This window comes from Streptomyces sp. SID12501, assembly GCF_010550245.1.
In the GTDB taxonomy this organism is placed as follows: domain Bacteria; phylum Actinomycetota; class Actinomycetes; order Streptomycetales; family Streptomycetaceae; genus Streptomyces.
In genome coordinates, this window is record NZ_JAAGLU010000004.1 from 115,344 (window position 1) to 172,652 (window position 57,309).

Genomic DNA, 57,309 nt, shown 5'->3' on the forward strand with positions numbered 1-57,309 from the left:
AACTGGAGCTGCACATGGGGCGGCCCACGCGCAAGGTGAGCTCACGGGAGACGCTGCTGCGAGGCTCGTACGAGCACGGTGCGCGAGCCGAGGGGCGCGGCTACTCCGATGTTGCACAGTGGCGGGCTGCCCACGAAGAGTTCTTCCGGAGTGATGGCGTGACCGAGTTCTTGGGTCGCACCCCCGTCATTGACGACGACACTCTCGTTGTTGCCGAACGCTTCCGAGTGGTCGAGCCCGCGTGATCGGCAACCGGCATCCGACATGATGAGAGTCCGGGAGGATCAGCTGGACAGGCTTGGGAGGGTGCCGGGAAGGCTGTTGGTCATAGCCACTCGTTGATGGCGGCGACCAGCACTGTTGCCTCATAGCGGACGGCGAGCTTGTCATATCTCGTGGCTACGACTCGGTGGCGCTTCAGCCGGTTGATCCCGCATTCCACCACGTGGCGCTCTTTGCAGTCGGCCTTGTCGAACTTGGGCGGTCGGCCGCCTCGGGAGCCGAGTTTCTTGCGGTTGCGGACCTGGTCGGCCTTCTCCGGAATCGTGCAGCGGATGCCACGCCGGCGCAGGTAGGCGCGGTTCACGCGAGAGCCGTACGCCTTATCGGCGCGGACCTTGTCGGGCCTGGTGCGAGGTCGGCCCGGGCCGATGCGGGGAACCCGGATGCCTTCCAGCACGGGTTGGAACTGCGGACTGTCGTGCCTCTGGCCAGCAGTAACGAGCAGGGACAGCGGCTTCTGTCCCTGCTCGACCGCGAGGTGCAGCTTGGTGGTCAGTCCGCCACGCGAGCGTCCGAGGCCGTGGTCGTCGGGCTCGGTGTCGACGCCGCCGGGAGGCTCCTTCTGCAGATCCCTCTTTTACGAGCCCCGGCGGCGTGCTGGTGGGCACGGGCAATCGTGGAGTCCACGCTGACGTCCCAGGTGATCAGGCCCTTCGCGTCGGCCTCGGCCTGCAGTTGCTCGAATATCCGCTTCCACGTGCCGTCGCGCTGCCACCGTCGGAAGAGGTCGTAGGCCCGGTCCCACGGCCCGTACCGCTTTGGGAGATCCCGCCACGGTGCACCGGTCCTGGTCCGCCACCGTATGCCGTCGATCAGCTGCCGACGCGTCCACGTCGGCGGCCGGCCCGGCTTCTTGCCCGTCGGCAACAACGGTTCAAACCGGGCCCACTGGCCGTTCGTTAGATCACCACGCACCACGATCGGTGATCATCGCACGACCTTGATCCACTTTCGCAACAGGCCCTAGTTCGCCATGGCCGCGTCATCGGTGTGCGGGGCCCGCACCAACAGACCGGGAACGTAGCGCAGGAAGGCCGACAGGTGATCCTCGCTGAGCAGGCAGGACGCCAATGAACGGCAGGACGACCCGGGCGGTGGCCGCGAGGTCCTGCGGTGCAGCCGGGCCGTCCGCCGGCACGCCGGCCGTGGGCGTCGGTCGGCCATCCGCGAGCCGGATCGAGGCTGAATCGGCCGGCACCGGGGCAGGCGGAAAGGCAGATACCGTCAAGCGGGCGGGCCGCAAGTCAGCTAGGGAGATCAGGGCATGGAAGGACCAGAGCATACGGGGAACCACGGGAAACGGCCCCTGGCGCCGCATGCCGCCGGACTCACCGAGACACTGGAAGCCATCGGGACCGGGGCGTACCTCGTCGACGAGCAGGGCCGCATCCTGGCCGTCAACTCCCGCACCGAGCAGTTTCTGGACCGGCCGACCGAAGATCTTTTCGGCCATGACGCGCACGACCTACTGCACCGGGACGCCCACGGCCACCCCTTGCCCCGGACCCAGTGCCGCATGCGCCAGGCCTTCCACGCGGGACGCACCGCTCAGGCCGACGAGGACTACTTCGTACGCGGTGACGGCGCCCTGCTGCCCATCTCGTGGCTGATAACTCCGTTCGACCTCGGTGGCCATGAGCACAGCACGCTCGTCCTCTTCCAGCCCAGGCATCTGCGGGGACCCGACTCGTGCCCGCAGTCGGCGACCACACTTCTGCCTGAACTCGAACGCCTCGCCCTGCTGGCCGCGACCACCACACAACTGACCTCCACGCTCGACGTCGAGGAGGCGCTGCGACGGCTGGTGGCCCTGGTGGTGCCCCGGCTGGCGGACTGGGCCATCATCGACCTGATCACGGAGCGCGACGAGGTTTGGCGCACTGTCGTCGCCGAGATGGACGGTGAGGACCTGGTGCACCACGAGGAGCTGCAGGGACCGATGCCGCCGGTGCCCGGGGAGTCCCCGATGCCCTTGTCCCGGGCCCTGCGCGGGGTCGCTTCGGCTCTGGCCGGCCCGCAGACCTACCAGGGACCACCGGACTCCGGTATCGCGGTCGAACAGCGCCGTCTGTTCGATGCCACCGGCATTCACTCCGCGGCCATCGCCCCCATCCGCAGCACCCGCGCAGTTCTCGGAGCCCTGACGCTGGGCCGCGCCAAGCAGCCGGGAGACTTCGGCACGCCCGATCTCCCCCTGATCGAGGACATCGCCCGTCGCGCCGGCCTCGCTCTGGACAACGCGCGCCTCTACCAGCGCCAGCGCAAGGTCGCCGAGACCATGCAGAACCACCTGCTGCCCCAGATGCCACGCGTGCCGGGGTTGCAGATGACGGTCCGCTACCTGCCAGCGCCCGACGCCTCACAGGTCGGGGGCGACTGGTACGACGCCTTCTCCCTGGGCGACGGCGCCACCGCGCTGGCCATCGGCGACGTCGTCGGCCACGACCTGGAGGCCGCGGCCGGCATGGCGCAGGTGCGCAACATGCTCCGCGCCTACGCCTGGGCCCTGAAGCAGCCCCCCAGCCAGATCGTCGAACGCCTCGACGAGGCGGTCCTGCATATCACCGACGTCGCCATGGCCACGATGATTCTCGCCCGGCTCGAAGAGACCCACGACGATCAGTGGAAGCTGTCCTGGACCAACGCCGGCCACCCGCCACCGCTGTTGATCAGCCACGACGGCCTGGCCGACTACCTCACCGAGGGTCACGGCATTCTGCTGGGCACCGGATCCCACAAGCCCCGCACCGACGCCAGCGCCTTGCTGCCGCCCGGCTCCACCCTCCTGCTCTACACCGACGGCCTGATCGAAGAACCCGGCCACACCCTCGACGAGGGCCTGCACCGGCTGCGCCAGCACGCCGCCGCCCTCGCCCACCGTCCGCTGGCCTCCTTCACCGACCAGTTGCTGCGCCGGGTCCGCCCCCTCGCCAACGACGACGACGTCGCCCTGCTCGCCCTGCGAGTGCCCACCCGGACGTGACCCCTCGTACCGCCGGCGGTCATCTCGGCGGCTTCGCCCGGCCGACTCCGTCTCTCACCGAACCGATGAGTTCTGGTCGTGCCGGTGGTCTACTTGCCGACTGTGGGCCTGATGGTTCGCGGTGACCGCATCCCGACGTCGCGACCGTCGGTTGCGCCGAGGTCGGCGTCGCCCCGATGGCCAGGGAATCGATCTTCCGCATCGCTTCGATGACCAGCATCAGCACCAACGCGGCAGTGCAACAGGGGGCAGGCCGGGACCGCCGACGAGTGGCTCGCGCTCGGTCGCACGCTGTCGGGTGAGGGCACCGCGGCCGACGGTCGCCGACTGCCGTCGGCCGCACCGGCGCGGCTGATGACTCGCGACCACACCACCGAGGCCCGACGCGAGATCGGCAAGCTGTTCCCGGAAGGCCGGAGTTGGGGATTCGGTGGCGCGGCCGACATCTCGACGATCGATCCGTCGAACGTGCCCGGCCGCTACGGCTGGGTGGGCGGCGCCCGTGTATCGGCGCACATCGTCCCGTCCACCGTCACGGTCACCATCCTGCTCACTCGAAGAGCAGCCGACAGCCCGGTCCCGCCCCGGTGGACGCGAGACTTCCGGCGGAACGGCGCCGATGGGTGACCGAGCACTTGGCCGTTGACTCGTGGTCGGTCCCAGGGCAGGTTCCGGGTTGGGTTCCGCGCCGGTGCGGGACGGCTTCGCCAGTGAGTGTGCTGTCCAGTCGTAGTCGCGGGCAAGACGGTGGCGGGGCATGAACCGGCTGGTTCGGAGGCTCACTTGGCTTCGTCAGGTCCCCAGCCGCGGCGCGGCCACCGAACGTCTGCGTCGGCACGCGGCACACTCTCCCACCGGCATGACCCTCGCCTACTGGCAGGCCGCAGGCTCCACGATCCCCGGACCCAACCAGAACTCCACCGAACAACCAGCTCCGTCCGCCCGTACTATCTCTACACCGGGGACAGCCTGCACCAGGTGCGACCCACACAAGACTCAATCAAGCCCTGCGGAAACACCGCCCAGCCCAGGCGCCTGCTCTGCGAGTTGCCTCACAGCACGCGGACCAGCCCCGAGGAAAGGTCAGCATCATGCCTGACAGCAAGACACCCACCACCGAACTGACATCGCAATACGTGGCCCAGGTGGGCAACGACCTCGACCACAACGCCAAGGAGCAGGACCGCATCGGCGCGGAAATCGACGCGCTGCAGGAACAACTGCGCGCCCTGCAACACGACCACACCGTGCTGACGAACATGCGCAACGCACTCGGCGTCTCTGACACCACGACCCCGACCGCCCCCGAAGCGGACGCAACACCCTCAGTGGCTCGGCAGAAGACCACCGCGCAGTCCGGTGCGGGCAAGCGGGTGCGGGCGAAGAAGACCGCCACCGCGCAAGGCGCCGAGGAAGTCAAGAAGCCTGCTGCCAAGAAGCCCGAGGCCGCGACCAGGACGACGGCCGCGAAGACGACGCAGCCCACTCTCGTCGAACTGATCCGCCGCCACCTCACCGATCAGAGCGAACCCCGCTCCGCAGCCGAAATCGCCACGTCACTCGGCCAGGCCCACCCCGACCGCAACATCAAGACCACCGTCGTACGCACCACGGTCGAAGGGCTCGTCGCCAAGAGCCATGCCCAGCGCACCAAGCAGGGCAGCTCCGTCTACTACACCACCACCGACACCCAGGCCCCGACGGCAGCGGCCCCGGCCGCCGCCGACGAGGCCGAGGTGAGCTGATCACCAAGGCACCGTCCCTGGGCGCTCCGTGAACCTGCAGCCGGTCAACGGCGTATCCAGCCTGGTGAGTTCTCGTGCAATGGTGCCGTCCGTCGTTGACCGGCGGCGCAGGCCCGAGGATCACCGGCGGGCCCGGCCTGAACCTCTTCCGGCTCGACCATGCCCGGTGGACGAGATGGCCGCCTACATCGAGTTCATGGGTTCATGGGGTACCCACCTCTCCTGCTCACCTCCTGCACGGCGGCCGTGGGAACGAGGTGGTCAACGGGCCCTCGGCCCGCTCGACATGACGCCCTACGGCCGCGGCGAGGCCTGGGAGGACAACCCCGGGGCGGCCCGGGGGCGCCACTCGTGCTGGTCCTGGCGCTCGGACGCTTCGTCAAGGATCTGGCGTCCCGCACCGGCGACACGATGGCCACCACCCGCTGGGACACCGGCACCGTCTTTCGCGTCGTGGGCCAGGTCTCCGGCGAGGAACTCCTCAGCCGTGTCCTCGCCCGACTCCCTTCCGGCTACGCCCTGCTGTTCGGCCGCGCCGAACTCATCCGGGCAGTCTGACGCGTGGGAAGGGCGAGGAGGCACACACAAAACCTGGGAGGCGCCACGTGGGCGCCTCCCAGCCGAGGTCGAGGGCGAGGAAAGCGAAGGGACTTGGGTTCATTTACAGTGAATGAGAAGGAAGCCCCTTCATGGCCTCGCCTGGAGCAAACGCTAGCACTCAGGCCGGGATCAAGTCGCGCAGATTTTCGAGGGTGATGACCCGGGAGTCCGGGTGCAGCCCCTCGAGTCGTTCGAGACCGATGTACGTCACGGGCTCGTCCGGGACCTGCCCGCCGTCCCACAGGTCCATGTCCACCGCCGTGGTGCCGCCGGACATCAGGTCGATCAGGTACCCCACCGTCAACTGCTCGCGCTCGACGACGGCTCGCACCAGCTTGGCCACCGACACCTGGTTCTCCTCGACCCGGTTGGCCGACGAGACGCCCTTCAGATACAGGTGCAGCCACTTCGCGCGCCACCGGCCGTCGCCCTCGTGCCGGAAGACCAGCGGCAGCGCGACTCGGCCCATACCGCGCAGCTCCGACTTCATCCGCACCGTGCGCGGCTCGAACGGCCGGCCCTTCCGCTCGCCGTCGCGCACCATGAAACCGAAGAAGGACTCCTCGACCTCCTCGAAACCCTCCCCCGCGAAGATGTTGACCTGCGGAACGATGAACGTACTGCGCACCTGGTCCAGGGACAGGCTGATGAACTCCGAGGCCCCGTCGGGTGCCTCGGTGACATCGCCCGAGTGCCGGCCACCGACAGCACTGAGCGAGGTGTAGGAGAGCCAGGAGTCGGTGCTGTAGTCGGCGTGGAGGAGCAGCGCCGAGAGGTCGTAGTCGGTCCGCGCCGCGGTCTCCTTCCAGTACACGAAGAAGCGCAGTTGTTCGCCGTCGACCGACGAGACCGAGCCTCGCGGCAGTACGCCGAGCCCGGACGCGGTCGCCCTGCCGCTGAGCGGGAGCGCCACGTCGAGGACGTCGGGGTCGATCAGCAGTCGGCCCGGCGTCGGGAGCCGACGGCGAATCTCGGCGTCGAGGGCGGCGATCAGGCGGTCGCGGTCCTCGGCCGGCACGGGCGGCCGGTGGTCGGCGCAGACCCAGGCGCGACCTCGGCGGTTGACGAAGATGCGGGGCTCGTCGGTCTCCCGGCCCCGGTTGTGGAAATGCTCGCGCAGCGAGAGGACGACCCTGCCGGAGACCTCGGGAGCGACCTGCACCGCGGCGGCCACCACCGCGTCCCGCTCCTCCTGACCGGCGGCGATACGCAGCAGGAGGTCGAGGGTCCGGAACAGCCTGCCGGGAGCGGCCTTCAGTAGCCGCACCGCGCCGAGTACGTCGCACTCGTCGAGCAGCTTCTCCACCCGGCTGTCGAAGGACCGCGCCTCCTTCTCGCCCCGTGCTACGGCGAACACGTCCGCGGCGTGCGGCCAGCGCGGGTACTCGTGCGGGTGGAGGCGCTCACCGAGCCGCTTGAAGGGTTCGCGGTGCGCGTGCACATCGGCCAGCTTCGCGGGGTTCGCCGCGACCACGGCGTCGAGGCCCGCGAGCAGCGCACGGCGGGCAGGCCGCGAGAGCGCCCGGAACCGGGTCGGCTCCTGCAGCGTCACGTCGCCGCCCGACAGCCTGCAGGCAAGCCGCAGCACATCGGTGACGGTGTCCAGCAGGAGGTCCGCGCCGACGGCGAGACGGGCCTCGTTGACGACGGCCCGGTTCTCCCGGACGGGGATCGACTCCGGCTGGGGGCCGAGCGCGCACTGCTCGGCGAGGGTCGTGAAGTCGCTCAGGTGGTCCTCGCCAAGTGGCGTCCTGCTGCCCGCCAGGGCCAGGTACAGGTCCGTGAGTTCGTCCTCCAGGTCCCGTCCGAGGTGCAGGACGGTCACCCGGTCGCCCGCCGAGGCGATCAGCTCGTCCTGCACCGCGAGCATCTCCTCGTAGGTGTGCTGGTAGCGGCCGTACGTCGGGAGGCTGAGCAGGTCCAGCACCCCGTGGGCAAGCTGTGTCAGCACGTTCTCGCTCGGCTTGTCGTCGTCGAGCGCCTTCGCCACGCACCGCGTCCAGAACTCTTCGGTGGCCGGCACGTTCGCCGGGAAGTCGATGAAGTACGAGTTGTGCCGGACGTGATCGCCCACCATCTCGCTCACGGTGCGCAGCGTCCGCTTGGCGGTGTGCACGACCGCGGCCTCGGACAGCCCCGACAGCCGGTCGAACAGTTCCGCCGAGAGCTTGAAGCCCACGGATGTCAGCGCCGCGTCGAACTGCCGCGCGGCGGCAGCTCCTTCACCTGCGGAGCCCTTGGGAGAGGAGAGGCGGTGGGTGTGCCGGATGACCAGCGATTCGAGACTGTGCGCCATTCGGGGATGATCGCAGAGGTGTACGAACCGGCGCACGGGAGTTTTCTGCGCGCCGCCCCCGGCCGGACACGCCGGTCCGGCCTCCAGCCAAGTGGTCAGCGAGGCACCCCAGGTGCCGGTGGCCTGCGGCCAGGGACGCAGGATCCAGGTCGGCCCGACGTGACCGCCCGGCCGAAAGACGCCTGACACCGTCAGGTCCCGGGCGTCGGTCCGCCGGTTCGGTTCGCCGCCGAACCGGTCGAAGCGCTGCACGCCAACAAACCCGGTCTCGTCGGACAGAGAGGTCGTGAGCGGCACTCTAGCCAGCGCCGCCTTAAATCGTTTCAATTCACAGTGAAACCATAGGCGCTGTAGGCATTGACTGACCGGACGCGGAACCTTAACCTCCGGGCAATCACATTGAAACCTTTCACCAGCCGAGGGTGCACCAATGTCCTGGGACCTGTCGCGTCGAAGACTTCTCCAACTCGGGGGCACCACGGCCGCCTCGGTCGTGCTGACCGGGCCCCCGGCACTCGCGGCCGACGGGCCGGGCAGCGCCAAGACCCCCGGCAGGCCGCCTGTGCCGACCGGGACGCTGGCCGATCTGCTCCCCCAGGCGCTGGGGACGAGCGCCGGGCAGAGCCCCCGGTTCAGCTGGCAGGTGCCCGACTTCTGCGCCGGTACCCTTCAGCGCGCCTACCAGCTGCAACTGGCCGCCGCTCCGGACGGTTTCGGCGACGAGCGGCTCGTCTGGGACTCGGGCAGGTGCAAGTCCGCCGACTCGACCGCCGTACCGTACGGCGGGCCGGCGCTGCGGCCCCGTACCGCCTACTGGTGGCGGGTCGCCAGCTGGGGCGACAGACGCTCCGCGTGGTCGGAGCCCGCTCTGCTCGCCACCTCGGTAGAGGACGGGTGGGAGGCCGAGCCGATCTGGGCGCCGGCCGGGCCGGTCATGACCGACGGCACCTTCGCCGCCCGGCTGAAGATCACCACGGTGGCCGCCGGGGTGTGGTTCCGCGCTGCGAACACCTCCAACAACTACATGTGGCAGCTGCGCGTCGGCAGCCCCGGCGTCCTGCGCAAGCACGTCTGCGTGAACGGCACGTACACCGTCCTCGGCGAGGTACGGCTGCCGTTCGCCGTCACCGCCGGAGAGTGGGCCGACCTCGCTGTCACCATGGTGGGCTCCACCTTCACCACGACCGTGAACGGCACCGTCGTCGACATCACCACCGACGCCCGCTACGCCTCCGGCAACATCGGTCTGCGCAACGGCCTGACCGAGTCCCAGGTCTACGACCGGATCACCTTCACCGCTGCCGACAAAACCGTTCTCCTCGACGACGACTTCGCCTCCGACAAGGGCACCTTCTCCACCGGCACGGTCTCCGGCGGCACACTGACCTTCCCCACCGGCGCCACCTCGCTCTCCTCCTACGGGGCCGACGACACCTGGGCGCTGCTGCGCCACGAGTACGCCACCACCACGGGCAAGGAGCTTGCCGCCGCCGTTCTCTACGTCGCGGCCACCTCACCCGACCCCGCCCGGCAGTACGTGGCCAAGGTGTGGAGCAACGGCGCCGTGGTCGGGCACGCCTCGGTGCGTTCCGGCACCGGGACCGCGTACCAGGCGTTCGACATCACCTCGACCCTGCGGAGCGACGGCGGACCGAACGCGCTCGCCGCGCTGTGCTGGACCACCTCGCAGCAGAAGTTCCTGGCCCAGCTTGAGGTCACGTACACCGACGGCAGCCGGACCACCGTCTCCTCGGGTGACCACTGGAAGGCGCGCCGCCAGGCCGGGTTGCTGCCGGCGAAGGGCAGCGCGGGCAGCAGCTACTACACCGTCCCCCAGGAGTACTGGGACCTTCGGCAGGAACCCGTCGGCTGGACCGGGCCCGGCTTCGACGACAGCGGCTGGGACGCTCCCGTCGTCCGCACCGCGATCAGCGGACTCGTCCCGGCGCCGATCGAGCCGCCGCGGCTGCACGACGTCACCCCTGCCTCCGTCACCAAGGTCGCCGACGGCCGCTGGCTGGTGGACCTCGGCCGGGAGATCGTCGGCGGGCTGGCCCTGGAGGTCACCGGGAGCGCGGGCGACACCGTCGAGGTCAGACTCGGCGAGGAGTTGAACACCGACGGCACCGTCAAGTACCAGCTGCGCGCCACCAACACCTACCGCGAGGTGTGGACCCTGCGCGACGGCGGCCAGCGCTTCGAGCACTGGGGTTACCGCGGTTTCCGCTGGGCCGAACTGCGCACGTCGCTCGACCTGTCAGGAGCCGTCGTCACCGGGCGGGCCTGGCGCCTCGACTGGGACGACAGCGACTCCTCCTTCAGCAGCTCCGACCCGGACCTGGACCGGGTCTGGGAGCTGTGCCGGTACTCGATCGAGGCCACCCGCGGCGATCTCTACACCGACACCCCGACCCGGGAACGCGGCCCCTACGAGGGCGACGCGCTGATCAACCAGCTCTCCGAGTACGGCGTCCAGCGCTCCTACGCCCTGGCCCGCTGGTCGAACGACTACCTGGTCCGCAAAGGCACCTGGCCCACCGAGTACCGGCTGATGTGCGCGCTGTCCGCCTGGGAGGACTACCTGGCCACCGGGGACGACCGGCAGCTCGCCAAGGACTACGACCTGCTCGCCGCGAAGAACCTCACGGCCTATCTGGACTCCCAGGGCCTGGTCCGCAAGGCGCCCGGCAGTAGCAGCCAGGACCTTGGTGACCTCGTCGACTGGCCGACCGCCAGCCGCGACGGCTACGTCTTCACGAACGTCAACACCGTCGTCAACGCCTTCCAGTACGCGGCCTTCGACGCCCTGGCCAATTGTGCCGCGGCACTCGGCAAGGACGACGACGCGACGGCCCTGCGCGTACGCGCCGACACCCTCGGCACCGCCATGCGCGCCACCCTGCTCGACAGCGCGGCAGGCCGGTTCCTCGACGGCGAGGGCACCACGCACAGCGCCCAGCACGCCACCGCCTTCCCGGTCGCGTTCGGCGTCGCGGACACCCTCGACGCAGAGGCGCGCGCCCGGCTCGGGGACACGCTCGCGGCGGGCGGTATGCGGGTGAGCGTGTACGGGGCTCAGTTCCTCCTCGACGCCCTCTTCCGGCTCGGCCGCGCCGACGCCGCGCTCGCGCTGCTCACCTCGACCGCCACCAACTCGTGGCTGCACATGCTCGACGAGTTGAAGGCCACCATCGTCACCGAGGCCTGGGATCCCGCGCTGAAGTCCAACACGACGTTCTCGCACGCCTGGGCCTCGGCTCCGGCCAACGTGATCCCCCGGCACGTGCTCGGTGTCCGCGTCACCTCCCCCGGAGCGGCGGAGTTCCTGATCCGTCCCAGGACCGGCGCCCTGACCGAGGTGACGGGCACGGTGCCGTCCGTGCGCGGCCCGGTCAAGGTGGCCGTGCACCGATCGGCCGACGCCCATACGACCCGGGTGACGGTGCCGCCCAACTCCAGCGCGGTACTGGAGGTGGAGATCGGCGACGCCCCTCCGTCGAAGTACCGGGTGACGGCGACGGCACCCGGCGGACAGGGACGGGTGCCTGTCCGGTTCATCACCGACCTCACCGGTACGGTGCTGCGGATCGGGCCTGTCGGCTCCGGCACGACGAAGGTCGAACGCCGGGTTCCCTGAGGGCGGGGCACAGGGTTCCGGCCCAAGGTCCCGTCCTTCATCACCCAACTCGCCCGTACGCCATGGCAGTCGACTGCCATGGCGTATGCCGTGCCCTTCCCCCGGCAGGCATGTCGGGGCCGGGAAGCGATCACGTCGTGGTCGGCGGAGGCCCGGTCGGCATCCTCATCGCCCTGGTAGCGCGAGCCCCCGGATCCGACGTGCGGGTGGTGGGGTTCAGCGCGCAGCGGCGGCTGCTCGCCGGGGAGTTGGGGCTGGGCACCCTGGACCCGGCCGTGGACGACTTGACCGGGCTGGTCGGGCAGGTGACCGCAGACGCGGGCGCGGGCGTCGCCTTCGAGGTGCCCGGCGCAGCAGCAGGAGTGGACACCGCCGTCGACGTCCTCGGTGTCCGGGGCCGGTCGTGCCTCGGCGCCATCCGTCCCCGGCCCCGCGAGATCAACCCGCACCGCCTCTTCCGGCGCGAACTCACCCTCGTCGGCGCCCACTTGTACGACCGCACCGGCTCTCCAGCACAGCGCCATCCCGCACGCGCTCCGGGACGGCCTCCGTCACGAGGGGGTCGAGCGACACCTGGCGGCCGAGCGGCAACCCGAGGACGCCGGCCCGGGCAGACAACCTGTGCTCGGGACGACTTCGCTGGCTCTGATCGCCCATTACGGCAGCTGGGCGCGGGACACGCTCGTCGTCGACATGCTGCTTCACCGCATTCTGCAGCGGTCGAAAGCGACCGACTCCGTCTGTCTGGAAGTGCGTCAGCCGAGATCCCGCGGCCGGGCCGCGTCGCCCCGGGCCATCGCCAAGATGAGCGAGACATGGCCCCGTGAGGAGCATACCATCGCCAAGGCGTCCGACAGATACCACTCCCCCCTGCGCCTCGACAGCGACACAGTCATGGGGGCTCTCCACCGGGAACTCGTCGCCGAGGGGTACATCCGCCGGGCCGACGCCCTGACCATCGAGGTCGAGAATCGTCCCTGTCGCACGTCGCTCGCCGGCGGCGTCGTCGGTCTGCTCCTCACCGGCCTCCACGCACTGTGGTGGGACCTGAACGACTACCAGCTCATGTCGAGCCTCGTCTTCGGCATCGTCATGTGCGGCTTCTGGAGCGCGATGATGCTGACCGCGGGACTCACGTCCACCACCATGAAAGCCAAGCTTCCCAGCGCGACCGCACGCGGCGAGCGAGCGATCGCCGAGGCCCGCGCTCACTGGGCGGACGTGGACCCGGTCGGCCGCGCCGAGCCGTACACACCTGACGAGGCCGTACGCGCCATGGCCGTGTTCGGCCCGAAAGCACTCGACCATCTTGAGCGGTCCGACTCCGCCGTCAAGGCACTGTTCGACGACCAGCGCGCCTACTTCGAACGCCTCAGTGACGAGCGCTGGAGCCGCGAGCAGGGGGATCGCGTGGGATGGTGAGGCACCGGGAGGCGGGGCCGCTCACGCGGTTGCGTCCGCGTCCCCGGCCAGGCCGAAGGAGAAAGAGGCGAGGCGGAAGTCGCCGTGCAGGGTCAGTTGTAGGTCCTGGACACCGTCGCCGGGGGCGGTCGTGTCGGAGCTCACCGTTGTCCACGTACAGCGGCCTCCGGTGACTGGCGGAGTTACGTGTGTCAGGAGCCGGTCGCCGGCCCGGACCTCAAGGCGTGCCTCATCCGGCCCGGTGCTCTCGCGCGCGACCTCCGCCTCGAAGCGCGTGACGCCGGACAGGTCGACGGAACGGAACAGCAGAGCGGCCGGGAGCGCGGGATCGGTCGGGGCGACCGCGTCGCCTGCGGTACGGGTGGCGTCGACGAGGGTGACGTCCGTGTAGTCGTCGAAGTCGGCGGCCAGGATGCGTCGGCCGACCACCACGCGGGGTGTGGGGGCCGGCCCGGTCACCGTCAACCGCCCGGTCCGGACGACGTGTTCCGCGGACCGGGCGACGAGGACCTCGTAGGCGCCGGGATCCACGGTGAAGGCCCCGGTGGCCACGTCCCAGTGGGCGAGCCGGTCGGCGGGAAGCCGGAAGACCACTTCTTGGCTCTCCCCTGGTTCCAGGCGTACCTTGCGGAAGTCCGCGAGCTTCAGCCGGGGCGCCTCGTAACGCGCGTCCACGGCACGGACGTAGAGCTGGACCACCTCGTTGCCGGGCAACGCCCCGGTGTTGGACAGCGTCACCGTGACGTCGAGGACGCCGTCCTGCGGCACTGTCGGATCGGACAACCACAGGTCGCCGTAGGTGAAGTCGGTGTAGGACAGGCCGTGGCCGAAGGCGTACAGGGGTGCGGCTCGGTGGTACTGGTAGGTCCAGCCCGCCTTGATGACGTCGTAGTCGAGCCGGGGCGGGAGTTCGTCGTCGCCTCGGTACCAGGTCTGCGGCAGCCGGCCCGACGGGTCGGCGTCGCCGAACAGTACGGCGGCCAGCGCCCGACCTGTCTCCTGCCCGCCGTGGGAGGTCCACAGCAGGGCGGGCAGGTGCTCCGCCGCCCAGTCGACGGCGTAGGGGTAGCTGCTCATGACGACCAGCGCGGTCTCCGGACGGACCGCGGCGACTTCGCGCAGCAGAGCTTCCTGGGTGGCGGGCAGTGCGGTGCCCGTACGGTCCTCGGTCTCGCGGCCGTTGATGAGCGGGTGGTTGCCGAGGACGACGATCGCGACGTCGGCCGTCGCGGCGGCGCCGCGTGCGTCGGCCGCACCGTCCCGCAGCAGTTCGCGCCGCCAGCGCTCGGCCGTCTGCGGGCTGTCGGCGGTAGCGGTGGCCCTGCCGTCGTCAGGGTCCACGACGGCATAGCGGCCGGTGAAGACGTGGCGCAGGAGCACGGTGTCGGAGTCTGCGTCGCCGGAAGGGTCGGGTTCCAGCAGGAAGGTTTCGTTGACGAACCAGGTCTTGATCACCGCATGGTCGGCGACGAGCGAGTCGTCGTCCCTGCGGGTGAGGTAGGGGCCGGTGTCGGCATCGCGCAGGGTCAGCACCCCGTCGCCCCACTCGGTGACGTCGTACGCGGCGGCGCCGAGCGGTTCGCCCGTGGTGCGGGAGCGCAGGGCGATCCGGTCGGCGGCCTCCACGACCACGATGTCAGCCGCCACGGCGCGCAGGCCGGACGCGATGCCGACCCGGTAGGGCAGGGTGCCGCTGTACCAGTCCTCGTACAGGGCGTCGGCGTGCGGGCCGATGACGGCGATGCGCGGTGCGCGGTCCGCCCGGAGGGGCAGCAGGCCGTCGTTCTTGAGCAGTACCACCGAGTCGGTCGCGGCGCGCAGGGCCAGGGCGCGGTGCTCCGCCGAGTCGATCACCTCCGGGCCGATGTCGGCGTACGGGTCGAGTTCCGGGTCGAACTCGCCCAGCCGGAAGCGGAGTTGCAGGTGGCGCCGTACCGCTCGGTCGATGTGCCCCTCGTCGATCAGGCCGCGGTCCAGGGCTTCGCGCAGTCGGCCGACCACGGTCGAGCTGTCCTCGTTCTGGTCGGTGAAGCTGTCGATGCCGGCTGTCAGCGCCGCGGCGTGGCCCTCGGCGTGGTCGTCGAAGTAGTGCTCCAGCTCGACCAGGTTGGAGGGTGCTTCGGCGTCGCTGACGACGAACAGTTCGTGCCCGGTCGGCACGGCCCAGCTCCGCAGTTCCTCAAGGAGCGGACTGACGTGGCAGGGGCGGCCGTTGACCAGGTTGTACGCGGCCATCGCGCCGGTCGCCGCGCCCGAGGCGACGACCGGGCGGAAGGCGGCCAGGTCGTATTCGTGCAGGACGCGGGGGCGCAGACCGGAGGAGGTGACGCAGCGGTCGTCCTCGTTGTTGTAGGCGAGGAAGTGCTTGAGCACCCCGGCTGCGCGCAGATAGGCCGGATGGTCGCCGGCCAGGCCCCGGCAGTAGGCGGTGCCGAGCCTCGCTGGTGTGCGTCGGGTCCTCGGAGTAGCCCTCCTCGTTGCGGCCCCATCGCGGATCGCGCAGCAGGTTCACCACCGGGGCCCACGCCTGCAGACTGTTGGCGCCGACGCCGTTCGCGGTCGGGCGGTGGCGGTGGAAGGCGCGCAGCTCGACCGAGACGGCCTCGGCCACCTCACGGACCAGATCCTCGTCCCAGGTCGCGCCCAGCCCGACGGCCTGTGGAAAGACGGTCGCCTCGCCGAGCCAGGACACACCGTGCAGCGCCTCCGTGCCGGTACGGAACGCGGCGATGCCGAGTCGCTCGACAGCCGGCGCGTACTGGTGCAGCAGCGCGATCCGCTCGCCGAGCGTGAGCCGCCCGAGCAGGTCGTCCACGCGCTTGTCGACCGGCAGCGCCGGGTCACGGAACGGCGGGCGGTGGGCGGCGGACAGGGACGGAGAACCCACGAGGCAGACCCCTGAGCAGGCTGGGTGCGGAGTGTTGAAGCGCTTCGACGCTGCCACCGGCCCCGCAGGCTGTCAATGACGTCAGGCAAAGAAAGTTTCCTGGCTTTCAGCCTCTTGTTCCGCGAGAAACATGTCATTAACGTTCGCCGCCAAGTGAAGCGCTTCGACACTCAGAAGGAGAAGGGCCGCCGCCATGACCAATGAGTTGAACCGCAGAAGCTTCGTCGGCAGAGCCGCCACCGTGGCAGGGGTCGCCGCGATGGCCCCTGTACTGTCCGCCTGCGGAGACGGTGGACAGCAGCAGACCGGCGGAAACAGCGCGTCGGGGTTAAAGAAGGCACTCCCCGCCTACGTGCCCAGCACGTCCCTCGATCCGGACATCCCCTCGGTGCCGAACGGCCCGGACACGGCCACCGGCCCCGGCTTCCTGCACTACCCCGCCGAGCACCCCACCACCGTCTCCGGCATGCCGGGCAAGGGCGGCAGCCACACCGCGGTCACACCGCTGTGGGGCACCGTGCCGCCGCCGGGGAACTCCTTCTTCCAGGCCATGAACAAGGCCCTGGGCGTCGACCTGACGATCAAACCGGCGGACGGCAACAACTACGCCACCATCATCCCGACCATGACGGCCGCCAAACGCCTGCCCGACTGGATCCAGTTGCCGACCTGATGGAACGCCACCTTCAACGTCGGCCGACTGGCGGACTCCCAACTCGCGGACCTGACGCCCTACTTGTCGGGCGACAAGATCAAGAAATACCCCAACCTCGCCGCCGTCCCGTCCGGTGCCTGGCAGACCGGCGCCTGGGGGAACAAGCTGTACGGCATACCGGGCGGGTCCACCAGGTTCTCCATAGCCGGGACCACCTTCTACCGGCGCGACATCCTGGAGTCGAAGAGCATCACCGCCGACGACGTGACGTCCGCCGACGACCTGATGAACCTGGGCAAGGAGCTGACCGACGCCAAGCGCGGTGTGTGGGCCTGCCCGGTTCCGTCAACGCCGGTTTCGGCTCCGCGAACGCGCAGACCGCTCCGCTGTCGCTGCAGATGGCGGTGGTCGTCCTGACGCTCGTACCGCTGCTGGTCGTCTACCCGTTCGTCCAGAAGCACTTCCGCACCGGTGTCCTCACGGGCGCGATCAAGGGGTGAGACAGCGTCATGGTGACCATCACCGCTGTGGCCGGACACGCGGGTGTCCCGACCAGCCCGGTCAGCCACGTGCTCAACGGCGGGCGTCAGATCTCCGACGAGACCCGGGGTCGCGTCCGCCGTTCCGTGGCCGCGCTCGGCCACCACCCCCACGCGGGCAGCCCGCACGCCGGCCGGCCGCCGCCCGCACATCATCGCCCTGGTGGTACCGCTGCGTACCGATGTGCATGTCCCGCTCTTGATGGAGATCGCCGTCTCCGTCACCACGGCTGCCCGCCCCGCGACGGCGACCGGCACGTCCTCGGCGCCGAACTCCATGCCCCTGAGACCGGGCTCCCACGGCTCCGTCCGCCGTAGTGATCCGCCCCACCCACACCCGTGCCCGAGGCGTGCTGAGAGCCAACTGCCGGCCCGCGACAACCGCACCACCGAAAGGACCTGACCCAGTGTCGGACAAGCAGCAGGCGGACGTCACCGTCGCCAACCCCGTCATCCCCGGCTTCCACCCCGACCCCAGCATCTGCCGTGTGGACGACGACTATTACATCGTCTGCTCCAGCTTCGAGTACTTTCCCGGCATCCCCGTCTTCCACAGCCGCGACCTGCTGCACTGGACGCAGATCGGCAACGCCCTCGACCGGCCGAGCCAGCTGCGACTGACGGGCACACCGTCTTCCGGCGGCATCTACGCCCCCACCCTGCGCCACCACGACGGCCGATTCTGGCTGATCGTCACCAATGTGACCGAGGGCGGCGGCAACATGCTGTTCACCGCCACCGACCCCGCCGGGCCCTGGTCGGACCCGGTCCACCTGCCCGAGGTCCCCGGCATCGATCCGGACCTCGCCTGGGACGAGGACGGCACGTGCTGGTGCACGGTCGCCGGGGTCTCGCAGGTCCGCATCGACCCGTACACCGGGGAGACGTTCGGACCGCCGCACCAGCTCTGGTCAGGCGCCCCCGGCGCCAAGGCTCCGGAAGCACCGCATCTGTACCGGATCGGCGACTACTGGTACCTGCTCATCGCCGAGGGCGGCACCGAGCGCTGCCACGGTGTCTCCATCGCCCGTGGACGCAAGCCCACGGGACCGTTCGAGCCGTGCCCGGACAACCCGGTCCTCACCCACCGCGGCACCGACCATCCCATCCAGAACACCGGCCACGCGGACCTGGTCCAGCGGCCCGACGGCTCGTGGTGGATGGTGTTCCTGGGCGTCCGGCCGGGCGGTGGAAGCCCGGGCTGGCACGTGCTGGGCCGGGAGACCTTCCTGGCGCCGGTCGAGTGGGTGGACGAGTGGCCCGTCGTCGGCGAGGTGACACCCCAACTGCCCGCGCCCTCCTGGCCGCTCGTCCCCGGCCCGGTCGAGGCGGTCCGGGACGACTTCGACCTCAGCGAGCTGCGGCCGCAGTGGATCTCCGTACGTGATCGTCCGGCGGAACACTGCACCACCGAGGAACGGTCCGGCTGGCTGACCCTGCGCGCCCGGGGCGGCTCCCTGGACGAGCCGGACATCGTGTTCGCCGGCCGCCGCCAGCAGCACCTGACGTGCGAGGCACGCACGCGGATCGACCCGGCGGACGGCAGCGGCGGCCTCGCCGTGCGCCTGGACGAGGAGCACCACTACGAGATCGAGGCGTCCGAAGGAGAGGTGCGCGTCCTCAGCCGTATCGGACCACTGCGCACCCTCGTGGGATCCCGGTCCGTGCCCGCCGGGCCCGTGGTCCTCGGCGTCCGCGTCTGCGCCACGCCTCCCCGGGACGCCCGCACCGGGCCCGACACGCTCGCGCTCGGCGTCGAGGAGCCGGACGGCACGTTCAGCGAGCTCTGCGCCCTCGACGGCCGCTATCTGTCGACCGAGGTGGCCGGCGGCTTCACCGGGCGGGTCATCGGCATGTACGCCGCGTCCGGGACGGTCCACTTCGACTGGTTCGACTACGAGCCGCTCGCGCCCTGAGCCTTCACCGCATGCCACGGAACCACGTCGCCGACCGGAGACGTCCGGTCCCTCCATCGACCACCTGTCGCCCCATCCCCCCACGGGCGGAACCGCCGCTCGGCCAACAGAGAAGGATCAAAGATGAAGGGAACCCCACACCCCACCCGGCGCCGCAGTCGCGGCCCCGGCCGTCTGTTCGGCCTCCTCGTGGCGCTGGTCGCCACGATCGGGCTGACCGGCACCACCGCGTTCGCCGTACCGAGCCACAAGGACGCGTCCCTGACCGGGCTCCCGATGGTCAAGCTCGCCGCCGCCTCGATGGACACGGTGGCCGCGATGCAGCCCAGCTGGAACCTGGGCAACACCCTCGACGCCATCCCCGACGAGACCTCGTGGGGCAACCCGCTGACCACCAAGGCCCTGTTCGACACCATCAAGGCCCAGGGCTTCCGTAGTGTCCGGATCCCTGTCACCTGGGGCGGCCACCAGTCCTCCACCGCCCCCTACACGATCGACGCGACATGGATGAACCGCGTCAAGCAGGTGGTCGACTGGGCGCTGGCCGACGGTCTCCACGTCGTGCTCAACGTCCATCACGACTCATGGCAGTGGATCGCCACCATGCCCACCGACCACGACAACGTCCTGGCCCGCTTCAAGGCCACCTGGACCCAGATCGCGGCCAAGTTCCGTGACTCCCCGCAGGCGTTGCTCTTCGAGAGCAACAACGAGCCGCAGTTCAACAACACCACCGACGCCCAGGGCAACCAGTACAACAACGAACTCAACACCGCCTTCCACACCCTGGTACGCCAGTCCGGCGGCAACAACGCGACCCGGCTGCTCATGCTGCCCACCCTCCACACCAACGCCGCCCAGGACTTCCTGGACATCCTGGTCAGCGAGATGAAGTCGCTGAACGACCCCAACCTCGTGGCCACCGTGCACTTCTACGGCTGGTACCCGTTCAGCGTGAACGTCGCCGGCGGCACACAGTTCGACGCCACCGCCCAGAAGGACATGAGCGACACCTTCACCCGGATCCGCAACACCCTCACCTCCAAGGGCATCCCCGTCTACCTGGGCGAGTACGGCCTGCTGAACTACCCCGACCACAACCACCCCGACCGCGTCGAACTGGGCGAGGCGCTCAAGTACTTCGAGCAGTTCGGCTACGAAGCCCGCACGGCCGGAGTGACCACGGCCCTGTGGGACGCCTTCAACTTCCTGAACCGCACCACGCTGCAGTGGCGCGACCCCGCCCTCATCAACCAGATCAAGTCGAGCTGGACCACCCGCTCAGCAACCGCCTCCTCGGACCGGATCTTCCTGGCGAAATCGAGCGCGATCACCGCCAAGACGCTTACCCTGATCCCGAACGGCGGTAGTTTCCAGGGGCTTTGGCAGGGCAACACCATGCTTACCCAGGGCCGGGACTTCGCCGTCTCCGGCAACCAGCTCACGCTCACGGCCACCGCTCTCACCCGGCTGGCCGGCAGCCGTGCCTACGGTGTCAACGCGACCGTCGAGGCCCGGTTCAACCGGGGCCTGCCCTGGAAGATCTACGTGACCTCGTACGACACGCCGGCCCTCTCGAACGCGACCGGCAACACCAACGGTGTCACCATCCCCACCCAGTTCCGCGGCGACCTGCTGGCGACCATGGAGGCCAGGTACGCCGACGGCGGCAACGCCGGCCCGACGGACTGGACTCCCTACCAGGAGTTCAACGAAGCCTTCTCCCCCGACTACCCGGGCAACGCTCTCCTGCTCACCTCGAAATTCGTCAACTCGCTGCGGGACAACGCGCAGGCGACGCTCATCTTCCATTTCTGGAGCGGTGCCACAGTGACGTACCGCGTGACGAAGTCCGGAGGTTCGGTGACCGGCACCGTCGGCTGACGGACAGCCGCCCTTCGCCCCGGGTGCCCACCCGGCACCCGGGGTTCTCCCCCGGTCCGCTCAGCTCTTCGGTGGGGCCGTGCTCTCGCGGATGGTGAGGGTGGTGGCGATCTCCACGCCCACCTGGGGCACGTCCTCGCCGCGGCCCAGTGCCAGTGCCAGTTCGGTGGCGGCCACCGCCATCTCCGCCAGGGGCTGGTGCACGGTGGTCAGGGGCGGGTCCACCCAGGCGACGGCCGGTACGTCGTCGAAGCCCACCACGCTCAGGTCCTGCGGAATGTTCAGCTTGAGCTCACGCGCGGCCTTGTAGACGCCCATGGCCTGCATGTCGTTGGCGGTGAAGACGGCGGTGGGACGCTCGGGCCGGGAGAGCAGGCCGAGGGCCGCCGTGTAGCCGTCCTCGCGGGTGAGGAGGGTCTTGACCACCAGGTCCGGATCCACCGGCAGGCCGGCTTCCGTGAGCGCCGAGGTGTAGCCGGCCAATCGCGCCAGACAGAAAGGATGATCAGGACCGCTGATCATGGCGATGCGCCGGTGCCCCAGCCCGACGAGATGGCGGGTCGCGGAGTGGCCGCCCCTCCAGTTGGTGGCACCCACGAACGGCACGTCGTCGGGAAGCTCCCCGTTCGGGTCGAAAACGACGAACGGGATGCCCTTCGCCTTCAGTTGGGCCCGCTCCTCCTCCGAAAGCTGCGCCACCGACAGGACGCACTGCGGGCGCCGTTCCAGGGTGTCGTCGATGGTCCTGACCGGAGTGTCCTGGAGACCGAACTCCGACACCAGGACACCGACCCTGTTCCGCCTGGCCACCCGTTCGACACCGCGGATGATCTCCACGGCCCACATGCTCTCCAGCTCGCGGAAGACCAGCTCCACGAGTTTGCTGCGGTTCTTCGGCGGCTTGCGGTAGCCGTACCGGTGGATCAGCTCCTCGATGCGGGCCCGCGTCTCGTCCGACACCCCGGACCGGCCGTTGAGCACCTTCGACACGGTGGGCACCGAGACGCCGGCGAACTCGGCGATGTACGCGATGGTGACCACCGCCGGTCCTTCACCGCTCGTGCTCCGCTCTTCCGGCTGCTCCTCGGAAGGTGTGTCTGATCGGCTGTCCGGCACGGTGGTCGGTCCCCATCCCCTAGCCCAATGGAGCGGTCAGTCTGACACCCCTCACTGTCGAGGCCGCAGGATTCGCCGCCCCCAGGAGTCACATGTCCCCTGGTCCCAGCGCGATGCCGCGTGCTCGAAGGCACCCGGCCTGGACCGGCTGCGCCGCCGGACCGTGTGCACCACCCCGGACGAAGAAGGACTGCCAATCGTCGTACGCAATGACGCCGCCTCGAAGGACTGCGGATACCTCACCACCTACCGCCGAGAGACGCACCGGCGCCGGAGTTGCAGACGCCGTACAGGCGCGCGCAGGACAACGGCAACCGTGCGGACCTACGCCGGTCGGAGGCCGTCGGCGAGCGGGGTGCGGGCCTGCGCAGGGGTTCGAAGTCAGGGGGTGCGCATCGCTCCGTGCACCAGCACGACGGTTGGGTTCACAAGAGCATCCGCACGTCGGGCCCGTACGCCACGCCGCATGACATAGCCGAACACACGGATCGACACCCGGCGCGACCGAGTGAACATGCCGCCGGAGCCACCGTCGACGATCCTGCGCCCACGCTCATGAACTCCGCCGGAACCTTGAGCCAATTGGTCACCAATCTTGCGACCGTCCGGACGCTTTCCGAGGGCCGAACCCGCCGTTGACACCACCACGGAGGCTCCTGGCCTAGACCACTGGGTCAAGTTTCGATCTCCCCCGCCCGACCCGGCGACAGGAGCCCGTTACCGGCGGTAGGTTCCGCCTGCCACTCTCCACTTCACAGGAGTTCCGCTTCATGCGCCGTCTTCTCACCTGCCTCACGGCCGCGGCCGTCACCTGCGGCGGTTTCGCCGCGACCGCGTCCCCAGCAGCGGCAGCGGACCCGGCCTCCGGGTCCTTCAGCACCCTCACCTACAACGTCGCCGGCCTGCCGTCGCTGCTCTCCAGCGCGTCCACGCCGCGCGACACCAGCACCACGGCGATCGGCCAGCGCATAGCGCCGTACGACATCGTGCACGTCGAGGAGGACTTCAACTACCACGCCTACCTCTACGCCGCCGATACCGCGCACGCCTACCGCACACCTACCAGCGGCGGCGCCGGCATCGGCAGCGGCCTCAACACCCTGTCCAAACTCCCCTACGACGAGGACGACTTCGAGCGGGTGCACTGGAACTCCTGCCAGTGGGATTCCGGCGACTGCCTGACGCCCAAGGGGTTCACCTTCATCCGTGAGCGTCTCGCGGAGGGCGTCTACGTCGACTTCTACAACCTGCACACCAACGCAGGCACCAACGACGGCGACGAGGCCTCACGCGCCTCCAACCTGGCCCAGCTCACCGACTTCATCTCCACCCACTCGGCCGGAAACGCCGTCGTGGTCATGGGTGACACCAACACTCGCTACACCCGCTCCGCGGACACCATCGCCGAGTTCAACGCCGCCAACGGCCTTACCGACGCCTGGGTCCAGCTGATCCGCGGCGGCACACCGCCCGTCAAGGGCAGCGACGCCCTGGTCTGCGACCAGACCGGGACCACCGTCCCCAACACCTGCGAGATCGTCGACAAGGTCCTCTACCGCAGCAGCAAGCTCGTCTCGCTCAACGCCACGTCCTACAACAACGAGCACGCCAGGTTCCTCACGGACGGCGGCCTGATGCTCTCCGACCACGACCCGGTCGCGGTCGGCTTCTCCTGGTCGCGCAACGCCGACTATCAGTTCAGCGACCAGTTCGGCGGCCCGCACGGCGACTACTACAACGACATCGACGCCGTACCGGCGGGCGCCCGCCCGGTCAGCCTCACGCTGCGCAGCGGCTCCCGAGTCGACAGCGTCGCCCTGACCCTCGGCAACGGCAAGACCCTGACCCACGGCGGCACCGGTGGCACGGCGTCGTCCCTGACGCTGGGCAGCGGCGAATACGTCACCTCCGCCCAGCTGTGCCAGGCGGAAAAGGACGGCCACACCCGGATCTTCTACGCCAAGTTCGCCACGAACCTCGGCCGCACCCTGGCCGGCGGCAGCACCACGTCCGACTGCGTGACACGCACCGCGCCGTCGGGATGGCAGCTCGCAGGGTTCAACGGGCGGGCCGGCGACGAGATCGACAAGCTCGGCTTCATCTACACCAAGCGCTGACCTGCTCCACGGCACCGAACACGCGGCGGCGGCCTCTGGGCCGTCGCCGCTTTCGCGACTGCTCCTACGCGCCCACCGGACGGCACCCCCTCACTGCCGGGCGGTTCTCACCCGAGCCGGGCCGGCCTCGGCAGGCCGAGGTGGTCGCGCAGGGTGGTGCCCGTGTAGTGGGTGCGGAAGATGCCTCGGCGGCGCAGTTCGGGTACGACCAGCTCGGCGAAGTCGGACAGGGTGCCGGGCAGATACGGGAAGGTCACGTTGAAGCCGTCGGCGGCGCGGCCGTGGAACCACTCCTCGATGTGGTCGGCGATCTGCTCCGGCGTCCCGGTGACGGTGCGGTCGTCGTTCGCGAAGCGCCGGACGAGGTCGCGGATGGTGAGGTTGTCGCGGCGCGCCTCCGCGTAGATCTGCTGCTGTGCGGTCTGCGACTGGTTGGAGAGCGGGAGTTCGGGCAGCGGACCGTCCAACGCCGAGCCAGTACGAGAGGTCCGCGAGGGCTACCTGCGGGGGCAGGAGTTCGGTGAGTCTGGCGAGCTTGTCGCGGGCCTCCGACTGGGCCCTGTACTCGTGAAGGTGCCGCCCGGAGCATGCTCCGGGCGGCACCTTCACGAGTACAGGGCCCAGTACGTGAGTTCACGAATCCCGAGCTTAAAGAAAACCGCAGGTCAGCAGACTGGAGGACACCGAAGTGCTTCCCTGGCCCGACGATCGGGCGACTGGCTCCGCAGCGTCGCCGCAGGTCAAGGGTGATTACAGAGAGCTACTCACCACCTGGCGGCAGCTATACGAGAACAGGGCCGACTCGCTGGGAGCGGCACGACATCGTCCGTCCCCGGCACCCGGACAATCCGCTGCGCACCGCGTTCACCGGCACGCCCGCCTACGCCCCGCAGCCCCGCTGGGCGGTGACCGGCCGTTACACAGCCTTCGACGAGCCGCGGCCGACGACCGTGGGCGCGGCGGTAGAAGGCCTTGAGCACGTGTACGACGCCCCGGGCCGCGTCGAGTTCGAGCTGGAAGGACGTCCCCTGGCCCTGACGGCGTTCCCCGGACACGGCCCGGGCAGTCTGCTGGTGCTGTTCACCGACGCGACTTCCGGGGTCACCACCTACGCGGCCAACCGGGCCCTCTCCCTGGGTGCGCCCGCCGCCGACGGCACGGTCGTCCTGGACTTCAACCGGGCGACGAACCTGCCCTGCGCCTACACCGACCTGGCCACCTGCCCGCTGCCGCCGGCCGAGAACCGGCTGCCCGTGGCGATCGAGGCCGGGGAGAAGCTCCCCCGCGAGCGCGGCGGGTCCTGAGCACCCGGCGCCACCGGGACGCCCCCCGGACGACCCCGACCCGACCAGGACGGAAGAACACCGTATGAGCACCCCCGCGATCAGTTCGCTGGCCTTTCTCACCCCGGGCAACTTCGCCGACGACGACCCGTACACAGGTCTGGAGGAGACGCTGCAGCTGTTCGAGTACGGCGAGCGTCTCGGCTTCGACGGCGCGTGGATCAGACAACGCCATCTCGAACACGGTGTCGGCTCGGCCGCGGTCTTCCTCGCCGCGGCCGGTCAGCGCACCTCGCGGGTCGAGCTGGGGACCGCCGTCATCCCGATCGGGTACGAGAGCCCGTTCCGGCTCGCCGAGGATCTGGCGCTGGCCGATGTCCTGTCCCGAGGCCGGCTCCAGGTCGGTCTCAGCACCGGCATGCCGCACGCCGAACTCCTCGGCGACCTGGTGTACGACGGGGACTGGCGCGCCTTCGACCTGTCGTACGGCAGGATCGCCCGCCTCATCGACCATCTGCGCGGCGACTACCTCGGCGGCCCGGACACGGTCATCCAGTCTCCCGGCAACACCCAGCGGCCACGCCTGCAGCCGCACAACCCCGGCCTGGTGGACCGGGTCTGGTACGGCGGCGGCAGTCTGCGTTCGGTCCGGTGGGCAGGCGAGCACGGCCTGAACCTGCTCAGCGGCAACATCGTCACCGGCGAGGGCACCGACGACTTCACCACGGCCCAGCTCGCCCTGCTCTCCGAGTACCGGCGCACCCTCTCCGGGGAGCGTCCGACACGGGTGGCGCTGGGTCGGGTGATCGTGCCCTTCGACAGCGCGGACGCGTCCACGCGGGCCCGCTACCGGAAGTACGCGGCGAGTCGGCACGCGCGCACCCTGGCACCGCACGGCCCGAAGCGGATCCTGTTCGCCCCGGACGTGGTCGGGACGGCGGACCAGATCCTGGAGCAGCTGGCGGCGGATCCCGTGGTCGCGGCCGTCCCGGAGCTGCGTCTGGAGCTGCCGTACGAGTTCCACCGGGTCGACTACGAACAGATCCTGCACGACGTACGGCACCTGATCGCACCCGAGTTGGGCTGGCGGCCCGACTCCGCGCTGTTGCAGGAGGCGGCCCGATGAGCCTTGTTCCCCAGGAGCAACCCGTGCGGCTGGAGATCCACAGCCGTGAGCCGTTCGCCGACGGTCATCGCTTCGCCGGGAGCGGCGCGTACGAAGCGATCACCGCCACGGCCCACTACTCGGTGGATCCGCGAGCACCCGCCCACGCCTCGATCACCGACCTCGCGCTCGCACCTCGCGACAGTACGGGCAGGGTGCGCTTCAGCGGGGACGTCGAGATTTTCCGGCCGGTCGACGGCGGGCGCCAGCGTCTGTTCTTCGACTGGGGCAACCGCGGCAACAAGCGGGCCGTGCAGTACTTCTGCGACGCCCCGCACACCAATCGCCCGCGCACGCTCGCCGACGCCGGCAACGGCTATCTGATGCGGCGCGGGTACACGGTGGTCTTCGGCGCGTGGCAGGGCGACCTGCTGCCCGGGGCCGCCTGCTGCTCGACCTCCCGGTGGCGACGCACGGCCGAGAGCCCGTACGGGGCCTGACGACGGCCGACGCCGCCGGACACTGTCAGCATGGCCGCTCACACGCGTGACGCCCCGGACAGGGATGTCCGGGGCGTCGGGCCGCGGTGGCCGCTTCCTTACACCGCGACGATGCCCTCCATGCCGGACTCGGCGAAGGAGGGCAGTCCTGTGACGGTGGTGACCTTGGTGAGCGAGCCGTTCCTGCCGACGCGGAAGCCGTCGACCGTGCCGGAGACGGCGTTCTGCACGTACAGGAACTTATTGTCCCTGTTCACCGCCAGGTCGATCACGCCCTGCGACATGGCCGAGGGCGGGGTGGCGATACCGACGTCGTTGCTGAGCGCGAGCTCTCCGTGCCGGTCGGTGCGGTAACCGGTGACAGTGGAGTTGCCGGTGTTGCCGCCGTAGAAGAAGTCGCCGGCCCGCTCCAGCCAGCACAGCGTGTTCTGGCCGTTGGCCAGGGGCTGCTGGACGACCTTCAGGGTTCCGTCGGCGCGCACCTTGTACGTGCTGACCGTCGATTTCTCGGCCTCGGCCACCAGCATCCGGCCGCCCTTGTCGAAGGTGATCGCGAACGGCACGCCGCCCGCCGAGTCGTTGACCACCGGCCGATGGGCGGGACGTCCGTCGCGCCGCATCGGGAAGACCTCGACGGTGTTCGCCGACTTGGTGGTGACGACCAGCGCACGGCCGTCCGGCGTGAACGCGACCTGACCGGGCGAGCTGCTGAACAGCGGCACCTTCTCGTTGTCCAGTCCGAGCGAGCGATGGGAACCGCTCAACGGCACCAGGCCCTTCGCGGTGATCCGGAATCCCTGGACGCTGCCTTCCCCGCCCGCGTTCATGACGTACGCCAGCGTGCCGGAGACGGCGATCGATGCGGGGAAGTCCCCGCCGGAGGAGATGACTTGGCGACTCGTCAGCTTCTGCCCCTGGACCCGGAACGAGGTCACGGTGCCGCTGCCCGCATTGACCGCCAGCAGTGAGCCCGACCTGTCGTCGTAGACGAGGGAGCCCTGGGACGCGAGCGAGTCGGTGGGCGCGTCGACCTGGTCCCCTCCTTTGCCGCCGGTCGCGTAACTGCCCGCGGGACTCAGCGCGCCGTCGTCACCGCGCTCGAAGGCGTGGATGGTGTTACCTGCGAGTTCGTTGCCCTGTACGAAGACCGCGTGGCCGGCCTTGGCCGTGCGCCCGGACCGCTGCGGTTCCCCGGCGGAGGCGAGGTTCACCATGGTGACGGCCGCCACCGCGGCGAGGATCCCTGCTCCGGCGACGGTCAGCCGGACCTGTAGCGATGACCTGCGCCTGGTGTGCCTGCTCATGCATTGCTCCTAGGACCTTCGCCGCCACCACGGAACGGCGGCGCGCAGCACCAGAGTTACCTGCGGGACGAGCGGGCCACGAGGGGTTTCACCACCACGTCAGGCTCTCGTAAGGTCTGCCCGCCCTGCCCACCGTCCACAGGCTGCCACTGTCGGTTCTCCCGGCGACGAGGCTGCGTCCCACGGCCTGAGGCCCCGAGGGGAACAGGGATCCGGGACTGCTCAGGACGCGGAAGTCCTCGTCAGGCGTTCCGCGAGCGTCGTCGCGAACTCCTCCGCCCGGGCCAGCTGCGTACGCAGATCGGCGACCCGCTGCTGGGCGGCCTGCTCGAACCCGCGTATGCGCTGCAGCAGTTGCTCACGATCTACGCGCGGTAGTTCCTCGCCGGAGTCGAGGCGGTCGGTGGTGTCGAGCAGGGCGCGCATCTCGTCGAGGGTGAAACCGAGTGGCTTCATACGGCGGATGACCATCAGGCGGGCGACGTCGGCCTCGGCGTAGAGGCGGAAGCCGCCCTGGGAGCGGGGCCGCCCTGGTCGCGGTGATGGTCATGGTGTCCTTCGCGACCTTCGACTGGCACTCCATCACGCCGAAGACGCTCAAGCGCATGCCGGCCGGGGAGATCACCGTCATGGCGATCACCGTCGCGTGCGTGGTCGCCACCAGCAACCTCGCCATCGGCGTCGTCGTCGGCTCGATCACCGCGATGGTCATCTTCGCCAAGCGCGTCGTCCACCTCGCCGAGGTCACCATCGTCACCGACCCCGACGGCAGCACGGTGGTCTACCGGGTCACTGGTGAGCTGTTCTTCGCCTCATTCAACGACCTGGTCGGCCAGTTCGACTACGCGGGCGCCCCCGACAGGGTCGTCATCGACCTGTCCGCCGCCCACATCTGGGACGCCTCCTCCGTCGCCGCCCTGGACGCCATCGAGACCAAGTACACACAGCGCGGCAAGACCGTCGAGATCATCGGCCTGAACGAACCCAGCGCCCGGATCCACAAGACGCTCAGCGGCGAACTCACCGGCGGCCGCTGACCAACACATACAGCTGATGGGGGACACCGCTTCGGCGAGCAGCGCGTCGAAGCGAGTGCGGTGACGGTGGGGTATCGCGCGATGCGCGGCGACACGCCGACCCGGTGGCGACCGCGCGCATGGCCACGGCGGGCAGTCCCTCGTGGGTGGCCACGCGGCCAGACCGGCGACGCGCTGGGCTCAGCGCCGCGAACGGTCGCCGATCCCCAACGCTGTCAGACGCGAGCCAGCTGCGCGGCGCCGAACGACACGTCGAAACGGTCGCACCAGATGCTCACGCTGCTGTAGCTCGACGGATCCACGTCCCTGGGCAGGGCGTAGTTCTGACTTCCCTTGTTGCCTTTGAGCTTGCCAAGGCTGACGTACTCTCCGTCGTCGAAGACGTGCCACCCGGCCCGCCCCCGCTTCACCGGTGCGTCGGTCAGCCACACACGCAGCTCCGGCCCGTTGCTGGTGTCGAGGTTCTCCAACCGGACGACATAAGCGCCGTCAGCCAGCCGTACGAGCTTCACCGTGCCCGATGTCGCGTGCTCGTGGCTGATCAGCTCACCACGCGCCAGCGTCTGCGAACCAGGGGCCGAGCGCTGTTCGGAAGGCTCGGCCGAGGGCACCGCAGCAGGTGGAGCAGAGGTCTCCACCACTCCGGGCAGGGCCTCCTCAACGGTCTCGTCGTGCCACAGCTTCCACGGCTGGAACCAGTACAGGCCGAAGCCGGCCCCGCCGACCGCCACCACCAGCACCGCGATGACCAACGGCCTGGTCAGTACCTTCCACGCACGCCCCATCTCCGCCTCGCCTCCTGGGAGTTCCTTTGTCTCCCAATTCAACGGAGCCGGGCAGCCGTCCCGTACCCCTCAGGTGATGACGGAATCCTTACGCCGTACCGTCGCATACGGCTGGGAGCAGTCGAGTTGCCGTCGGAGTTCGCATCGCGGCAGGCGGCATGTGCCGACGGGTTGCCGGGGACGAGTCGGTGGTCACGTACGGCAAATGTCCTTGAGCCCGGTACCTGGGCGCCGGGCTCGAGTCGAGCCGGCAAGAGCCCCTCATCCCGGTCCGGCTCAGCGGTGCTCGGGGTTGTCCGCCCCTGGCCGGCAGCCGGCGTCCCACTCCGTGCGCTGGTTGCCGTGGGCGGGTATCCCTCCGGCGCATTTGAGCAGGGCTGCCAGGTGCATCAGGTTCCAGGTCATGAAGCTGGTGTCGCGGTCGTGCAGCGCGAAGACGTCGCCGACGGTCGTCACCGGCCTGGGACCGAGGAAGACATTGTGACCGAAGAGCAGAGTGTCGCCGACGGCGACGATGTCGCGGGGCACGCAGGCGTGCTCGGTGCGCAGCCGCTCGGTGGCGGCGAGTTCGAGGCGGGTGGAGCCGAACCTCGCGGTGAGGCGGGTGTTGAGCGCCTCGGCGCGGCGGGTGAGTTCGGCGGCCTGCGCGGTGAGGCGGTCGCGCAGCACCTCGTATGTGCCGGTGTCCAGGCCGGTGGTAATGGGGTCGCTCCTCCCGGAGAGTCAGAAAACATGGCCGGGAGCCGCCCTCCCCTGTGCGGCGGCTCCCGGCCATGGGTCGTCAGAGCTCGGCGCTGCCGTTGACCGCGGTGAGCGGAGTGTCGGCGAGGCCCAGCTCGCCCGCCTTGTCCAGCAGTTGCTGGAACTGGCCGGCACCGGCGCCGCCGCTCTTCATCAGCTTCATGAGCAGGGCGGAGACGGTCAGGTTCTGCACGTCTGCCGACGAGACCGAGCCCAGGACGTGACTGAGGTCGTCCGTGAAGCTGGAGGTGCCGTCCAGCCAGGGCTTCACAAGCGCCTGGGCCGTCTCGGAGTGCTGGACGAATCCGTCGACGCTCTTGCCGAGCGCGATCGAGGACACCAGCCGGTCGAAGAAGACCGAGTCCCCGCCGACGATGTTGATGTCGGCGTTCTCCAGCCCGGTGGCCAGCACCGTGGCCGGTGCCTCGGCGACCTGCCGCTGCACGTCCAGTCCCGCCAGCCGGATGTCCTTCTCGGCCGCCAGGCGCAGCCGGTACTCCTCGTGACCGCGGGAGGCGTCGTCAAGCGCGGCCATCGCGGCGGCCTTCTCGGTGAGACCGGCGGCCTCGGTCTTCAGCTTCCCGCCGATGCCCTCCGCCTCGGCCCGCACGCCCTCGGCCTCGGCGCGCAGCCGGGCCTGGGTCGCCTCCGCCTCCGCACGGCCGGCCTTCTCGATGACCTCGGCCTCCTTGTCCCGGACCTGGACGGCGGCCAGCCCCTCGGCGGCGCACTCGGCCTGGATGCCTTCGGCAAGCCGCAGCTTGGCCTGCGCGTCGAGGTCCGCGCTCTTCAACCGGGCGTCGGCCAGGGTGATTTCCTCGGCGGCACGGTGCACGGCGGCCTCAGCGGCCTTGATGTCCTTGACCAGCTGCTCCTGCGCCTCGGCCTCGGCCTCGATGACGACCTGCTGCCGCTCCGCCTCCTCCACCGCGCGCAGTGTCTTGATGGACTTCTCCTGCTCGGCCACCGTCCGGTCCACCACGACTCGTTCGCGGACGACCTCGGCGATCTCCCGCTTCTCGGCCTCGACCTCCTTGTCGGCGGCGATCCGCGTCAGCTGCGTCTCCCGCTCCCGCTCCCGCGCGATGACCTCGATGATCCGGTACCGGAACTCCTCACGCTTGGTGTACAGATTGGTGAAGTCCAGCTGCTTGCCGACGGTCTTCAGCGCCTCGGAGAACTTCGCGTGGAACAGTTCCTGCAGCGTCCTCTGGTCGCTCGCCCGTGCGGTGCCGACGGCCTGGGCGACCTTGATGACGTCCTCGACGGTCTTGTTGACCTTCACGAAGAACGAGATCCGGATGTCGGCACGGATGTTGTCCTGGCAGATCAGCCCGTCCTTGCCGGCCCGGGTGATCTCGATGGCCTTCACCGAGATGTCCATCACCTCGGCCTTGTGCAGCACCGGCAGGACGACCTGTCCGGTGAAGGTCACATCGACCTTCCGCAGCTTGGAGACGATCAGTGCCTTGCCCTGCTCCACCTTGCGGAACAGCTGCGAGACGACGAGCAGGCAGACGGCGACGAGCACGCCGATGCCCACGAGCATGGCAACCATGGCATACGTCCTTCAGGCGTAAGGGAGTTGAGCGTCAGGGAGAAGTGGCCGGAGACGAGATCCGGCGGCGGTCCGACTCAGGCGGCGCGGCCCCGCGGAAGAAGCCCGGCATCGCGCGACGCGCCCTCGTGGAGATCCCGGCTGTCGGCATCCGACGGCTCAGCGGCACCCGTGAGAGCCTGGCTCGGCGCGCACGGCACGGGTTCGTCCGGGAAGAGGCGGTGCAGCGGCCGTACGATCAGACAGGTCGTGGCCCAGGCGACGAACAGCGCCCCGACGGGACGACAAGGCGCAGCATCCCGGCGACCGTTCCCCGGAGCGCGACGACGTCGAGCAGAGCCGCCGCTCCGATGCTCAGGTTCCAGGCGAGCAGCGTCAGCAGTGAGAAGGCAACCGTCACGGGTACACCACCCATGCGCCATGCCCCAAGGTCCACGTCCATGTCGAAGCTGTCGACATCGGCGACGCCCGCGGCGGCCAGGAGCCAGAAGCAGACGACCACGACCAGGGCAGCGGTCAGCAGGATCGTGGGCAGGCCCGTGGCCACCGCCAGAAATGTCGACATGCCCTGGCCCCCCTCTCCGCCCTCGGCGCGCATCAGTCGTCTCCGACGGCGCACGGTCGTTCTGGGCCTCGGTGCCGGACACCTGCCGGTGTCCGGCACCGGAACCATCCCACCGTGCCCCCGTGGGGCCATGTTGTACGACTCGACAGCGGCAGCATATTGCCGGATCCCGGCAGTGTTCATTAGGGTCTGCATGCCGATGACCGCTAAGAATCCGTCAGCGGCGCGTCAAAATCCGGGGGCCGACATGACAGACCGGGAACTTCCCAAGCACTATCTGGATGGGTACGCCGAGATCCTGGCGGGAGTAGCGGGCACCGGGAGACGCCTCACCCGGGAGGAGATCGTCTCCCGCCGCACCCTGGGCGAGCAGGCCGCCGCGGCAGGTCATGGACTGCGCGCCCTCATCAACGTGCATCTGACCGCTGCCCGCACGGCCTGGCCGGGGCCACCCGGCTCGGCCGACGACGCACTTGCCGCCGTCCAACAGGTCATCGACGCTTTCGCCGAAGGATACGAACGCGCCCAGCTTCTCGCCGTGCGCCAGGAAGAGGCCGCCCGCCGGGAGTTCATCGACGACCTCCTCTACGGCCGCAGCGACCTCGGCCGCCTCGCCGAACGCGCCGAACGCTTCGGCCTGCGCCTGTCCCACGCCCACGCGGTCGCCGTCGCGCAGGGCCCCGGGGCCTACGACGAGGGCGACCCGGTGCCCCAGCAGGTGGAACGTGCGCTCATCTCCCGTTTCGGCGACCGCAGCGTCCTGCTCACCACCAAGGACGGCCGGTTGCTGTGCATCGCCCCCGGCCACCAGGACGAGGTGCTCGCCTACTTCGCCAAACAGGCACACGCAGCCACCGACGGCGGCCGGGTCGCCATCGGCCGCCCCCAGCCCGGCCCCGGAGGCGTCGTCCAGTCCTACGAAGAGGCCCTGGGCGTCCTCGAACTCGCCGAGCGCCTCGACCTCGACGATCCGGTCCTGCGCTCCGCCGACCTGCTCGTCTACCCCGTGCTCACCCGCGACCGCCAAGCCATGGCCGACCTCGTCGCCGGCACTCTCGGCCCGCTCACCACGGCCCGCGGGGGCGCCCAGCCCCTCCTCGACACCCTCACCGCCTACTTCGACTCCGGCTGTGTCGCCGCCGAGGCCGCCCGCCGCCTCACCCTCAGCGTGCGCGCCCTGACATACCGCCTGGAACGCATCCACAAACTCACCGGCGCCAACCCCGCCGACCCCGCCCACCGCTACATGCTCCAGACCGCGGTGATCGGCGCACGGCTGCTGGACTGGCCCGCCAAGGACCTCTGACACCCGTCCGCCGAACGAGGCGGCCGCACAAGGCTTCAACAGGATGTCCGAGAGCCATACTTGACCGGGTGGGGATCATCCCCCGATAGCTCGGAAGGGCGAGGCAACCATCCAGTGAACAGTGACAGCCAGGGCGTGGGGAAGGCAGAGGTTCGGCTCAAGTGGGACCCGAGCCCCTGGAACCAGCCGCCCCACCATCTCGACATCATCGCCACCACCTACTCGGCGGAGGCTCCCTACGGGCGACCCGTGTACGTCGTCCACTTCGACAGCCGCTCACCGGACGGCACCATCAACATGAGCAGGCACAGCCAGACCGGTCAGGGCCTCGGCTACGTCGAAGCGATGACCCTGGAGCTCAATCGCCTCGCTTCCTCCTTCGCACGAGTGGTCGTAGGCGTGGCGATCCACCAGAACAGCGGCCCCAAGAAATTCGGCGACCTGTCGAACGCCGGAGTGCTGGTTGTCGAGGGGTACAGAGAGCTGCTGAAGGACGACTTCGCGCAGCTCTCCGGATCCACCGCCGCGACGTTCGCGGAGTTCACCCGGGATGCCTCCCAGGATTGGGAATTCCGCGAGATGGTCCGCGGATTCGACAGTGACCCCGTCCTCTTCACCGCGGAGATGGGCAGCGCCCCACAGCCCTGACCGTACGGCGGCCGACCGCGATGAGTCCTTCTGGTCGTTCTCACGGGCCAGGACGCCCAGAAGGTCCTGCGTCCGCCGGTCGATCGAACGCCGCCTGACGGCGACGAGTCGGCCGCCTGCGTAGGCTTCTTCGAAGTTTTTGCGCATGATCGGCTCGGCGATCAGGGCGTGTAACAGCACGTCACACTCGTGCCCAACATGCGGGATTCGATAGTGAATCCGCGCTTGATCGTGAACGCTTCTTTTCACTTCTGTGGCATTTACTGATTGGACGGATTGGTTTCCGTACGCTTCTGGCCGTCCACAGAAAGGGATCTTCCGATGCGCTACACCTGGGCCACCGTCGTGGTGAGCCTCGCAGCCGCGTTCACCACCGCCCTGTCCACCGGTGCCGCCGCCGCACCGAGTGGCCAAGGCCCTTACCACCAAGGCCAGTTGTTGGCCCGCGACGACTTCCGGCACGGCACCGGCCAGTGGTCGACCGAGCTGGAGAAGGGCGGCAGCGTCACGGCGAAGCACGGCGTGCTGGACGTCGACGTGCCCGCCGGGGCCTCGGTGTGGTTCAAGCGGCCGTTCGCCGGCCGGTACGAGATCGACTTCACGGCGACCCCGGTCTCGGCGGGCGGCGCCAACGACCGCGTCAGCGACCTCAACTCCTTCTGGAACGCCCGGGATCCGAAATCCCCGGAGAACCTGTTCGCCACGCCCCGCAGCGGCGCCCTCGCCGACTACGACCAGCTCACCACGTACTACGCGGGCCTCGGCGCGAACTCCAACACCACCACCCGGCTTCGCCGTTACGTCGGCGTGCCGGGCTCCCGGCCGCTGATCTACGACTACACCTCGCCGCTGCTCACCGCGAACGAGCCCAACCGTGTCCGACTGGTCTCCGACGGCAAGCACATCCAGTACTGGGACAACGGCGAGCTGGTCTTCGACTACACCGACGAGGACCCGTACACCAGCGGCTGGTTCGCCTTCCGCACCACCTGGAGCCACTTCCACATCACCGACTTCCGTGTCTGGCGCCTCCAGGGCGGTCACCGTGGCTGAGACATCGCGCAGGGATGCCCTGCCGGCGGCAGCGGCAGCCGTCGCGGCGACCCGGCTGTCCTGTGCACTCGCCGCTGCCCCGGTAAAGCTCACCTGCCTGGAGGGCGGCACCCACGCGGTCGGCACCACCGCCGGGCAACCGCTCCTCGCCGCCGAGCTGACGGCACTCTCGACGAGAGCGACATCCCGGGCTTCCGGGCCGCCTGGCTGGACTACTGCCGCTACTTCAACGCCACCTCCGCCGAGCAGAAGGCCCGCTACGGCGCGAGTTTCAAGGTGAGCCTGGTCCAGGGCCACTCCCGGCTGGACGCGTACGCGGCGAGCCTGACCGGCGAGGCCGCGCTGGCCACCCGGGCCTGGAACAAGTTCGGCGCGGGCGACGGCTACCCGGACGCGAGCACCTCATGGGCGACCACGAGGATCGACGGCCCCAGCGTGCTCAACGCCGGCACCGACGCCCCCTGGATCAGCACCAACTCCACGGCGCTGTAGGGTCTCTCGGCCATCGAGAACCTGGCCCTGGTCGGTGACACGCCGAACTGAGCCAGGGCCGGCGCAAGGGGCGTACGACCGCTGCCGCCGCGCTCGGCCCGCAGGTCAGCCGCTGAGGTGCCGTTCCAGCCAGTCGGCGGCGGCCCGGCGGAAAAGCCGCCGACTGTCCGCGCGCAGGAAGTCGTGGCCCTCGTCCCGCAGGGTCAGGAGTTCGGCGGGGATACCGCGTTCCCGGGCGGCCCGTACGAACTGTTCGGACTCCCCCGGCGGCACATTGGTGTCGTGTTCACCATGGACGGCGAGCAGCGGGACCCGCAGCGCGTCGATGCGGCTCATCGGGGAGAGTGCGTGCAGCAGTGCGCGGTCGTGCTCCGGATGGCCGTACTTGTGTACCGCCGACTCCGCGATCCACGGCTCCGTACCGGCGAAGAAGGTCAGGAGGTCGGACATCCCGCAGACGGCGACCCCGGTGCGGAAGAGGTCCGGATGCCGCACGAGGGAGGCGAACGTCAGGTAGCCGCCGTACGAGCGCCCCATGACCGCGAGCCGGGTCGGGTCGGCGGGGCCGGCCGTCACCGCGTGGGCGGTGCAGTCCGCGACGTCGTCCAGGGCGGCGAAGCGGCCGGCGCCCAGGTCGGCGTCGACGAAGGACCTGCCGTGTCCGGAGGAGCCGCGGACATCGGGGGCGAAGACGTCCAGCCCGCGGCCCAGCAGCTCGTGGTAAAGGGGGTTGAAGACGGGGCGTTCCTGCTCCTCGGGGCCGCCGTGCAGATGGATCACGCAGGGGGCCGGCTCACCCGGGGCGCGTCCCGGCGACCTGTAGTACCAGCCGCTCAGGGGCAGCCCGTCCCGTGCCGCGAGGCGCACGGGAACGGGGCGCACGAGTGGGCGGCCCGGCAGCACGGCGTCCTCGTCGCGGGAGGACCACGGGGTACGCAGCAGGGACACGCCCTCGTGGGCCCACCACACACCGGGGCGGCGTTGTGAGCCGGACAGGGCGAGCAGCATGCGGCCCGGTCCGGCCGCGACCACCCGCGTGACGACCTCGTGCGGCAGCGAGACGGGCCTCGCCGGTCCCGCGCCGTCCGGGGCATGGTGTGCCGGGGAGGTCTCGACGAGTTCGAGTTGCCCGGCGCCCTGCGCGTTCCACACCAGCACGGCTGTGCGACCGTCGTGGGCCATCGCCAGCAGTTCCAGTTCCTGGTCCTCGCGCTGGACCACGACCGTCCTCTCGCGCGGCTCGCCGTCGGCGTCGAGAGCGACCGCGCACAGTGCCGCGTACTCCCGGTCGGCGTCGCTGCGCAGCCAGAGCGTCAGCCCGTCCGGGGAGAACCGGCCGATCCACGGATCCCCGTCGGCGACCGGCACCGTGCACGTCGTCGCCGAGTCGACCGTGCGCCGTACGACCGCCTCGCGCCGTCCGCGCGGCCCCCGGCGCAGCAACGCGAGTGTTCCGTCTCGGCTGAGGTCGCACACGCGCAGGGTGGCGGCATGGGTCTCCGTGGCGATCAGCACCGGCGAGGCCAGACCGTCGGGATCGATCAGGTACGCCGACAGCCCGCCGCCGGGCCGGACAGCCGGCGCCTCCGGGGCCCTGAGGTCGACCGGCGCCGGTGCCGTGCGCTGCCCGGAGTCGTACCGGGCCCCGCCCAGCAGCGTCGCGCGGCCGTCCCGGTCGGCCCGGTCGGGTGGGAGCGCGGCACCGACGGGATCCAGATACGCAGGGGCGGTCGCGGTGACGGCGACGGCCGACCCGTCGTGCGTCCAGCACCCCAGATAGGCGGAGCTTCCGGGGGTGGCTCCGGCAAGGATGCGGCGTCCGGTGCCGTCGGGCCGTACGCACAGCACCCGTGTGTGCTCGCCGCCGCCGGGAGCGGTGGTGTACGCGATCCAGCGGCCGTCCGGTGACCAGGACACCTCCTTGACGGGATCCGGCGAGGAGTCGAGCAGCCGCACCTCGGAACCGTCCACCGGCCCGGCCCACAACTGCGGGACACCGCCCCGGTCGCAGATGAAGGCGGCCTCGGTGCCGTCGGCGGTGGCGGAGGGATACCAGCAACCGTGCGCGTACAGCCGGGTCACGGCGTCCCGCGGTCCTCCCGCCCCGGGCAACGGCACCGGTACGGGAGCGGCGGCACAGGCAGGCTCGTGCTCGTGCGCGTCCGCCGGCCGGGCGTCCGACAGCAGGGGAACCAGTGCCGCGAGGCCGGGTGCCCTATGGCCGGCGGCGGCCGACGGCCGGGCGGTCGCCGCTGCCTCCGGCGCCCGCGTGCCCGGCTCGTCGGTCATTTGATTCCGTGCGTCTGCAGCCATGTCTCCAGCAGGGCCACCTGCCACAGGGCGTTGGCTCCGCGCTTGGTCCGGTGCTCGTCGGGCGCCGCCAGGAGTTCGGCCACGTACGACTCCTGGAACACTCCGCGCTTCTTCGCCTCGGGCGCGTCGAGCGCCTCACGCACCCGGTCCAGGACGGGGCCCGCCATGTGCTTGATGGCCGGGACGGGGAAGTACCCCTTGGGCCGGTCGACGATCTCGCGGGGCAGGAGCTTCCGGCCGGCCTCCTTCAGTACGCCCTTGCCGCCGTCGGCCAGTTTGAGCTCCGGCGGGCAGGCCGCGGCCAGTTCCACCAGCTCGTGGTCGAGGAACGGCACCCGGGCCTCCAGGCCCCAGGCCATGGTCATGTTGTCGACGCGCTTGACGGGGTCGTCGACGAGCATGACGTGGGTGTCCAGCCGGAGGGCGGCGTCCAGGGCCGTCTCCGCCCCGGGCACGGCCATGTGGTCCTTGACGAAGCGGCCGGAGACGTCGTCGTCGGGCAGCATGTGGGGCTGGAGGATGCGGGTGAGGTCGGCGTGCGGGCGGTCGAAGTACGTCTCGGCATACCGGTCCGCCTCCTCCTCACGGGTGACCTCCGCCAGCTCCGGGTACCAGTGGTAGCCGGCGAACACCTCGTCCGCGCCCTGGCCGCTCTGCACGACCTTCACCTCCTTCGCCACCTGCTCGGACAGCAGATAGAAGGCGACGGCGTCATGGCTGGTCATCGGCTCGCTCATCGCCGCGACGGCCCCGTCCAGGGCCGCCGACACCCGGCCGGAGGGGATCATCAGCCGGCGGTGGTCGGTGCGGAACTCCCGTGCCACCCGGTCCGAGTACGCGAACTCGTCGCCCGCCTCGCCCCCTTCCGCCTCGAACCCGACGCTGAACGTCCGCAGGTCGCGCTGGCCCTCGTCGGCCAGCAGCGCGACGACCAGGCTGGAGTCCAGTCCGCCGGAGAGCAGGACACCCACCGGTACGTCGGACACCATCCGACGGCGTACGCCGGTACGCAGCGCCTCCAGCACCGCGTCGCGCCATTCGGCCGGGGCCATGTCGGCGTACTCGGGCCGCCGGGTGTAGGACGGCTGCCAGTAGCAGTGGTCGCGCTGGGTGCCGTCCGGCTCGACGACGCGCACGGTGGCCGGCGGGAGCTTGCGGACGCCGTTGAGAACGGTACGCGGCGCAGCCACTGTGGCGTGCCAGCTCAGATACTGGTGGATGGCCACCGGATCGAGGGACGTGTCGACGTCCCCGGCGGCGAGAAGGGCCGGCAGCGTGGAGGCGAACCGCAGCCGGCCCGGCGTCCGCGCCAGGTAGAGGGGCTTGATCCCGAGCCGGTCGCGGCCCAGCACCAACCGTCCGGTGCGGTGTTCGACGAGGGCGAAGGCGAACATGCCGTAGAAGCGCTCGACGCAGGCGGTTCCCCACTGCTGGTAGCCCTTCAGCACCACCTCGGTGTCGGACGTCGACTCGAAGCGGTGGCCCAGTTGCTGGAGCTCCTCGCGCAGCTCCTGGTAGTTGTACACACAGCCGTTGAAGACACCGGTGAGTTGACTCCGGGCATCGGTCATCGGCTGTGCTCCGAGTTCCGACAGGTCGATGATCTTCAGACGGCGGTGCCCCAGGGCGACCGCGCCCCGCGTCCACGTTCCCTGTCCGTCGGGGCCACGGGCGGCAAGCCGGTCGCTCATGCGCTCGACTGCGGCGAGGTCGGGTCGCCGGCCGTCGAAGCGGATCTCCCCACTCAGGCCGCACATGGCCTACCTCCTTGACGACGGCGGTAACACCCCCGGACCGGCCTCATGACGTTCGCCGCCACCTCAGCGGCCGATGGCCTCCGGCGCGCCGGAGCCGAACGGCGGGCCTGCCGCGTCCGCGCCGGAGTACGGCAGGTCGACGCGGCCGAGGGAGGTCGATCTGTGGTTTCTGCGTTCACCTCGGGTCTCGGCGATCAACAGGTCGACGCAGGCCAGCAGATCCTCTTCCCTCGCCGTACGCCGGATGCGCTCGGCGGCGCTGCCCTCGGCGAGGACCTCGTCCGTGAGCGCCCTGACGGTGCTCCAGTCGCTGTGGGACTCGAGCGCGGGGCGCAGTCGGGCGAGCAGCTTGCGCACGACCTGCGACGCGGGCGCGTCCTTGCGCGTCCCGGGGTCCACGAGCGTGCCCTCGAGACCGGACCGGGCGGCCCGCCAGGCGGCGCCGCGCAGCCACTCGTGCCGGCCCTGGCAGGGCGGCGCGTCGTCCTGCCCCAGCCGTTCGAGGGCCTCGGTCACCAGTGCGCGGAACAGTCCGGCGATGAGGACGACGGTCTCCGCACGCGGGCAGGCGTCGCAGATACGCAGTTCCAGGGTCGACAGATGGTCGGAGGGACGGATGTCGTAGTAGATCATCCCGGCGTCGGTGATGATCCCGGCCCGGACCAGGTCGCGTACCGATGCGTCGTACTCGGTCGCGCTCGGGAAGCAGCCGATCGGGCCGGCAGTGGGCCAGCGCTGCCAGAGCATCGTGCGCCAGCTGGCGTAGCCGGTGTCGGAGCCCTGCCAGAACGGTGAGCTGGCGGACAGCGCCAGGAGCACGGGCAGCCAGGGCGAGACCTCGCACATCACCCGTACCGCCGTGTCACGGTCGGGTATGTCCACGTGTACCTGGGCGCCGCAGATGAGCTGCTCGTCGGCGACCTGGCGGTATTCCTCGACCATGTGGTGATAGCGGGCGTCGGCGGTGGGCTGCCCGGTGGAGGCGGGGGCGAGGGGCGCCGTGCCCGCGGCCACCGCGGCGAGACCCAGCGAGGCGGCGGCCGCGTCCAGCCGCCGCCTCGTCGTGGCGAGGTCGGTGTACAGGTCGTGCAGTGACGCGTGCACTCCGCTGTTCGACTCCACGATGGACCGGTGCAGTTCACGGGTGAAGGTCGGCTGGGGAAGCCGTCGCAGGACCTGATCGGCACGTGGCACGAGCAGGCCGCTCTCCACCTCCAGAACGTGGAACTCTTCTTCCACTCCGATGCGCATACTCACGGTCACTCCTTGAGGACGCGACGGCTGTGACAATCACCGGGTTCCCCGGACGCCGACGTATAAGCTCAAATTTGGACCTTCGGCCTGCCATCCTCGCAGATGAGCGCACGACCGCATCTCGTACGGATCGGGCGAGGCGGACGGGGCGTGCAGGGTCTCGGCTCGGCCTCTTGTCGATCACCGCGCCCAGCGGGGACCCGTCTTCCTGGCAACCATGACGGTCACCCTTCGGCAGCTGTGGTGCGGGCTCGGGTGAACAGCGCGCCCAGCGCGATCATGCCGAGGGCGAGGACGAAGTGCAGCCTGTTGTCGGCTCTGTTCAGCGGCACGAAGTTGGCCGCGCTGTCGTGGCCGACGAACAGGCCGTACATCCAGAGCACCAGATAGACGGCACCGCCGGCCAGCAGGAAGGTGCACGCCCCGGAAGCGGTGCGGGCCATGGCCACACCCGCCACGCCGAAGGCCAAGTGGACGAGGTTGTGCAGGACGGAGACCTGGAAGAGGCCGAGCAGATGGGCGCCGGATTCGTGCGAGGCGAACTTCATCGTGTCGTAGTCCGTGGTGATCCCTGGCACGAATCCGAGGATCCCGACCAGCAGGAACACCACGCCCACCAGCAACGAGGCCTGCTGTACCGGAGATCGGGAAGTGCTCGGAGTACGCGCGTGCGTGGTCATGGGAGCCCAGGCCTTCTCTCGGGACGCCCCGGTGGGCGTCGTTGCGCGGCGAGTACCCAGGCACCGGCACGCAACCCCGGCGGTGTCGGACAACTCCGGTCAGGTGTCCGACCGGCCCAGCGGGGCCTACCGGGTCACGACATGCCGCTCGTCGGGTACGCAGTGCGTCATGGTGAGGCCCTCCACGTCACGCGGCGGATTCTCGCCCAGGGTGGCCAGCCGCCTGTGGTCGTCTTCGGTCAGGTCCTGGCCCGCCGACGGCTCCAGGTCCGCCACGTCCTTCCCGCTGATGCCCAGACCCTCGCCGATCCGGCGGCCGAGGTCGTTCTCGGCGAGCAGGAAGTGCCACACCATGCGTTCCTGTACCGACCGGTCGCACTCCGTGAGTGCGGCGGTGAGGTTCTTGACGAGATCGTCGCGCTCCCACTGTTCCATCAGCAGATAGCGCTGGCCGGCCTGCACGTAGTCGTTGGTACGGGGGATGCGCTTGCGCGTCAGCCTGCCGTGGATCTCGGGGCCCTGCTCGTCGTGCGTGGGGTGCTGTGCCTCCCGCAGCCCGCCGGTGATCGACGGCTCGTAGTTGACGCTCGGGTTCTCGCCTCCGCCGTCCTGGTGGTACGCCATGAGGCCGTCGCGCTGATTGGTGTGCACCTCGGCGTTCTTGGCCCGGTTGACGGGCAGTTGGAGGTAGTTGGGTCCGACCCGGTAGCGCTGGGTGTCGCTGTAGGAGAAGGTGCGGCCGATCAGCATCTTGTCGTCGGAGAAGTCCAGACCGTCGACGAGCACACCGGTTCCGAAGGAGATCTGCTCGTTCTCCGCGAAGAAGTTCTCCGGCATGCGGTCGAGCACCATCCGGCCGACCGGCCGGGGCGGGAAGTCCTGCTCCGGCCACGTCTTGGTGTCGTCGAGCGGGTCGAAGTCCAGCTCCGGGTGGTCGTGGTCGTCCATCATCTGCACCACGAGCTCCCACTCCGGGAAGTCACCGCGGGCCACCGCCTCGTAGAGGTCCTTGGTCGCATGGCCGAGCGCCTCGGCCTGGACGTTCGCGGCGTCCTCCTCGGTCATGCTGCGCACGCCCTGCTTGGGCATCCAGTGGTACTTCACCAGCACGGTGCGGCCCTCGTCGTTGACCCACTTGTAGGTGTTGACGCCGAAGCCCTGCATGTGGCGGTAGTCCGCCGGGATGCCGCGCGGGCTGAACAGGTTGACCAGCATGTGCATCGCCTCGGGCGTCTGCGACATGAAGTCGAAGATGCGCCGGGGCTGTTGCTCGAAGGTCACCGGGTCGGGCTTGAGGGCGTGGATGACGTCCGGGAACTTGATCGCGTCACGGATGAAGAAGACACCCAGGTTGTTGCCGACCAGGTCCCAGTTGCCGTCCTGCGTGTAGAACTTCACCGCGAAACCCCGGGGGTCACGTGCGGCCTCGGAGGAGTCACGGCCCCCGATCACGGTGGAGAAGCGGACGGCCAGATCGGTGCGCCTGCCGCGCTCCTGGAAGAGCTTGGCACGGGTGTATCGGCTGATCGGCTCGTCGCCCCAGCTGCCGTAGGCCTCGAAATGGCCGTACGCCAGGACACCGCGGGCGTGCACGACCCGCTCCGGGATGCGCTCCCGGTCGAAGTGGCTGATCTTCTCCAGGAACTGGTAGTTCTCCAGGGTGGCGGGGCCCCGGGCACCGACCGTGCGCTGGTTCTGGTTGTCGTGGACCGGGTGGCCCTGCCGGTTGGTGAGCACCTTCCGGCCGTCACCGGGATCTGGGCCGGTGCTGGATACGTCCGTCATGATCATGGGCTCCTTCGGGCTCGTCCCCACGTTCGCCGGTAGGGGGTGAGGCTGCCGGGTACCCGGCAGGGCCACGGAGTCACCTGCATCGGTGATCTCATGCGGGACGTCCAGCGGCGACGGCCGGTCGGAGACAGGCGGGAGAGAGCCGGGTCGGTCGGAGGGGGCCGGTGCACGAGGGGAACTTCCGGCCACGTCCCTGGGACCAGGGACATCGCCTTCGGCAGCGCGGCCCGTCTCGTCCTGTGGGCCTCGGCCACCTGGCCGCTGTCGCCGTACGTCGGCGGGAGCGCCGTGTTCGGGGCCGGGCACGGGCCGCTCACCGGCTTCGTCGCCCCGCTGCTGTGGGCCGATGTCGCCGGCATGGCCCTGTTTCTCGGTATCGCCTTCGCCGCCCGGCCGGAGACGGCTCGCGCCGGGATCGAGTCCGCCGTACGTCCGGATCCCGGACACGGTTCCTGAGCCTCCGGGGCGGCTGTCACCGCCCCGGAGGCGACTGTCACCTCTCAGGCGGCGCCGGTGACCCCAGGAGCGATGAAGCGCCTGTACAGGGGCCTGAAGTCGGTGGTCGGGGCCCCTTCGATGCCGGCCTTCTCGATCGCCGGGGCCAGTCGTTGGGCGAAGAAGGTCTGGAAGGCCTCCTCCGACTCCCAGACGTCGATCACATGCAGCAGCCCCTGTGCGTCGAACCAGGCCACGTGCACTTCACCGCCGCTCGGGGCGACCTCCTCCCAGCCGACCGCGTCCCGCACCGTGTCGTACTGCTCAGGGCTGACCCCGGCCCAGCTCATCGACATCACTACAGTCATTTTCCCGCCCCCAGTTTCCAGCTCCGTGTGTGCCTGGGCATCGTCCCGCCGGAGAGGCCGCCGGCGAAGAGCGCACAGAGGCATGGCATGCCCGTGCTCCGACCCCGCACGCCCGGCGTGCGGAGGTCTCGGCGGAAGATCCCGGCATTCCGCGCGGTCCGCCGGCAGGCGGCAGGATCTGCCGATGCCGCCTGCGCGGCCGGTCAATGGCGCCTACGGGCGTTGAGACGGGCGGCCTGGCGGGTCAGGTGGTCGCGTTCGGCGAGGTTGGGCGCCTTCTGGGCCGCCTCGGCGTAGAGCCGTGCCGCTGTCACCAGGTCGCCGTCGCGCTCGTGGAGGTACGCCGCCACCGCGGTGTGACGGGGCAGTGAGTCGTCCAGCGCCGCGAGCGCCGCCAGGCCGGCGCGCGCTCCGTCGGCCTCGCCGACGGCCACCGCGCGGTTGAGGCAGACGACGGGACTGTCGGTCAGACGTACGAGTTCGTCGTACCACTCGACGATCTGCACCCAGTCGGTCCCCTCGGCGGTGAGGGCGTCCGCGTGGAGGGCGGCGATGGCGGCCTGGGCCTGGAACTCGCCCAGCCGGTCGCGGGCGAGGGCCGCCTGCAGGATCTCGACGCCCTCGGCGATCGACCCGGTGTCCCATCGGCCGCGTTCCTGCTCGGCGAGCGGCACCAGGCTCCCGTCGGGCGCGGTACGGGCGGCACGCCGGGCGTGGTGGAGCAGCATGAGGGCGAGAAGCCCCGCCACCTCGGGATGGTCGACCTGGGCCGCGAGCTGCCGGGTGAGCCGGATGGCCTCGGCGGCGAGGTCGACGTCGCCCGAGTAGCCCTCGTTGAAGACCAGGTAGAGGACGCGCAGGACGGTGGCGACATCGCCGTGCCGGTCGAACCGTATGCCGGAGACGGTGCGCTTGGCCCGGCTGATGCGCTGGGCCATGGTGGCCTCGGGCACCAGGTAGGCCTGGGCGATCTGGCGGGTGGTCAGCCCGCCGACCGCACGCAGCGTGAGCGCGACCGCCGACGAGGGTGTCAGTGACGGGTGGGCGCACAGGAAGTAGAGCTGCAGGGTGTCGTCCGTCGCGGGGGTGGGTCCGGGCCCCGGCTCTTCGTCGACATGGTCCTCCCGGCGGCGGCGGGCGGTGTCCGCGCGGGTCGCGTCGAGGAACCGGCGCCACGCCGCGGTGACCAGCCAGCCCTTCGCGTCCCGCGGCGGGTCGGCCGGCCAGACGCGGACCGCCTCGACCAGCGCGTCCTGGACGGCGTCCTCGGCCGCCGCGAAGTCGGCTCCGCGGCGGACGAGGACGGCGAGGACGCTCGGTGTGAGGCTCCTGAGCAGTGCCTCGTTCATCTCGGGGGTCACTCCGTGATGGTGGGATGCGCGCCCAGGAACGGACGCAGCTCCAGCCACTCGTGGATCGGCTTCCCGCCCGCCCCGGGGGCGGCCGACAGCTCTCCGGCCAGCTCGACGGCGCGCTCGTAGCTGTCTACGTCGATCACCATCCAGCCGGCGATGAGGTCCTTGGTCTCGGCGAACGGGCCGTCGGTGACCGGCGGGCGGCCCTCGCCGTCGTACTGGACGAAGGTTCCCTCGGGGGCGAGTGCCTGGGCGTCGACGAACTCGCCGGTCTTCTCCAGCTTGGCGGCGAAGTCGTTCATGTACTGCACGTGGTCCGAGATCTCCTGCGGCGTCCACTTGTCCATGGGGATGAAGCCGGCCGGGGTCGGGGCGCCGCGGTAGTGCTTGAGCAGCAGGTACTTGGCCATCGTGGTTCTCCTCGGTGCTGGTGCGACCCATTGTGGCCGCCTTCACTACGGGGACGGAGCCGGGCACGGGTTCTCGACATGGCCGGCCAGGTTTTTCTGTTTTTCTCCGTCAGGCCCCCGGGCACCACCCACCACAGCTCCAGCATCTCGTTCACGCTCACTCAGAACTCCAGGCGGAACAGGTTGCGGGCCGGGTCGACCACGGCGGTGAACCGGAGGCCCACGCGCAGGGCCGGGTCCGACGAGCGCTTCCAGGTCGTTTCGAACGCCCGCACCCCCGGTCCGCTGATCCGCAGACCGACAGCGAGGCCGGCCGACTCGCCGTCGTCCCAGTCGGCCAGGCTGGTGACTTCCGCCGTCGCCGCGACCCCGACGGCGTCGAGCCGCCGGTTGTTCTCCCTCTCGCACTGGGTGTAGCTCCCGAGTGCGAGGCCCACAGGAATACAGAGGACCGTGAACAGGATGCCCCCGAGCAGAAGGCCGGCACCGGCGAAGAAGGTGCCGGCCGGCATGACCGGTCCGCACAGGCACAGCCCTGCGGCGGAGGAGTACAGGACCAGGGCACCGACCGGGCCGATCCTGTCCACCCGTGTCGGATCGGGGCCGTCCGCGCCGTCCGTCATCTCAGGTTCCCGGTCTCTTCGACCCGCTTCCCCTCCGGGTCACGGGGTCACGCCGTCCCCTGCGTAGAGGTAGCCGCCGGGACGGGCGGGGTCGGCGATCAACAGGACCTGGTCGCCAGGGCGGGGTATCCGCAGCTTGGAGACGATGGTCTGGAGGGTGAACCGGTCGGCGGCGCCCGGAGGTTGGAGGACCAGGTCGACGACCGGATCGAAGTTGACCAGCTTGCCGGTGTCGCCGATGGACACGACCGTGGCAGGTATCGTCGGCGCCCCCGCGGCGAGCAACTGCTGTACGTCCAGGCCCGAGTTGTACGCGCCGATCGACTGCTGGACCTTGGCGAAGTCCGACTGGCCGAGGAAGGCGCGCGTGGTCCGGCCGTAGAAACCCTTGCCGCTCGCCACCTTGTCCACGATCTCGGCGGCCCGCTCCTCACGGCTCTTGCGGCGCCCGAAGATTCCCATGGCGTGCTTCCCTTCTCACGATTCTCACGATTCCGACGGTGTCGGTCGCGCTGTCGTTCTGTCCGACGATGTGGACGCTAGGCGGCCCGGAACGCCTACCGATCCCAGGTTCGTACACGTGTTTCCCTCCGGCGTACGCTCCTGACATGCCGCCTTCCAGCCAGCCGACCGGCGAGCGCCGACCGCGCGTCCTGGTCATCGACAACGCCTGGCGCGGCCTCGGCCCGGGGCTCGAACCGCTGAGCGGCCCCGGCGGGGCGCCGCTGACCCGGACGGTCAAGCTGATCGTGCTGCCGCTGATCGTCCGGCCGGCGCTGCGTCCCGAACTCGCGGCGGACTTCCTCGCACCGGCCGGCGCCACGCTCCTCGAAGGGCTGATCCGGGAGTCCGCCGCGCTGCTGGCGGCGACGGCACAGTGGTTCACGCTGCTCAAGAAGGCCCGGCGGGCGCTGGGCGTCGTGGCGGGAAACCCGCAGGACCTCTACTTCCAGCGCTGCTTCGAGCTGGCCACCGAACACGGGACGCCCAGGGCCGGTGCCGACACGATCGCCAGGGCCTTGGTCGAGGAGGTGGCGCACTCCCCCGGCGGACGCACGGTGGACGCGCTCAAGGACCATCTGGCCGACGCCGCCCGGCGCTCACGGCTCGACGCGGAGCTGGCCGCAGCCTGGGAGAGCCGTCCTCCGCCCGCCGACGCGACTGCCGCGACCACGGCTCTCGCGCGGGCCGCCGAGCTTCTCGACGCCTGCGGCGCGCCGGGCCCGGCGGGCACCTCACCGTCGTACACCTCCATGGTCGAGGCAGGTCATGGAGAGCTTTTCGGCCGGGCGCTTTGGGCGTACGCGAGCGGCGTCTGGGGCCGTGACGGTCTGCCGACGCATCTGGGACTGACGGGGCGAAAGATTCCGCCGCGTCCGGAGGTCGGCCGGGGCGCCTCGACGGCCACGCTGGCCGCGCCGCTGGACCGCACGCTCTTCGAGCGGCTGTTCAGCGTGCTGCAGTCGTCGACCCACCGGGGGGAGCTGGCGACGGTGGCGGAACTCGTCGCGAGGGAGACCGGCCGCAGCTGTGCCCCGCTCGGCCTGTACGACGAGAGCCTGCGCGTCGCCGTGGTCCTCGGCGGCCGGCTCGCCGCCGGCCTCGATCCGCTGGGAACCGGGGAAGGCCCGCCGGGGCGGACGGCCGCGCACCGGGCCGTCAACACCCGCTGGCGCCGTGAGGCGTCGGTCCTGCACGCCCGCAGGATGACCGTCTCTCCCCGCCCCGACCCGGACGGCGGCGTCCTGGACGCCCTCGCCCAGGACCTCCGTACCCCGTGGGCCGCCTACATGCGGCGTCTGTGGGTGCGACTGCACGGACGCGACGTCCGCGACGCACCCCTGGGAGATCTCGCGTCGGCCTGGGCGGTCCTCGACGGGGTCGCCCGCTCGGTGATGATGGACCACCGCGCCCGGGTCCGCTCCGCGCTGCGCACCCTGTCGACGGATGCCGCCCCGGCGGCCGAACAGAGGAGCGCGTGATGGCGCCGGGACACGTCGACGTCCGGGTGGCGCGCGGCGCGGACGGCACGATCCGGATCGACGCCGGGCCCGGCCTCCGCCGCGTCGAGGCGTACGGCGATGCCGTCGCCGCGGGCCCCGCCTTCACCCGGGCCGTCCTGGACGTGGCGGGCGCCGTGCTGACCTGGCCCGTCCTCGGCGACCCGGGGATGCCGTCGGCGGAGGTCCATGACGCGGGGCGGGCCCAGCAGTGGGTGTGGGCGCTGTACGGCGAGCGCGTCGCCGCCGCCGTCCACGACTGCGCGGCGGGGCAGGCGGGGCACGCCGACGCGCGGGTGACAGCAGAGGTGACGGCGCTCGCGGGCGCCGCTGCCCGGCTCGGCCTCGGGCACTGGGCGGCCCGGTGGTGGCCGACCTCGTACGCGGACGGCATACCCGCGCTCGAACCCGACCTGCTGGGACTGGAGTTGGCCGCACTCACCCACCGCTGCCAGCAACTGTTCGACGACGAGGGCGACCAGCCCGACGACTGCGTGGACCAACTGATCGAGGAGCACCGGGCCGCCCTCGACCCGCTGATCCAGTGGTGGCGCGCGACGCCGCAGTCGGCTGACGCGGCTCGCCAACTGGAGGGCGTGCTGCGGCTGATCGACGACGCGGCGGACAGCGCCGGACTGGACGGGCCGGCCCTGCGCCACCTCCACTCGTCCCTGGAGGGGCGCGGGCCGGGCGCTGCGCCGGTTGACCTCGGCGCCCTGTTCGCCCGCCGCGCCGGCTACGCACTCGCCGCGGGCGAACAGCTCGTCACGGGCGGCCGGGTGATCGCCCGGGGCTCGGGGGTCAACGACTGGCGCCGCTACCCGCCCGGCTTCGTCGACGCCACCGAGAACGCGGTGTCCTGGACCGCTCGCGCGCTCGGCACACTGCGGCGGATCGAGGTCGAGGCCCTCGCCGACCCCGCCGCACCCACCACCGGCATACCCCTCGTCGCGGAGGTCCAGGTGAACGGCGGTGGCCCGCACCGGGTACCCCTCACCAGGCGCGACGACCTGTGGACCGGCCACTCTGACCTGTCCTCTGATCTGCCGGCCGGGGTTTCGGCGCCGCGTATCGAGGTGGGCGTCCTGCTGCCCGGCTTCGACCCGGGCCCCGGCACACCGGGCGAATCCGACGGCCGTGCCGAGCGTGACGCCGTTCGTGCCCTGGCCCGGCGGCGGCTGGCGGTCGCGGCCCGGCCACCGGCGTACGACGCGTCGCCGCACGGCAGCTGCTCGGCACCGTTCCTCGCCGAGACCGCCGCCACTGCCACCGACGAGGACTACTGACGCATGCGGAACGACGAGGCCGATCAGTCCGTACACGGCGAACAGGGCGACAGCGCAGGCGTGTTGGCGCTGTACGGGGAGCCGTTCGACAGCGGCCTCGCCCTGGCCGAGGAACATCAGCTGGCGGCCGATCTCACGGCCGCGTGCACCGTCTACGAGGAGTTGCTGACCGTCGCGGAGTCCATCGAGGACTCGCCCGACGTGCGGTTTCTGCGGGCGCACCTGCTGTCGAACCTCGCGAGCGTCCGGCTCACCGCCACGGACCTGGCCGGGGCCGAGGACGCCGTCGAGCGGTCCCGCGTCCTGCTCGACGGCGTCGCATCCGAGCCGATGGGACCGCGCGGCCGTCAGCTGTGGCTGGAGGTCCTGCTGAAGACACTGCTCGCCAGGGCCGACCTGCGGCGCAGGACGGGGCGTCTGGACGAGGCACTGGCCTGTCTCGACGAGGCGGCGGCCAGGCTGCCCGAGTTCGACGATCCCGAGGGCCTGCGCGGCGCCGAACTCGGCTCGAACCGGGTGCATCTGCTGATGGAGCGCGGCGAGTGGGGAGCGGCCGAGGAACACGCGACGGCGCTGCTGTCCACCCTGGAGGCGACCGAGCTGGAGACCGTGCCGCGCCTGCTGACCGCCCTCGGCATGATCTGCTCCTCGACCGGCCGGTTCGACGAGGCCGAGGACCACCTCGCCCGCGCGGAGGAGCGCCTCCGGGCCCTGGGGGACATCGGTGAGCAGCACTCGCTGCTCGCGCAACGGGCGCACGTCGCGCTGGACCGGGGCGAACTCGACGTCGCGGAAAGGCTGTTCGCCGAGGCGTCCGCGTTCTTCGAGGGGCAACGGCGGTTCGGAGACCTCGCGGTCTGCGAACAGGCCCGTGCCTTTCTCGCCGGCCGGCGCGGGGACAGTATCGGCGCGGGCGACCTGATGGCGTCGAGCCTGGCCCGGTTCGAGGAACTCGGCGCCTCGATCGCCGCCGCCGACACCATGCTACTGGGCGCCCAACTCGCCTACGAGCAGGGCGACATCATCGAGATGCAACGGCTGGCCCAAGGCGCTCGCGACACCTACCAGGCCCGGGAGGTGTACGAGCGGTGCGCACAGGTCGACCTCATGCTCGCGAGAGCCCTTGAGGACAACCTGAACCGGACGGACCACGGCGACCACGAGACGCTGTCGATCGACAACGCGCTCTCCCTCGCGCTTCCCGCCGCCCTGACCCTCGCTGCGGCACGCTTCGACTTCGCCACCGCCCACGCACGCCATCAGTGGCTCCAACTGGCGGACGAAGCAATGGAGTTGGTATTCCGTCTCGCCGTACGCCGACAGGATCAGGGGCTGCTGTTCGAGCTGGTGGAACACCGCAGTGCGGGCGCCCTGCTGGCCCTGGACCGTACGCCGCCGTCGGCGCCGGACCGCTCGGCGTCAGCCGAAGACACCAAGTCGGTTTTCCCGAGTGCGGCCATGAAGACGTACGCGCACGCCGACGGCCCGATGACCCTCGGCGGGGTGGCGGCGGAGGCCGCTGCCGCCGCCGGACTGCGCGTCGCGCCGCCGCCGAAGGTACGGATGGCAGCGCAGGGAGCCGGACGCGTCGCACTTCAGGAGTACATCGCGGGGGCCGAGTTCCGCTATCACCGGCGGATCGTGACCGACGAAGAGGTCCCGTTCTGGTTCACCGACGACCTGACGAGCCGTCCGGTGGTCCAGGTCCGGCTGGCCGACGCCGGCGACCTGTTCATGACCTGGACGTGGGCCGGCGGCGCCCGGGGGTTCGGTACCGGGCAAGGGCGCGCCGACGAAGTCGACCTGGCGGTGAGGGAGTTGGCCGCCTCGCTGCCGGCGGCGGGCGAGGGAGCGGCGGGGGTGCGACGCGCGTTCGACTCGGGTGCGATGGCGGAGCAAGGGGCCGAGCACCGGCTCGCGCGGATGCTGGCCGAGGCGCTGTGGCCGGAGGGGCTTACGGCACAGATTCGGCAGGTGTCGGAGCGTGCGGGCCGTCCGCTGGTACGGATCCAGCCCTCGCCCCGGGTCGCCCAGGTTCCCTGGGAACTGCTCGCCGTCGACGGCGCCACCGACGAACGGCTCATCGAGCTGGCGGACGTCGTGACCACCACACCGATGTCGTTGCGACGCCAGGCCGCCGCCGCACGCCCGGCGCCGGACGCCGACGCCGATCCCGTGGTTCTCGTCCTCGACCCCCGGATCCCCGGTTTCCGGGCCGACTCTCCGCTCGGTTCCGTCCTGGGACCGCCCGGATCGGACCCGGAGCTGCTGTCCTTCGTGCAGCGGCGGCTCGACGCGGGAGCCGTCGTACCGTCCGTCGCGACCCCGGCGGAGGCCTTCCGCCGCACGGACCTGGACCGGGACTGGCTGAGCGGAGTGCTCCGCAAGGGCGCCCGCAGACTCCTGTATGTCGGACATGTGAGCGGCGCGCCGGTCGAGGGCGGGCAGAGCGAGGACGGCACGCTCCACCTCTGCTGCGGTCCGGAGACCGCCGGCCTGGCCGAACCGGTGCGCGGCCATCGCCCGTTGTCGGCCAAGGATCTCCTGCTGGGCACGCTTCCCCTGCGTGCGGACGGCGAGTCGGGGGCCCGGCTCTGGCCCGCGCCGCCGCGTGTCGCCCTCATCGGGTGCGAGAGCGGCGGCGACCTCCGCTTCGCGGAGTCGTTCGGCCTCGCGACAGCGATGATCCACAACGGTGCCGAACTCGTCACCGCCACCCGGTGGGTGCTGCCGACCAGCTTCGCCTTCCATCGGCTGGCCGGACTGCCCGGGTCCGTACGCCCGCTGACCGAAGCGGTCATCGCCGTCGACACCGCTCACGACCACCCCGACCCCGTGGACCGGCTCGGGCGCTGGCAGCGCGAACGACTCGGCCACTGGCGGGCCGGCGGCCGGATCGAGCACTCGCCCCTGCTGTGGGCGGCCCTCAGCTCCATCACCGTCTGACAGTCGCCGCACGGCTTCACCGCCGAAGGACTCACCGTACGAGAGCGGCGAGGCGTGCCGGGACGGGCTGTCAGCCGTTGGCCGCGGGAGCCGGGGCGGGCCCGGTGCCGGCGCGCAGGGAGATGGGCGGCGCGAGGAGGTGGTGGCGTGGTCTCGCGTCGGGGTGGTCGAGCCGCTCGACGAGTCAGTTCGGCGGCGAGCCGCCCCAGATGCTCGGCCGGCACGTCCGCCGCGAGCGCGGTGTGGTCGAGACCGACCCACCAGTCCGGGCCCTCTGCCGTCAGCGAATCTGCTGCGGGCCGAGAAACCGGCCGCCGGCGTCGAGCCGGACCGAGAGTGGGAAGCGCGGAGTCATCCGCCGCACGAAATCCACGACCCAACACCCACGCTCGATGACTCAACGACTCGACGAGGAGCCCCGATGCCCCTGCTCACCTCCGCCGGTCCCTGGCCGGCGCTGCTGCCCCGGGCCGAGGAGGGCGACACCGCGCCCTCCCGGTTCGACGACCATCTCGCCGCCCAACTGCTCGCCCAGCGCATCGTGTTCCTCGGTACGCAGGTCGACGAGGTCTCGGCGAACCGGATCTGCGTCCAGCTGCTTCTGCTGTCGGCGGAGGACCCGCGCACCGACATCAGCCTGTACATCAACAGCCCCGGCGGCTCGGTGACGGCGGGCCTCGCCATCTACGACACCATGCAGCTGATCCCGAACGACGTGTCCACGCTCACCATGGGATTCGCGGCCAGCATGGGCCAGTTCCTGCTCAGCGTGGGCACGCCCGGCAAGCGGTACGCGCTGCCGAACGCGCGGATCATGATGCACCAGCCCTCGGCCGGTATCGGCGGCACCACCTCCGACATCGAGATCCAGGCGGAGAACCTGGAGTTCACGAAGCGGACCGTCGAGCGGATCACCGCCCAGCACACCGGCCAGAGCGAGGAGACCATCTCGCGGGACGGCGACCGCGACCGCTGGTTCACGGCCGAACAGGCCAAGGAGTACGGCATGGTGGACCAGGTGGTCGGCTCGCTGGCCGACGTACGCCCCGCCGCCTCACGACGACGGATGGGGCTCTGACATGGGTACGTACACGATTCCGAACGTCGTCGAGCGCACCCCGCAGGGTGAGCGGTCGTACGACGTGTTCAGCCGCCTGCTGTCCGAGCGGATCATCTTCCTCGGCACCGAGATCGACGACGGCGTGGCCAACGTCGTGATCGCGCAACTCCTGCATCTGGAGTCGTCGTCACCGGAGCAGGAGATCGCGATCTACATCAACTCGCCCGGTGGCTCGTTCACTTCGCTCATGGCGATCTACGACACCATGACCTACGTACAGGCACCGATCTCGACGTTCTGCGTCGGCCAGGCGGCCTCGACGGCGGCGGTGCTGCTGGCCGGGGGTGATCCCGGGCGCCGGTTCGTCCTCGAACACGCGCGGGTGCTGCTGGGCCAGCCGGCGAGCAGCGGTCACCGCGGCATGGTCTCGGACCTGGCCGTCCAGGCCAGGGAGATGGTCCGCATCCGCGCGCAGGTCGAGGAGGTGCTCTCCCGGCACACGCACCACGACGTGACGACACTGCGCGCGGACATGGACCGCGACAAGGTGTTCACCGCGGCGGAGGCGGTGGCGTACGGCCTGGCCGACGAGGTGGTGAGCCGACGCCTCACCAGCGTGTGACAGGCCCGGACCCGGCCTGCTAGGCAACCAGGCAGAGCCCGTTGTACGGCGCGGAGTTCGTCGTACGCGCGCGGGTACGGGTCCGGGTGTGCCGTGTCAGCTCGCTCTGGGCCAGGGACAGCAAGTCTCCCAGGCCCAGGCCGAGGGCCCCGGCGGCTGCCGCGAGGACCTCCGAGGAGGCTTCCTTGCGGCCCCGCTCCAGCTCGGACAGGTACGGCATGGAGATCCTGGCGGCGTCCGACACATCCTTGAGGGTGCGTTCCTGGGCGAGCCGTTCGCGGCGCAGGACGTCGCCGACCAGGTCGCGGAAGAGCGGTTCCCTGGGCGCGGGCTCCGCCGGGGTCACCGGGGCGGCGGGAGCCGGTGCCGGCGTGGTCCTGGGACGCAGCGGGATCACGCGGGCCTGGTTGGGCGCTTGATTGCTCACCCCCTCAGACTAAAAGCCGTCGCTTCCGAGGGAAGGGGTCGGCATTCTGCCCTGGGTGGAATCACCACAGCGGGACGGACAGGTCGAGGGGCGAACATGCTGCGTGACACATTCGACGAGGCGGCGGAACTGTACGACCGGGCTCGCCCCCGCTATCCCCGGGCCCTCGTGGACGACCTGGCTCGCGCGGCCGGCCTCGGCCCGGGCAGCCGCGTCCTGGAGGTCGCCCCGGGTACGGGCCAGCTCACCGTCCCGCTGGCCACGTCGGGCTGCCGGCTCACGGCCGTCGAGCTGGGCCCGTCCCTCGCGGCCGTGGCCCGGCACAACCTGCGGGTGTTTCCGCTGGCGGAGGTGACGGTCGCCGACTTCGAGCACTGGCCGCTGCCGCCCGAACCGTTCGACCTGGTCGCCTGCGCGACCGCCTTCCACTGGCTCGACCCGGCGGTACGGCTGCCCAGGACGGCTCAGGCGCTCCGGCCGGGCGGGCTGCTCGCGATCGTCACCACACACCACGTCAAGGGCGGCACCGTCGACTTCTTCGAGCGGGTGCAGCGGTGCTACGAGCAGTGGGACCCGGCCACGCCGCCCGACCTGCGACAGGTCGACGAGGCCGACACGGCGACGGACACCGGGGAGTGGGACCGGTCCGAGCACTTCGACGGGGTCACCGTCCGGCGCCATGCCCAGGACATCGCGTACTCCGTCGACGAGTACATCGACGTCCTGCTCACCTACTCCAACCACCGCGCGCTGGACACACCCTCGCGCCACGGCCTGCTCACCGGTATCCGGGACCTGATCGAGACGCGGTACGGCGGCCGGATCACCAAGCGCTACCTGCACGAGCTGATCATGGCGACCCGGGTCTCCTGAGCCGGCCACGAAGCTCTCCGCACCGGACTCCCTAAGCCGATCATTGGAGCAGAGCAGACCGCAATCAGCCCATGATGTCTACGTCGTCACCACGACCGGCCCCGCGATCCTTACTGCCAGGTCAGCGCCCGCGGTTCTGCGGGCTTTCCGCACCTCGTGTCCACCGGTCCCTTGCAGGGAGCAATATTTGTTGCATGTCCTGAGCCCGACTGGGTACGCGCAGTCAGGAACCGTTCCATCGTCCGCAGCTCGCATCCAGATTTTTTCGTGGGAGAGGTAACAGGTAATGGACACCGCCATGATCCGGTCGAAGGCAGAGGTCGTCGTGGACACCGCCGGAGCCAGGACGGGTGACGCCCTGCCCGGAATCCTGGAACCGCGAAAGGTGGCTCCTCGTGACGCGCGGGAGCTGTCCCGCCAGTTCTTCAGGCGCATGAACGAACTCGAAGAGGGCACGCACGAGCACCAGTACGCGCGCAACACCCTCATTGAGATGAACATGTCGCTCGTGCGATTCGCCGCGGGGCGTTTCCGGGGTCGCGGCGACGACATGGAGGACATCGTCCAGGTCGGGATGATCGGCCTGATCAAGGCCATCGACCGGTTCGACCTGTCCCGCGAGGTGGAGTTCACGTCGTTCGCGGTGCCGTACA

General features: G+C 70.3%; 42 protein-coding genes and 14 pseudogenes (1 of these 56 cut by a window edge). 31 read left to right on the forward strand and 25 right to left on the reverse strand.

Translation table 11 applies throughout. From position 1 onward, the window contains the following. Positions 1-41: 41 nt before the first annotated feature. Positions 42-266 carry a hypothetical protein gene (locus G3I71_RS50225; protein ID WP_203729444.1) on the reverse strand — a complete coding sequence of 75 codons (225 nt, stop codon included), beginning with the start codon at positions 264-266 and terminating at the stop codon, positions 42-44. A gap of 59 nt (positions 267-325) precedes the next feature. After that, positions 326-1,200 (reverse strand): IS5 family transposase gene (locus G3I71_RS05615; RefSeq protein WP_164312797.1). Its coding sequence is split into 2 segments (ribosomal slippage): positions 326-859 and positions 862-1,200, totalling 873 coding nucleotides; the frame shifts between segments, so codons are not numbered across the junction. Between the two features lie 346 nt (positions 1,201-1,546). Here G3I71_RS05615 and G3I71_RS05620 point away from each other — a divergent pair. The 5 genes and pseudogenes from G3I71_RS05620 to G3I71_RS05640 all read left to right on the forward strand — a co-directional run. Further along, on the forward strand, positions 1,547-3,265 hold the full coding sequence (locus G3I71_RS05620; RefSeq protein ID WP_164312798.1) for a SpoIIE family protein phosphatase: 1,719 nt from the start codon (positions 1,547-1,549) through the stop codon (positions 3,263-3,265). 354 nt (positions 3,266-3,619) lie between these two features. Further along, positions 3,620-3,892: a hypothetical protein gene (locus G3I71_RS05625; protein WP_164312799.1), complete on the forward strand. Its 273-nt coding sequence runs from the start codon at positions 3,620-3,622 to the stop codon at positions 3,890-3,892. Between the two features lie 464 nt (positions 3,893-4,356). After that, the gene (locus tag G3I71_RS05630; RefSeq protein WP_164312800.1) at positions 4,357-5,010 is read left to right on the forward strand and encodes a hypothetical protein; all 654 of its coding nucleotides are present in this window, start codon (positions 4,357-4,359) and stop codon (positions 5,008-5,010) included. Positions 5,011-5,278: 268 nt separating this feature from the next. Further along, positions 5,279-5,386: pseudogene (locus G3I71_RS50890) on the forward strand (DUF899 domain-containing protein); the annotation flags it as partial. Then, positions 5,386-5,568 (forward strand): annotated as a pseudogene (locus G3I71_RS05640) (DUF2267 domain-containing protein); the annotation flags it as partial. The pseudogenes G3I71_RS50890 and G3I71_RS05640, both read left to right, overlap by 1 nt. A gap of 160 nt (positions 5,569-5,728) precedes the next feature. On the opposite strand, the gene G3I71_RS05645 reads toward G3I71_RS05640, so the two are convergent. Further along, positions 5,729-8,203 (reverse strand): DUF6228 family protein, encoded by a 2,475-nt coding sequence (locus tag G3I71_RS05645; protein ID WP_343242859.1) that lies wholly within the window; start codon positions 8,201-8,203, stop codon positions 5,729-5,731. Positions 8,204-8,336: 133 nt separating this feature from the next. On the opposite strand from G3I71_RS05645, the gene G3I71_RS05650 reads away from it, so the two are divergent. The 3 genes and pseudogenes from G3I71_RS05650 to G3I71_RS05660 all read left to right on the forward strand — a co-directional run bounded on the left by G3I71_RS05650 (position 8,337) and on the right by G3I71_RS05660 (position 12,965). Continuing rightward, positions 8,337-11,543 carry a family 78 glycoside hydrolase catalytic domain gene (locus tag G3I71_RS05650; RefSeq protein WP_164312801.1) on the forward strand — a complete coding sequence of 1,069 codons (3,207 nt, stop codon included), beginning with the start codon at positions 8,337-8,339 and terminating at the stop codon, positions 11,541-11,543. A gap of 134 nt (positions 11,544-11,677) precedes the next feature. Next, positions 11,678-12,043, forward strand: a pseudogene (locus G3I71_RS50895) (zinc-binding dehydrogenase); the annotation flags it as partial. A 121-nt stretch (positions 12,044-12,164) separates the two neighbouring features. Beyond that, positions 12,165-12,965, forward strand: coding sequence for a hypothetical protein (locus G3I71_RS05660; RefSeq protein ID WP_239148979.1), 801 nt, complete (start codon positions 12,165-12,167; stop codon positions 12,963-12,965). A gap of 21 nt (positions 12,966-12,986) precedes the next feature. On the opposite strand, the pseudogene G3I71_RS05665 reads toward G3I71_RS05660, so the two are convergent. Next, positions 12,987-15,852 (reverse strand): annotated as a pseudogene (locus tag G3I71_RS05665) (glycoside hydrolase family 3 C-terminal domain-containing protein). Positions 15,853-16,045: 193 nt separating this feature from the next. On the opposite strand from G3I71_RS05665, the gene G3I71_RS05670 reads away from it, so the two are divergent. The 6 genes and pseudogenes from G3I71_RS05670 to G3I71_RS05695 all read left to right on the forward strand — a co-directional run bounded on the left by G3I71_RS05670 (position 16,046) and on the right by G3I71_RS05695 (position 20,846). Continuing rightward, positions 16,046-16,525 carry a hypothetical protein gene (locus tag G3I71_RS05670; protein ID WP_164312804.1) on the forward strand — a complete coding sequence of 160 codons (480 nt, stop codon included), beginning with the start codon at positions 16,046-16,048 and terminating at the stop codon, positions 16,523-16,525. A gap of 63 nt (positions 16,526-16,588) precedes the next feature. Next, positions 16,589-16,924, forward strand: coding sequence for a hypothetical protein (locus G3I71_RS05675; protein WP_164312725.1), 336 nt, complete (start codon positions 16,589-16,591; stop codon positions 16,922-16,924). Continuing rightward, a pseudogene (locus tag G3I71_RS50900) lies at positions 16,882-17,007 on the forward strand (carbohydrate ABC transporter permease); the annotation flags it as partial. The gene G3I71_RS05675 and the pseudogene G3I71_RS50900, both read left to right, overlap by 43 nt. Positions 17,008-17,016: 9 nt before the next feature. Further along, positions 17,017-17,284 (forward strand): annotated as a pseudogene (locus G3I71_RS50905) (LacI family DNA-binding transcriptional regulator); the annotation flags it as partial. Between the two features lie 169 nt (positions 17,285-17,453). Beyond that, the gene (locus tag G3I71_RS05690) at positions 17,454-18,962 is read left to right on the forward strand and encodes a glycoside hydrolase family 43 protein (RefSeq protein ID WP_164312805.1); all 1,509 of its coding nucleotides are present in this window, start codon (positions 17,454-17,456) and stop codon (positions 18,960-18,962) included. 123 nt (positions 18,963-19,085) lie between these two features. Next, positions 19,086-20,846, forward strand: coding sequence for a cellulase family glycosylhydrolase (locus tag G3I71_RS05695; RefSeq protein ID WP_164312806.1), 1,761 nt, complete (start codon positions 19,086-19,088; stop codon positions 20,844-20,846). A 60-nt stretch (positions 20,847-20,906) separates the two neighbouring features. Here G3I71_RS05695 and G3I71_RS05700 read toward each other — a convergent pair whose 3' ends face one another. Further along, complete coding sequence (locus G3I71_RS05700) at positions 20,907-21,887, reverse strand: LacI family DNA-binding transcriptional regulator (protein WP_343242860.1); 981 nt, start codon at positions 21,885-21,887, stop codon at positions 20,907-20,909. An 845-nt stretch (positions 21,888-22,732) separates the two neighbouring features. On the opposite strand from G3I71_RS05700, the gene G3I71_RS05705 reads away from it, so the two are divergent. Then, on the forward strand, positions 22,733-24,079 hold the full coding sequence (locus tag G3I71_RS05705) for a jacalin-like lectin (protein ID WP_164312808.1): 1,347 nt from the start codon (positions 22,733-22,735) through the stop codon (positions 24,077-24,079). A 107-nt stretch (positions 24,080-24,186) separates the two neighbouring features. On the opposite strand, the gene G3I71_RS05710 is transcribed toward G3I71_RS05705, so the two are convergent. After that, positions 24,187-24,546: a hypothetical protein gene (locus G3I71_RS05710; protein WP_239148937.1), complete on the reverse strand. Its 360-nt coding sequence runs from the start codon at positions 24,544-24,546 to the stop codon at positions 24,187-24,189. 348 nt (positions 24,547-24,894) lie between these two features. Between G3I71_RS05710 and G3I71_RS05715 the strand changes: the two are divergent. The 3 genes and pseudogenes from G3I71_RS05715 to G3I71_RS05725 form a co-directional block, all read left to right on the forward strand. Beyond that, positions 24,895-25,383: pseudogene (locus G3I71_RS05715) on the forward strand (DUF1684 domain-containing protein); the annotation flags it as partial. 64 nt (positions 25,384-25,447) lie between these two features. Further along, positions 25,448-26,488: an LLM class flavin-dependent oxidoreductase gene (locus G3I71_RS05720; protein ID WP_164312809.1), complete on the forward strand. Its 1,041-nt coding sequence runs from the start codon at positions 25,448-25,450 to the stop codon at positions 26,486-26,488. Next, the gene (locus G3I71_RS05725; RefSeq protein ID WP_164312810.1) at positions 26,485-26,967 is read left to right on the forward strand and encodes a hypothetical protein; all 483 of its coding nucleotides are present in this window, start codon (positions 26,485-26,487) and stop codon (positions 26,965-26,967) included. Before G3I71_RS05720 ends, G3I71_RS05725 begins: the two co-directional genes overlap by 4 nt. A gap of 98 nt (positions 26,968-27,065) precedes the next feature. On the opposite strand, the gene G3I71_RS05730 is transcribed toward G3I71_RS05725, so the two are convergent. Both G3I71_RS05730 and G3I71_RS05735 read right to left on the reverse strand, forming a co-directional pair. Then, positions 27,066-28,271: a beta-propeller fold lactonase family protein gene (locus tag G3I71_RS05730; protein ID WP_164312811.1), complete on the reverse strand. Its 1,206-nt coding sequence runs from the start codon at positions 28,269-28,271 to the stop codon at positions 27,066-27,068. 222 nt (positions 28,272-28,493) lie between these two features. After that, a pseudogene (locus tag G3I71_RS05735) lies at positions 28,494-28,793 on the reverse strand (MerR family DNA-binding protein); the annotation flags it as partial. Between the two features lie 2 nt (positions 28,794-28,795). Here G3I71_RS05735 and G3I71_RS05740 point away from each other — a divergent pair. Then, positions 28,796-29,308 (forward strand): annotated as a pseudogene (locus tag G3I71_RS05740) (STAS domain-containing protein); the annotation flags it as partial. A 215-nt stretch (positions 29,309-29,523) separates the two neighbouring features. Here the strand turns inward: G3I71_RS05740 and G3I71_RS05745 are convergent. The 5 genes and pseudogenes from G3I71_RS05745 to G3I71_RS05760 form a co-directional block, all read right to left on the reverse strand. Then, the gene (locus G3I71_RS05745; RefSeq protein ID WP_164312812.1) at positions 29,524-30,093 is read right to left on the reverse strand and encodes a DM13 domain-containing protein; all 570 of its coding nucleotides are present in this window, start codon (positions 30,091-30,093) and stop codon (positions 29,524-29,526) included. A gap of 276 nt (positions 30,094-30,369) precedes the next feature. After that, positions 30,370-30,516 (reverse strand): annotated as a pseudogene (locus G3I71_RS52610) (flavodoxin family protein); the annotation flags it as partial. Next, positions 30,508-30,795, reverse strand: a pseudogene (locus G3I71_RS52615) (DNA repair ATPase); the annotation flags it as partial. The pseudogenes G3I71_RS52610 and G3I71_RS52615, both read right to left, overlap by 9 nt. Before the next feature lie 79 nt (positions 30,796-30,874). Then, entirely contained in the window at positions 30,875-32,392 is a 1,518-nt protein-coding gene (locus G3I71_RS05755) for a hypothetical protein (protein WP_164312813.1), read from the reverse strand. 238 nt (positions 32,393-32,630) lie between these two features. Continuing rightward, positions 32,631-32,957 (reverse strand): hypothetical protein, encoded by a 327-nt coding sequence (locus G3I71_RS05760; RefSeq protein ID WP_203729446.1) that lies wholly within the window; start codon positions 32,955-32,957, stop codon positions 32,631-32,633. Positions 32,958-33,204: 247 nt separating this feature from the next. On the opposite strand from G3I71_RS05760, the gene G3I71_RS05765 reads away from it, so the two are divergent. The 4 genes and pseudogenes from G3I71_RS05765 to G3I71_RS50240 form a co-directional block, all read left to right on the forward strand. Next, positions 33,205-34,263, forward strand: coding sequence for a CdaR family transcriptional regulator (locus tag G3I71_RS05765; RefSeq protein WP_164312814.1), 1,059 nt, complete (start codon positions 33,205-33,207; stop codon positions 34,261-34,263). A gap of 114 nt (positions 34,264-34,377) precedes the next feature. Beyond that, positions 34,378-34,911 carry a TerD family protein gene (locus G3I71_RS05770; protein ID WP_164312815.1) on the forward strand — a complete coding sequence of 178 codons (534 nt, stop codon included), beginning with the start codon at positions 34,378-34,380 and terminating at the stop codon, positions 34,909-34,911. Positions 34,912-35,232: 321 nt separating this feature from the next. Beyond that, entirely contained in the window at positions 35,233-35,964 is a 732-nt protein-coding gene (locus G3I71_RS05775) for a DUF6250 domain-containing protein (RefSeq protein WP_203729450.1), read from the forward strand. 168 nt (positions 35,965-36,132) lie between these two features. Further along, positions 36,133-36,456, forward strand: a pseudogene (locus G3I71_RS50240) (Tat pathway signal sequence domain protein); the annotation flags it as partial. A gap of 105 nt (positions 36,457-36,561) precedes the next feature. On the opposite strand, the gene G3I71_RS05785 reads toward G3I71_RS50240, so the two are convergent. The 5 genes from G3I71_RS05785 to G3I71_RS05805 all read right to left on the reverse strand — a co-directional run bounded on the left by G3I71_RS05785 (position 36,562) and on the right by G3I71_RS05805 (position 44,245). Next, positions 36,562-38,745, reverse strand: a complete 2,184-nt coding sequence (locus G3I71_RS05785) for a prolyl oligopeptidase family serine peptidase (protein ID WP_164312816.1) — start codon at positions 38,743-38,745, stop codon at positions 36,562-36,564. Further along, positions 38,742-40,526, reverse strand: a complete 1,785-nt coding sequence (locus tag G3I71_RS05790) for an N-acetylglutaminylglutamine amidotransferase (protein WP_164312817.1) — start codon at positions 40,524-40,526, stop codon at positions 38,742-38,744. Before G3I71_RS05790 ends, G3I71_RS05785 begins: the two co-directional genes overlap by 4 nt. Positions 40,527-40,589: 63 nt before the next feature. Next, positions 40,590-41,777 (reverse strand): glutamate--cysteine ligase, encoded by a 1,188-nt coding sequence (locus G3I71_RS05795; RefSeq protein ID WP_164312987.1) that lies wholly within the window; start codon positions 41,775-41,777, stop codon positions 40,590-40,592. Between the two features lie 227 nt (positions 41,778-42,004). Continuing rightward, positions 42,005-42,460 carry a DUF4383 domain-containing protein gene (locus tag G3I71_RS05800; protein WP_164312818.1) on the reverse strand — a complete coding sequence of 152 codons (456 nt, stop codon included), beginning with the start codon at positions 42,458-42,460 and terminating at the stop codon, positions 42,005-42,007. A gap of 126 nt (positions 42,461-42,586) precedes the next feature. Continuing rightward, entirely contained in the window at positions 42,587-44,245 is a 1,659-nt protein-coding gene (locus G3I71_RS05805; RefSeq protein WP_164312819.1) for a catalase, read from the reverse strand. Positions 44,246-44,458: 213 nt separating this feature from the next. Here G3I71_RS05805 and G3I71_RS05810 point away from each other — a divergent pair. Continuing rightward, a pseudogene (locus G3I71_RS05810) lies at positions 44,459-44,707 on the forward strand (hypothetical protein); the annotation flags it as partial. A 44-nt stretch (positions 44,708-44,751) separates the two neighbouring features. Here the strand turns inward: G3I71_RS05810 and G3I71_RS05815 are convergent. The 5 genes from G3I71_RS05815 to G3I71_RS05835 form a co-directional block, all read right to left on the reverse strand. Then, positions 44,752-45,054 carry a hypothetical protein gene (locus G3I71_RS05815; protein ID WP_239148939.1) on the reverse strand — a complete coding sequence of 101 codons (303 nt, stop codon included), beginning with the start codon at positions 45,052-45,054 and terminating at the stop codon, positions 44,752-44,754. A gap of 203 nt (positions 45,055-45,257) precedes the next feature. Continuing rightward, positions 45,258-46,403: an RNA polymerase sigma factor gene (locus G3I71_RS05820; RefSeq protein WP_164312989.1), complete on the reverse strand. Its 1,146-nt coding sequence runs from the start codon at positions 46,401-46,403 to the stop codon at positions 45,258-45,260. Between the two features lie 8 nt (positions 46,404-46,411). Further along, positions 46,412-46,819 (reverse strand): YciI family protein, encoded by a 408-nt coding sequence (locus tag G3I71_RS05825; protein ID WP_164312820.1) that lies wholly within the window; start codon positions 46,817-46,819, stop codon positions 46,412-46,414. 161 nt (positions 46,820-46,980) lie between these two features. Continuing rightward, on the reverse strand, positions 46,981-47,442 hold the full coding sequence (locus G3I71_RS05830; RefSeq protein ID WP_164312821.1) for a hypothetical protein: 462 nt from the start codon (positions 47,440-47,442) through the stop codon (positions 46,981-46,983). A 39-nt stretch (positions 47,443-47,481) separates the two neighbouring features. Beyond that, positions 47,482-47,904 (reverse strand): hypothetical protein, encoded by a 423-nt coding sequence (locus G3I71_RS05835; RefSeq protein WP_164312822.1) that lies wholly within the window; start codon positions 47,902-47,904, stop codon positions 47,482-47,484. A 146-nt stretch (positions 47,905-48,050) separates the two neighbouring features. On the opposite strand from G3I71_RS05835, the gene G3I71_RS05840 reads away from it, so the two are divergent. The 3 genes from G3I71_RS05840 to G3I71_RS05850 are packed head-to-tail and all read left to right on the forward strand — an operon-like array spanning position 48,051 to position 53,674. After that, a complete protein-coding gene (locus G3I71_RS05840; RefSeq protein WP_164312823.1) occupies positions 48,051-49,424 on the forward strand; it encodes a hypothetical protein in 1,374 nt (457 codons plus the stop codon). Next, a complete protein-coding gene (locus G3I71_RS05845) occupies positions 49,424-50,728 on the forward strand; it encodes a hypothetical protein (protein WP_164312824.1) in 1,305 nt (434 codons plus the stop codon). The genes G3I71_RS05840 and G3I71_RS05845 overlap by 1 nt, the downstream gene beginning before the upstream one ends. Positions 50,729-50,731: 3 nt before the next feature. After that, positions 50,732-53,674, forward strand: coding sequence for a hypothetical protein (locus G3I71_RS05850; protein WP_164312825.1), 2,943 nt, complete (start codon positions 50,732-50,734; stop codon positions 53,672-53,674). Between the two features lie 70 nt (positions 53,675-53,744). Here G3I71_RS05850 and G3I71_RS50910 read toward each other — a convergent pair. Next, positions 53,745-53,907 (reverse strand): annotated as a pseudogene (locus tag G3I71_RS50910) (LacI family transcriptional regulator); the annotation flags it as partial. Between the two features lie 188 nt (positions 53,908-54,095). On the opposite strand from G3I71_RS50910, the gene G3I71_RS05855 reads away from it, so the two are divergent. After that, entirely contained in the window at positions 54,096-54,752 is a 657-nt protein-coding gene (locus G3I71_RS05855) for an ATP-dependent Clp protease proteolytic subunit (protein WP_164312826.1), read from the forward strand. Between the two features lies 1 nt (position 54,753). Beyond that, positions 54,754-55,356 carry a ClpP family protease gene (locus G3I71_RS05860; RefSeq protein ID WP_164312827.1) on the forward strand — a complete coding sequence of 201 codons (603 nt, stop codon included), beginning with the start codon at positions 54,754-54,756 and terminating at the stop codon, positions 55,354-55,356. 19 nt (positions 55,357-55,375) lie between these two features. On the opposite strand, the gene G3I71_RS05865 is transcribed toward G3I71_RS05860, so the two are convergent. Then, positions 55,376-55,783 (reverse strand): helix-turn-helix transcriptional regulator, encoded by a 408-nt coding sequence (locus tag G3I71_RS05865; RefSeq protein WP_164312828.1) that lies wholly within the window; start codon positions 55,781-55,783, stop codon positions 55,376-55,378. A 96-nt stretch (positions 55,784-55,879) separates the two neighbouring features. Between G3I71_RS05865 and G3I71_RS05870 the strand changes: the two genes are divergently transcribed. Together G3I71_RS05870 and G3I71_RS05875 are read left to right on the forward strand one after the other, a co-directional pair. Next, a complete protein-coding gene (locus G3I71_RS05870) occupies positions 55,880-56,656 on the forward strand; it encodes a class I SAM-dependent methyltransferase (protein WP_164312829.1) in 777 nt (258 codons plus the stop codon). Positions 56,657-56,942: 286 nt separating this feature from the next. Continuing rightward, a protein-coding gene (locus G3I71_RS05875; RefSeq protein ID WP_164312830.1) for an RNA polymerase sigma factor SigF crosses the window boundary here: on the forward strand, positions 56,943-57,309 show its beginning. The gene runs 518 nt beyond the window's last position; only the first 367 of its 885 coding nucleotides appear in the window; its start codon is at positions 56,943-56,945; its stop codon lies beyond the right edge, outside the window.

Bases quoted from the DNA above. Each gene is read 5' to 3' on its own strand.
- G3I71_RS05800 (WP_164312818.1), bottom strand. From the start codon at position 42,460: ATGACCACGCACGCGCGTACTCCGAGCACTTCCCGATCTCCGGTACAG.
- G3I71_RS05785 (WP_164312816.1), bottom strand. From the start codon at position 38,745: ATGACCGACGAGCCGGGCACGCGGGCGCCGGAGGCAGCGGCGACCGCC.
- G3I71_RS05790 (WP_164312817.1), bottom strand. From the start codon at position 40,526: ATGTGCGGCCTGAGTGGGGAGATCCGCTTCGACGGCCGGCGACCCGAC.
- G3I71_RS05840 (WP_164312823.1), top strand. From the start codon at position 48,051: ATGCCGCCTTCCAGCCAGCCGACCGGCGAGCGCCGACCGCGCGTCCTG.
- G3I71_RS05805 (WP_164312819.1), bottom strand. From the start codon at position 44,245: ATGACGGACGTATCCAGCACCGGCCCAGATCCCGGTGACGGCCGGAAG.
- G3I71_RS05650 (WP_164312801.1), top strand. From the start codon at position 8,337: ATGTCCTGGGACCTGTCGCGTCGAAGACTTCTCCAACTCGGGGGCACC.
- G3I71_RS50225 (WP_203729444.1), bottom strand. From the start codon at position 266: ATGTCGGATGCCGGTTGCCGATCACGCGGGCTCGACCACTCGGAAGCG.
- G3I71_RS05845 (WP_164312824.1), top strand. From the start codon at position 49,424: ATGGCGCCGGGACACGTCGACGTCCGGGTGGCGCGCGGCGCGGACGGC.
- G3I71_RS05630 (WP_164312800.1), top strand. From the start codon at position 4,357: ATGCCTGACAGCAAGACACCCACCACCGAACTGACATCGCAATACGTG.
- G3I71_RS05765 (WP_164312814.1), top strand. From the start codon at position 33,205: ATGACAGACCGGGAACTTCCCAAGCACTATCTGGATGGGTACGCCGAG.
- G3I71_RS05745 (WP_164312812.1), bottom strand. From the start codon at position 30,093: ATGGGGCGTGCGTGGAAGGTACTGACCAGGCCGTTGGTCATCGCGGTG.
- G3I71_RS05870 (WP_164312829.1), top strand. From the start codon at position 55,880: ATGCTGCGTGACACATTCGACGAGGCGGCGGAACTGTACGACCGGGCT.
- G3I71_RS05695 (WP_164312806.1), top strand. From the start codon at position 19,086: ATGAAGGGAACCCCACACCCCACCCGGCGCCGCAGTCGCGGCCCCGGC.
- G3I71_RS05825 (WP_164312820.1), bottom strand. From the start codon at position 46,819: ATGGCCAAGTACCTGCTGCTCAAGCACTACCGCGGCGCCCCGACCCCG.
- G3I71_RS05620 (WP_164312798.1), top strand. From the start codon at position 1,547: ATGGAAGGACCAGAGCATACGGGGAACCACGGGAAACGGCCCCTGGCG.
- G3I71_RS05670 (WP_164312804.1), top strand. From the start codon at position 16,046: ATGACCAATGAGTTGAACCGCAGAAGCTTCGTCGGCAGAGCCGCCACC.
- G3I71_RS05815 (WP_239148939.1), bottom strand. From the start codon at position 45,054: ATGACTGTAGTGATGTCGATGAGCTGGGCCGGGGTCAGCCCTGAGCAG.
- G3I71_RS05720 (WP_164312809.1), top strand. From the start codon at position 25,448: ATGAGCACCCCCGCGATCAGTTCGCTGGCCTTTCTCACCCCGGGCAAC.
- G3I71_RS05760 (WP_203729446.1), bottom strand. From the start codon at position 32,957: ATGTCGACATTTCTGGCGGTGGCCACGGGCCTGCCCACGATCCTGCTG.
- G3I71_RS05625 (WP_164312799.1), top strand. From the start codon at position 3,620: ATGACTCGCGACCACACCACCGAGGCCCGACGCGAGATCGGCAAGCTG.
- G3I71_RS05775 (WP_203729450.1), top strand. From the start codon at position 35,233: ATGCGCTACACCTGGGCCACCGTCGTGGTGAGCCTCGCAGCCGCGTTC.
- G3I71_RS05755 (WP_164312813.1), bottom strand. From the start codon at position 32,392: ATGGTTGCCATGCTCGTGGGCATCGGCGTGCTCGTCGCCGTCTGCCTG.
- G3I71_RS05830 (WP_164312821.1), bottom strand. From the start codon at position 47,442: ATGACGGACGGCGCGGACGGCCCCGATCCGACACGGGTGGACAGGATC.
- G3I71_RS05855 (WP_164312826.1), top strand. From the start codon at position 54,096: ATGCCCCTGCTCACCTCCGCCGGTCCCTGGCCGGCGCTGCTGCCCCGG.
- G3I71_RS05835 (WP_164312822.1), bottom strand. From the start codon at position 47,904: ATGGGAATCTTCGGGCGCCGCAAGAGCCGTGAGGAGCGGGCCGCCGAG.
- G3I71_RS05795 (WP_164312987.1), bottom strand. From the start codon at position 41,777: ATGCGCATCGGAGTGGAAGAAGAGTTCCACGTTCTGGAGGTGGAGAGC.
- G3I71_RS05730 (WP_164312811.1), bottom strand. From the start codon at position 28,271: ATGAGCAGGCACACCAGGCGCAGGTCATCGCTACAGGTCCGGCTGACC.
- G3I71_RS05850 (WP_164312825.1), top strand. From the start codon at position 50,732: ATGCGGAACGACGAGGCCGATCAGTCCGTACACGGCGAACAGGGCGAC.
- G3I71_RS05705 (WP_164312808.1), top strand. From the start codon at position 22,733: ATGCGCCGTCTTCTCACCTGCCTCACGGCCGCGGCCGTCACCTGCGGC.
- G3I71_RS05860 (WP_164312827.1), top strand. From the start codon at position 54,754: ATGGGTACGTACACGATTCCGAACGTCGTCGAGCGCACCCCGCAGGGT.
- G3I71_RS05820 (WP_164312989.1), bottom strand. From the start codon at position 46,403: ATGAACGAGGCACTGCTCAGGAGCCTCACACCGAGCGTCCTCGCCGTC.
- G3I71_RS05725 (WP_164312810.1), top strand. From the start codon at position 26,485: ATGAGCCTTGTTCCCCAGGAGCAACCCGTGCGGCTGGAGATCCACAGC.